The organism is Pseudarthrobacter sp. 1C304 (assembly GCF_052245515.1).
Lineage (GTDB): Bacteria > Actinomycetota > Actinomycetes > Actinomycetales > Micrococcaceae > Arthrobacter.
Window position 1 is genome coordinate 112255 of sequence record NZ_JBQQCH010000005.1, and the last position, 54618, is coordinate 166872.

58 protein-coding genes (2 of these 58 cut by a window edge) are annotated in these 54618 nt (G+C 66.6%); 30 read left to right on the forward strand and 28 right to left on the reverse strand.

The window, feature by feature from the left end; all coding sequences use genetic code 11:
* From cls to ACTWQD_RS11730, 4 genes are all read right to left on the reverse strand, one after another.
* Nucleotides 1–542: the start of a cardiolipin synthase gene (cls, locus tag ACTWQD_RS11715; RefSeq protein WP_443196298.1), read on the reverse strand. 925 nt of this gene lie to the left of the window's left edge; only the first 542 of its 1467 coding nucleotides appear in the window; the start codon lies at nucleotides 540–542; its stop codon lies beyond the left edge, outside the window.
* 35 nt (nucleotides 543–577) lie between these two features.
* Entirely contained in the window at nucleotides 578–961 is a 384-nt protein-coding gene (locus ACTWQD_RS11720; RefSeq protein ID WP_443196299.1) for an SHOCT domain-containing protein, read from the reverse strand.
* Between the two features lie 54 nt (nucleotides 962–1015).
* Nucleotides 1016–1447, reverse strand: a complete 432-nt coding sequence (locus ACTWQD_RS11725) for a hypothetical protein (protein ID WP_443196300.1) — start codon at nucleotides 1445–1447, stop codon at nucleotides 1016–1018.
* Between the two features lie 157 nt (nucleotides 1448–1604).
* The gene (locus ACTWQD_RS11730) at nucleotides 1605–4127 is read right to left on the reverse strand and encodes a LuxR C-terminal-related transcriptional regulator (protein ID WP_443196301.1); all 2523 of its coding nucleotides are present in this window, start codon (nucleotides 4125–4127) and stop codon (nucleotides 1605–1607) included.
* Nucleotides 4128–4375: 248 nt separating this feature from the next.
* Between ACTWQD_RS11730 and ACTWQD_RS11735 the strand changes: the two genes are divergently transcribed.
* The 4 genes from ACTWQD_RS11735 to ACTWQD_RS11750 all read left to right on the forward strand — a co-directional run bounded on the left by ACTWQD_RS11735 (nucleotide 4376) and on the right by ACTWQD_RS11750 (nucleotide 7487).
* A complete protein-coding gene (locus ACTWQD_RS11735) occupies nucleotides 4376–4939 on the forward strand; it encodes a potassium channel family protein (RefSeq protein WP_443196302.1) in 564 nt (187 codons plus the stop codon).
* Nucleotides 4940–5200: 261 nt separating this feature from the next.
* Nucleotides 5201–5629, forward strand: a complete 429-nt coding sequence (locus ACTWQD_RS11740; RefSeq protein WP_443196303.1) for a DUF6325 family protein — start codon at nucleotides 5201–5203, stop codon at nucleotides 5627–5629.
* Nucleotides 5630–5656: 27 nt separating this feature from the next.
* The gene (locus ACTWQD_RS11745) at nucleotides 5657–5878 is read left to right on the forward strand and encodes an SHOCT domain-containing protein (RefSeq protein WP_443196304.1); all 222 of its coding nucleotides are present in this window, start codon (nucleotides 5657–5659) and stop codon (nucleotides 5876–5878) included.
* A 178-nt stretch (nucleotides 5879–6056) separates the two neighbouring features.
* Nucleotides 6057–7487, forward strand: coding sequence for a hypothetical protein (locus ACTWQD_RS11750; RefSeq protein WP_443196305.1), 1431 nt, complete (start codon nucleotides 6057–6059; stop codon nucleotides 7485–7487).
* Here ACTWQD_RS11750 and ACTWQD_RS11755 read toward each other — a convergent pair.
* Both ACTWQD_RS11755 and ACTWQD_RS11760 read right to left on the reverse strand, forming a co-directional pair.
* The gene (locus ACTWQD_RS11755; RefSeq protein ID WP_443196306.1) at nucleotides 7484–8314 is read right to left on the reverse strand and encodes a class II glutamine amidotransferase; all 831 of its coding nucleotides are present in this window, start codon (nucleotides 8312–8314) and stop codon (nucleotides 7484–7486) included. The genes ACTWQD_RS11750 and ACTWQD_RS11755 overlap by 4 nt on opposite strands.
* Nucleotides 8315–8410: 96 nt before the next feature.
* Nucleotides 8411–8788 (reverse strand): PLDc N-terminal domain-containing protein, encoded by a 378-nt coding sequence (locus ACTWQD_RS11760; RefSeq protein ID WP_443196307.1) that lies wholly within the window; start codon nucleotides 8786–8788, stop codon nucleotides 8411–8413.
* 274 nt (nucleotides 8789–9062) lie between these two features.
* On the opposite strand from ACTWQD_RS11760, the gene ACTWQD_RS11765 reads away from it, so the two are divergent.
* The 4 genes from ACTWQD_RS11765 to ACTWQD_RS11780 all read left to right on the forward strand — a co-directional run bounded on the left by ACTWQD_RS11765 (nucleotide 9063) and on the right by ACTWQD_RS11780 (nucleotide 11961).
* The gene (locus tag ACTWQD_RS11765; protein ID WP_443196308.1) at nucleotides 9063–9539 is read left to right on the forward strand and encodes a hypothetical protein; all 477 of its coding nucleotides are present in this window, start codon (nucleotides 9063–9065) and stop codon (nucleotides 9537–9539) included.
* A gap of 85 nt (nucleotides 9540–9624) precedes the next feature.
* Nucleotides 9625–10011, forward strand: a complete 387-nt coding sequence (locus tag ACTWQD_RS11770) for an SHOCT domain-containing protein (protein ID WP_443196309.1) — start codon at nucleotides 9625–9627, stop codon at nucleotides 10009–10011.
* Between the two features lie 93 nt (nucleotides 10012–10104).
* A complete protein-coding gene (locus ACTWQD_RS11775; RefSeq protein WP_443196310.1) occupies nucleotides 10105–11259 on the forward strand; it encodes an AI-2E family transporter in 1155 nt (384 codons plus the stop codon).
* 39 nt (nucleotides 11260–11298) lie between these two features.
* The gene (locus ACTWQD_RS11780) at nucleotides 11299–11961 is read left to right on the forward strand and encodes a GAP family protein (RefSeq protein ID WP_443196311.1); all 663 of its coding nucleotides are present in this window, start codon (nucleotides 11299–11301) and stop codon (nucleotides 11959–11961) included.
* Between the two features lie 102 nt (nucleotides 11962–12063).
* On the opposite strand, the gene ACTWQD_RS11785 is transcribed toward ACTWQD_RS11780, so the two are convergent.
* The 4 genes from ACTWQD_RS11785 to ACTWQD_RS11800 form a co-directional block, all read right to left on the reverse strand.
* Nucleotides 12064–12450, reverse strand: coding sequence for a PLDc N-terminal domain-containing protein (locus tag ACTWQD_RS11785; RefSeq protein ID WP_443196312.1), 387 nt, complete (start codon nucleotides 12448–12450; stop codon nucleotides 12064–12066).
* A gap of 140 nt (nucleotides 12451–12590) precedes the next feature.
* Entirely contained in the window at nucleotides 12591–14186 is a 1596-nt protein-coding gene (locus ACTWQD_RS11790; RefSeq protein ID WP_443196313.1) for an MFS transporter, read from the reverse strand.
* Between the two features lie 104 nt (nucleotides 14187–14290).
* On the reverse strand, nucleotides 14291–14464 hold the full coding sequence (locus ACTWQD_RS11795) for a hypothetical protein (protein WP_443196314.1): 174 nt from the start codon (nucleotides 14462–14464) through the stop codon (nucleotides 14291–14293).
* 87 nt (nucleotides 14465–14551) lie between these two features.
* Complete coding sequence (locus tag ACTWQD_RS11800; protein WP_443196315.1) at nucleotides 14552–15685, reverse strand: hypothetical protein; 1134 nt, start codon at nucleotides 15683–15685, stop codon at nucleotides 14552–14554.
* A 408-nt stretch (nucleotides 15686–16093) separates the two neighbouring features.
* Here ACTWQD_RS11800 and ACTWQD_RS11805 point away from each other — a divergent pair, with 408 nt between their 5' ends.
* From ACTWQD_RS11805 to ACTWQD_RS11830, 6 genes are all read left to right on the forward strand, one after another.
* The gene (locus ACTWQD_RS11805; RefSeq protein WP_443196316.1) at nucleotides 16094–16684 is read left to right on the forward strand and encodes a hypothetical protein; all 591 of its coding nucleotides are present in this window, start codon (nucleotides 16094–16096) and stop codon (nucleotides 16682–16684) included.
* Nucleotides 16681–17157: an NUDIX domain-containing protein gene (locus tag ACTWQD_RS11810; protein WP_443196317.1), complete on the forward strand. Its 477-nt coding sequence runs from the start codon at nucleotides 16681–16683 to the stop codon at nucleotides 17155–17157. Before ACTWQD_RS11805 ends, ACTWQD_RS11810 begins: the two co-directional genes overlap by 4 nt.
* Nucleotides 17158–17270: 113 nt before the next feature.
* Entirely contained in the window at nucleotides 17271–17597 is a 327-nt protein-coding gene (locus ACTWQD_RS11815; protein WP_443196318.1) for a GYD domain-containing protein, read from the forward strand.
* Nucleotides 17598–17625: 28 nt separating this feature from the next.
* Nucleotides 17626–18150 carry a hypothetical protein gene (locus ACTWQD_RS11820; RefSeq protein ID WP_443196319.1) on the forward strand — a complete coding sequence of 175 codons (525 nt, stop codon included), beginning with the start codon at nucleotides 17626–17628 and terminating at the stop codon, nucleotides 18148–18150.
* An 87-nt stretch (nucleotides 18151–18237) separates the two neighbouring features.
* Nucleotides 18238–18816: a dTMP kinase gene (locus ACTWQD_RS11825; RefSeq protein ID WP_443196320.1), complete on the forward strand. Its 579-nt coding sequence runs from the start codon at nucleotides 18238–18240 to the stop codon at nucleotides 18814–18816.
* Nucleotides 18817–19112: 296 nt separating this feature from the next.
* Nucleotides 19113–20219, forward strand: coding sequence for an IS110 family transposase (locus ACTWQD_RS11830; protein ID WP_443196321.1), 1107 nt, complete (start codon nucleotides 19113–19115; stop codon nucleotides 20217–20219).
* A gap of 294 nt (nucleotides 20220–20513) precedes the next feature.
* Here the strand turns inward: ACTWQD_RS11830 and ACTWQD_RS11835 are convergent, their stop codons facing one another.
* The 3 genes from ACTWQD_RS11835 to ACTWQD_RS11845 form a co-directional block, all read right to left on the reverse strand.
* Nucleotides 20514–21701, reverse strand: coding sequence for a TerC family protein (locus ACTWQD_RS11835; protein WP_443196322.1), 1188 nt, complete (start codon nucleotides 21699–21701; stop codon nucleotides 20514–20516).
* 72 nt (nucleotides 21702–21773) lie between these two features.
* The gene (locus ACTWQD_RS11840) at nucleotides 21774–22814 is read right to left on the reverse strand and encodes a hemolysin family protein (RefSeq protein ID WP_443196323.1); all 1041 of its coding nucleotides are present in this window, start codon (nucleotides 22812–22814) and stop codon (nucleotides 21774–21776) included.
* Nucleotides 22807–24168, reverse strand: coding sequence for a hemolysin family protein (locus tag ACTWQD_RS11845; RefSeq protein WP_443196324.1), 1362 nt, complete (start codon nucleotides 24166–24168; stop codon nucleotides 22807–22809). Before ACTWQD_RS11845 ends, ACTWQD_RS11840 begins: the two co-directional genes overlap by 8 nt.
* Nucleotides 24169–24507: 339 nt before the next feature.
* Between ACTWQD_RS11845 and ACTWQD_RS11850 the strand changes: the two genes are divergently transcribed.
* From ACTWQD_RS11850 to ACTWQD_RS11860, 3 genes are all read left to right on the forward strand, one after another.
* Nucleotides 24508–25584 carry a M20/M25/M40 family metallo-hydrolase gene (locus tag ACTWQD_RS11850; RefSeq protein ID WP_443196325.1) on the forward strand — a complete coding sequence of 359 codons (1077 nt, stop codon included), beginning with the start codon at nucleotides 24508–24510 and terminating at the stop codon, nucleotides 25582–25584.
* Nucleotides 25585–25665: 81 nt separating this feature from the next.
* Nucleotides 25666–27360: an alkaline phosphatase D family protein gene (locus ACTWQD_RS11855; protein ID WP_443196326.1), complete on the forward strand. Its 1695-nt coding sequence runs from the start codon at nucleotides 25666–25668 to the stop codon at nucleotides 27358–27360.
* Nucleotides 27360–28649 (forward strand): LssY C-terminal domain-containing protein, encoded by a 1290-nt coding sequence (locus tag ACTWQD_RS11860; protein ID WP_443196327.1) that lies wholly within the window; start codon nucleotides 27360–27362, stop codon nucleotides 28647–28649. The genes ACTWQD_RS11855 and ACTWQD_RS11860 overlap by 1 nt, the downstream gene beginning before the upstream one ends.
* Before the next feature lie 7 nt (nucleotides 28650–28656).
* Here the strand turns inward: ACTWQD_RS11860 and ACTWQD_RS11865 are convergent, their stop codons facing one another.
* The 7 genes from ACTWQD_RS11865 to ACTWQD_RS11895 all read right to left on the reverse strand — a co-directional run bounded on the left by ACTWQD_RS11865 (nucleotide 28657) and on the right by ACTWQD_RS11895 (nucleotide 34256).
* Complete coding sequence (locus tag ACTWQD_RS11865) at nucleotides 28657–29946, reverse strand: MFS transporter (RefSeq protein ID WP_443196328.1); 1290 nt, start codon at nucleotides 29944–29946, stop codon at nucleotides 28657–28659.
* An 86-nt stretch (nucleotides 29947–30032) separates the two neighbouring features.
* Complete coding sequence (locus ACTWQD_RS11870; protein ID WP_443196329.1) at nucleotides 30033–31442, reverse strand: rhodanese-like domain-containing protein; 1410 nt, start codon at nucleotides 31440–31442, stop codon at nucleotides 30033–30035.
* Nucleotides 31443–31545: 103 nt separating this feature from the next.
* Complete coding sequence (locus ACTWQD_RS11875) at nucleotides 31546–31929, reverse strand: rhodanese-like domain-containing protein (protein ID WP_443196330.1); 384 nt, start codon at nucleotides 31927–31929, stop codon at nucleotides 31546–31548.
* Between the two features lie 22 nt (nucleotides 31930–31951).
* Entirely contained in the window at nucleotides 31952–32314 is a 363-nt protein-coding gene (gene trxA, locus ACTWQD_RS11880; RefSeq protein WP_443196331.1) for a thioredoxin, read from the reverse strand.
* Between the two features lie 53 nt (nucleotides 32315–32367).
* Entirely contained in the window at nucleotides 32368–32664 is a 297-nt protein-coding gene (locus ACTWQD_RS11885) for a rhodanese-like domain-containing protein (RefSeq protein WP_443196332.1), read from the reverse strand.
* A gap of 42 nt (nucleotides 32665–32706) precedes the next feature.
* Nucleotides 32707–33615: a sulfite exporter TauE/SafE family protein gene (locus ACTWQD_RS11890; protein ID WP_443196333.1), complete on the reverse strand. Its 909-nt coding sequence runs from the start codon at nucleotides 33613–33615 to the stop codon at nucleotides 32707–32709.
* Nucleotides 33612–34256 (reverse strand): rhodanese-like domain-containing protein, encoded by a 645-nt coding sequence (locus ACTWQD_RS11895; RefSeq protein ID WP_443196334.1) that lies wholly within the window; start codon nucleotides 34254–34256, stop codon nucleotides 33612–33614. The genes ACTWQD_RS11890 and ACTWQD_RS11895 overlap by 4 nt, the downstream gene beginning before the upstream one ends.
* A 127-nt stretch (nucleotides 34257–34383) precedes the next feature.
* On the opposite strand from ACTWQD_RS11895, the gene ACTWQD_RS11900 reads away from it, so the two are divergent.
* On the forward strand, nucleotides 34384–34641 hold the full coding sequence (locus tag ACTWQD_RS11900; RefSeq protein ID WP_443196335.1) for a metal-sensitive transcriptional regulator: 258 nt from the start codon (nucleotides 34384–34386) through the stop codon (nucleotides 34639–34641).
* A gap of 44 nt (nucleotides 34642–34685) precedes the next feature.
* Here the strand turns inward: ACTWQD_RS11900 and ACTWQD_RS11905 are convergent, their stop codons facing one another.
* Nucleotides 34686–36161 carry a protein adenylyltransferase SelO gene (locus tag ACTWQD_RS11905; RefSeq protein ID WP_443196336.1) on the reverse strand — a complete coding sequence of 492 codons (1476 nt, stop codon included), beginning with the start codon at nucleotides 36159–36161 and terminating at the stop codon, nucleotides 34686–34688.
* Nucleotides 36162–36235: 74 nt separating this feature from the next.
* Complete coding sequence (locus ACTWQD_RS11910; RefSeq protein ID WP_443196337.1) at nucleotides 36236–36538, reverse strand: hypothetical protein; 303 nt, start codon at nucleotides 36536–36538, stop codon at nucleotides 36236–36238.
* Nucleotides 36539–36634: 96 nt separating this feature from the next.
* Between ACTWQD_RS11910 and ACTWQD_RS11915 the strand changes: the two genes are divergently transcribed.
* The gene (locus ACTWQD_RS11915; protein ID WP_443196338.1) at nucleotides 36635–37207 is read left to right on the forward strand and encodes an antibiotic biosynthesis monooxygenase; all 573 of its coding nucleotides are present in this window, start codon (nucleotides 36635–36637) and stop codon (nucleotides 37205–37207) included.
* Nucleotides 37208–37223: 16 nt separating this feature from the next.
* On the opposite strand, the gene ACTWQD_RS11920 is transcribed toward ACTWQD_RS11915, so the two are convergent.
* Both ACTWQD_RS11920 and ACTWQD_RS11925 read right to left on the reverse strand, forming a co-directional pair.
* Complete coding sequence (locus tag ACTWQD_RS11920) at nucleotides 37224–37601, reverse strand: VOC family protein (protein WP_443196339.1); 378 nt, start codon at nucleotides 37599–37601, stop codon at nucleotides 37224–37226.
* Nucleotides 37602–37777: 176 nt separating this feature from the next.
* Nucleotides 37778–39052 (reverse strand): MFS transporter, encoded by a 1275-nt coding sequence (locus tag ACTWQD_RS11925; RefSeq protein WP_443196420.1) that lies wholly within the window; start codon nucleotides 39050–39052, stop codon nucleotides 37778–37780.
* Between the two features lie 233 nt (nucleotides 39053–39285).
* Between ACTWQD_RS11925 and ACTWQD_RS11930 the strand changes: the two genes are divergently transcribed.
* On the forward strand, nucleotides 39286–40389 hold the full coding sequence (locus tag ACTWQD_RS11930; protein ID WP_443196340.1) for a baeRF11 domain-containing protein: 1104 nt from the start codon (nucleotides 39286–39288) through the stop codon (nucleotides 40387–40389).
* A 122-nt stretch (nucleotides 40390–40511) separates the two neighbouring features.
* On the opposite strand, the gene ACTWQD_RS11935 is transcribed toward ACTWQD_RS11930, so the two are convergent.
* Nucleotides 40512–41450, reverse strand: coding sequence for a 5'-3' exonuclease (locus ACTWQD_RS11935; protein WP_443196341.1), 939 nt, complete (start codon nucleotides 41448–41450; stop codon nucleotides 40512–40514).
* Between the two features lie 228 nt (nucleotides 41451–41678).
* Between ACTWQD_RS11935 and ACTWQD_RS11940 the strand changes: the two genes are divergently transcribed.
* From ACTWQD_RS11940 to ligD, 4 genes are all read left to right on the forward strand, one after another.
* Nucleotides 41679–43115 carry a DUF2252 domain-containing protein gene (locus ACTWQD_RS11940; protein ID WP_443196342.1) on the forward strand — a complete coding sequence of 479 codons (1437 nt, stop codon included), beginning with the start codon at nucleotides 41679–41681 and terminating at the stop codon, nucleotides 43113–43115.
* Nucleotides 43116–43198: 83 nt separating this feature from the next.
* Nucleotides 43199–43885: a DNA alkylation repair protein gene (locus ACTWQD_RS11945; protein ID WP_443196343.1), complete on the forward strand. Its 687-nt coding sequence runs from the start codon at nucleotides 43199–43201 to the stop codon at nucleotides 43883–43885.
* A gap of 147 nt (nucleotides 43886–44032) precedes the next feature.
* The gene (locus ACTWQD_RS11950) at nucleotides 44033–45202 is read left to right on the forward strand and encodes a cytochrome P450 (RefSeq protein WP_443196344.1); all 1170 of its coding nucleotides are present in this window, start codon (nucleotides 44033–44035) and stop codon (nucleotides 45200–45202) included.
* Nucleotides 45203–45211: 9 nt separating this feature from the next.
* Nucleotides 45212–46456: a non-homologous end-joining DNA ligase gene (ligD, locus tag ACTWQD_RS11955; protein WP_443196345.1), complete on the forward strand. Its 1245-nt coding sequence runs from the start codon at nucleotides 45212–45214 to the stop codon at nucleotides 46454–46456.
* Between the two features lie 16 nt (nucleotides 46457–46472).
* Here the strand turns inward: ligD and ACTWQD_RS11960 are convergent, their stop codons facing one another.
* Complete coding sequence (locus ACTWQD_RS11960; RefSeq protein WP_443196346.1) at nucleotides 46473–47201, reverse strand: AfsR/SARP family transcriptional regulator; 729 nt, start codon at nucleotides 47199–47201, stop codon at nucleotides 46473–46475.
* Nucleotides 47202–47484: 283 nt separating this feature from the next.
* Here ACTWQD_RS11960 and ACTWQD_RS11965 point away from each other — a divergent pair, with 283 nt between their 5' ends.
* Nucleotides 47485–48012, forward strand: a complete 528-nt coding sequence (locus tag ACTWQD_RS11965) for a DUF427 domain-containing protein (RefSeq protein WP_443196347.1) — start codon at nucleotides 47485–47487, stop codon at nucleotides 48010–48012.
* A gap of 110 nt (nucleotides 48013–48122) precedes the next feature.
* Here ACTWQD_RS11965 and ACTWQD_RS11970 read toward each other — a convergent pair whose 3' ends face one another.
* Nucleotides 48123–48260, reverse strand: coding sequence for a methionine/alanine import family NSS transporter small subunit (locus ACTWQD_RS11970; protein WP_082699382.1), 138 nt, complete (start codon nucleotides 48258–48260; stop codon nucleotides 48123–48125).
* A complete protein-coding gene (locus tag ACTWQD_RS11975; RefSeq protein ID WP_443196348.1) occupies nucleotides 48257–49831 on the reverse strand; it encodes a sodium-dependent transporter in 1575 nt (524 codons plus the stop codon). The genes ACTWQD_RS11970 and ACTWQD_RS11975 overlap by 4 nt, the downstream gene beginning before the upstream one ends.
* A 302-nt stretch (nucleotides 49832–50133) precedes the next feature.
* Here ACTWQD_RS11975 and ACTWQD_RS11980 point away from each other — a divergent pair, with 302 nt between their 5' ends.
* The 5 genes from ACTWQD_RS11980 to ACTWQD_RS12000 form a co-directional block, all read left to right on the forward strand.
* Nucleotides 50134–50727 carry a hypothetical protein gene (locus tag ACTWQD_RS11980; RefSeq protein ID WP_443196349.1) on the forward strand — a complete coding sequence of 198 codons (594 nt, stop codon included), beginning with the start codon at nucleotides 50134–50136 and terminating at the stop codon, nucleotides 50725–50727.
* Between the two features lie 134 nt (nucleotides 50728–50861).
* Complete coding sequence (locus tag ACTWQD_RS11985) at nucleotides 50862–51923, forward strand: NADP-dependent oxidoreductase (RefSeq protein ID WP_443196421.1); 1062 nt, start codon at nucleotides 50862–50864, stop codon at nucleotides 51921–51923.
* Nucleotides 51920–52777, forward strand: a complete 858-nt coding sequence (locus ACTWQD_RS11990; RefSeq protein ID WP_443196350.1) for an alpha/beta fold hydrolase — start codon at nucleotides 51920–51922, stop codon at nucleotides 52775–52777. Before ACTWQD_RS11985 ends, ACTWQD_RS11990 begins: the two co-directional genes overlap by 4 nt.
* A gap of 73 nt (nucleotides 52778–52850) precedes the next feature.
* On the forward strand, nucleotides 52851–53453 hold the full coding sequence (locus tag ACTWQD_RS11995) for a TetR/AcrR family transcriptional regulator (protein WP_443196351.1): 603 nt from the start codon (nucleotides 52851–52853) through the stop codon (nucleotides 53451–53453).
* Between the two features lie 135 nt (nucleotides 53454–53588).
* Nucleotides 53589–54618, forward strand: the 5' portion of a protein-coding gene (locus ACTWQD_RS12000; protein ID WP_443196352.1) for a LacI family DNA-binding transcriptional regulator. Its footprint extends 14 nt past the window's final position; only the first 1030 of its 1044 coding nucleotides appear in the window; its start codon is at nucleotides 53589–53591; its stop codon lies beyond the right edge, outside the window.

Here is a 54618-nt window from a genome sequence, read left to right on the forward strand (position 1 = left end):
TGGTCCGACAGGACGCGGACCGCCACACCTCGTTCCTTGGCGCGAGCCAGCGCATGGAAGAACGGCGCCGTCGTGTCATCCAGCGCCATGATGTAGAACTCCACGTGCACGTACCTCGTGGCCGTGTCGATGTCCGCGATCATGGCATCGAAGGTGCCGTTGTAGTCAGGCAGCAGCTCGGCGTGGTTGCCTCCGACCATCGGCAGGGCCCCAAGGTTGTTGTTCAGCGTCACAGCTGAGTGCAGCCACTCCGGCCAGTTCCCGCCCTGGCTGATGAGGCTGCTCCCGGCAGTTCGCTCCAGTACCAGCTCATTGATTCTCCGCTGCTTGTCCCGGCGGGCCTTGGGCAACTTTGAATAGCCGACCAGAAGGTAGACGACGGCACCGAGCACCGGGATGAAGATGATGGCGAGGACCCAGGCAATGGCCGACGACGGGCGGCGGTTCATCGACACCAGGACAGCTGCGACCCCCACCAGCAAAATGTGGGCCGCCAGCAGCAGCAGGGCGACGGCTTCGGGATCCTGGAGGAATTCGCGCATGGTGACCTGATACCCGTCCGACGCCGCAGGCCGGGTCAGGCCAGCGTCCGGCCTTTGATGCGTTCGAATTCTTCAGCGCTGATTGTTCCGGCGTCCAGGAGCGCCTTGGCCCGGGTGATCTCCCCGGAGGGGCTCCCGGCAGCTGCCCGGGGGGAGGCATGGGCCTCCTCCCAGTGCCGCCGGGACCGTTCCGCAGACCGTTCGGCCATCCCGTCGCCGCGGGCAGCCAGATACACCAGCAGCGTCACGAAGGGCAGGAACGCCAGGAATACCACCCACACCGCCTTCCACAGCCCGCTCAGGCCGGGGTCGCGGAACAGGTCGCCGATGATCGCGAAGAGGCCAAACAAGTAGGCGAAAAAGACACAGGCGGTGAAGAACCACCAGAAAATGTCCCAGAAATTCTCCCAGAAACTCATGTGGCTGCCCTGCTTCCAACTAGTCCGGCGACGGCCCGCGGCGGGTGCCGTCGGTCAACACTTGGCCGATGTCCCGAGATCGCTCAGCGCAGCCTGGACGTTGGCCGCCTCGTCCAGCAAGGACGCCCGCGCCTGCGCGAGTGTCGCGTCGTCCGGTATGTCCCTGACGGCAGCCGAGAACTTGTTCTCGGCTTCTTTGACGGCGTCCACGCGATCCTCGGCTACGGCCTCGCTCGCCTTCAGCAGGTCCTCGTGGGCCTTCGCCACCTGCTCCCTCGCCTCCTTGACCTGGTCCACCGTGGATGTGGGCGTCAACGAGTCCTTGAAGGACGTCAGGGCTGACGCGTAGGCCTTGGTGGCTGCGCACGCCTGCGATTCGTTCTCCTGCGGGGTGTTCGCGGCGGGGGTGCTGCAGCCGCTCAGCAAAGCGATGGCAGCTGCGAGAGTGATCGCACCCGCAAACGTGCGGTTTGGGTTCTTGGACATCGGGAGGTTCCTTTCCTGGACGTGTTCTCCCCAGCCAGCTCTTGGCAGTCATGACCAGTGTGGACACCAACGCCGGCGTGGTCCTCACCCGCCGCGGGTGAAATCCCTTGGCCCGGACATAAGCCCAACGAAATACCGCCGTGCCAGGCCGTCCTGGTCAGACGATGCCGCGTTCGGCGGCCGTCTTGAGGGCATCGCGCCGGCCGGCTGCGCCCAGTTTGCGGTAGATGGAACGCTCGTGTGTCTTGACGGTGTTCACGGAGATGAACAGGGCCTCGGCAATTTCAGCCGCGGTCATCACGGAGCGCATGTAGGCCAAAACTTCCCGTTCGCGGTCTGTGAGGGTCCAGTACGAACGGGTCCGGAGGTGCGGAGGTTCCTCGGCGTGCCGTGCCATCCGGGCTGCAACGAATGATTCATGCGAGGTCCCCCACACGGCGTGCCGGATCAGGAGGTCCGCAAGCTCGTCGCGCCGCTCGGCGAAGGGGCGCAGCACGGACTGGGGCTCAGCCTGCCGGACCGCGTGCTCCAGCCGCTGGTGCGCTTTGGCCTCATCCCCGGATGCCTGGGCCAGGAGGGCCTCGGTCAGGCTCAGGCTGGTGTCCAGATAGAGGTTGAGGTGCCGGCCGGACAGCGCTTGTGCACACAGTACGGCTGCACCGCGTTCCCCGCCCCGGCGCAGGAGTTCGGCCAGAAGCACGTTTACCACGGGGGAGCGTCCGCCGGCACCCAGAGAGGCCGCCACTGTCAGTGCGGCGTCCAGGTCGCCCTTGGATTCGGCAATCTTGGCCAGGGCGATGGTGTGGAAATCCGCCCACGACACTTGATACAGGCCCTGCTCATACAGCGCCTCCAGCGCCGCCGTGGACTCAGCCAGGTGGCCCTGGTCGCCACTGGCACAGTCAACGAGGACTTCGTAGAAGACTGTGAGCGGGCCGAGCGGAAACGACGAGCCGCAAATGCGCTGGGCCTTGGCCAGGTGGGCCCTGGCGCCGCTCAGTTCGTCCTTCCAGTAGCAGACGATCCCGCGCGCCAGCCAAGCCGCCCCCATCCGGTCCTGCGCCGCCCGTCCCAGCCCGTCTGCCCGGTCGAGCGCCTGCGTTGCAATGTCCTCGGCCGCCGCCAGGTCTCCCCCAGCTGCAAATGCCAGAGCAAGTTCTGCTGCGGAGCCGGCTTCCACCGCCTCCCAGTGGCTGGCCGCGCCCGCGGCAGACTGGAGCAGGAGCGCGGCCTGGTCCCCAATGCGGTGCAACCTGAATTCGGCCTGGGCCAGCAGGAACAGGCCCGATGTGGTGGGCCGGCCGCATTCCAGCGCCCCGCCGTCATTTGCCGGAGCATACGTTGCCGGAACATCCGGCTGCCCGCCGGCGGACGACGGCTCGAAGACTGTCCGGCAGCGGTCAAACTTCCGTCGCCGCACCGCGTCCAGCATTGAAGTCCGCGCCAGCGCACGGTAGGTGAGTTCCGTGGCAGCCTCGCTGTCATCGTCGAGTGCCCGGCAGACCGAACTGACCATCAGGATTTCAGGGTCGTCGTTCCAGGGCGCCGGCAGCTCGCGGCACGCCTGTTCAAGAGCATGGGCTCCGCTGCACAGCAGGAACTCGAGCCAGTACGCTCCGAGTGCCGTGACAGCCTGCCTGGGAGCCTTGCCCTCGAGGGCTTGAGGCACGCTCTCTCCGACGTCGGTCTCCGCATAATGCCGCGCCGCAACCCTGTGGAGGCGTTCCGCGAGCAGGGGATCCCGCCGCTCCAGTATCCGGCGGCACTGGGCCGCGAAGAGCGACTGCCAACGGTACATCGATTCACCGCCGCGGTATTCGCGCTCCTCGATGAACAGCCCGTCCCGCAGGCACGCCTCCAGCAACATCCCGCCGTCGGGCTGACCGTTGAGCTCCACGGCGAGCCGCCGGTCCAGCCAGTCGCAGGCAGTGGCCCGCAGGACGAATTCCGCCTGTGCGGGGTCAAGCTGGTCGAGGACCTCTTCGGCAATGTAATCGGCCAGTGGTACCTGGACGGGACGACTCACCGGGCTCCCGTCCGGCACGGTAACCGCTTGGGCCGGCGTGCCGAGGCCGGCCTGGACAGCCACCGGCCAGCCGCCCGTCCGGTGCCAGATTACTCCGGCGTCGAAGCCCGGCCCGTGTCCCAGCGAAGTGGCAAATTCTGCCGCTTCCCCCCGGGTGAAGGCCAGGTCCGCGGCACTGAATTCCCGCAGTCCCTCCCCGTAACGGAGCCGCTCCAACTGGATCGCGGGATGCCCGCGTCCCGAAAGGACAAGCCGCAAGGCCGGCGGGGCTGAAGCAGCAAGTACTCCCACTACTCCGTTGGCCAGTCCCGGGCCGGCCAGGTGAAGATCGTCAATGACAAGCGCGATGGGCTCCGTGAGCTGTTCCAAAGCCCCGAGCAGCGAATCGTAGGAACCGGCGCGGTCCGCGGCAAGTTGCTGGTCCAGCGCCATCAGCGCGGCGTTTCCTGGCAAAGGCACCTGCCCGGCAACAGCCTGCAGGGCCCCTACAACCCCTGAGAAGAGCCGGGCCGGCTGACTATCGAAGCGGTCCAGCGACAACCAGGCACACTGGAAATCGCGCTTGCGGACCCACTCGCTCAGAAGGGTGGATTTGCCGTACCCTGCCGGCGCCGCGACGAGAGTCAGCCGGTAAGCATCGGCGGCCGCAGTCAAAGCGTCTTCCAGGCGCGGGCGCTCAAGAGTCCCCAGTCCGCGCAGAGGCGGCCGGAGCTTTAATTGCGGACCGTAGACCGATTCCGAATGTTGCGGTTGTCCCACGTAACCGATCGTAGAGACGACCAATAGCGTCCAATAGGGGCATAAGGTCCTTGTGCCTGCACCCCGCCCGACCGCCGCCCGACCCGCAGAACCACCGCTTCGGCCGCCCCGGCTGGGACGGTCCGTGCGCGGTAACATCAGTCATGGCCGCACATCAAAGTAGCCGCAAGAGCCCCGTGTTTATCCGTCAACTCGACCGGGCCACCAGACGGCACGTTTTCCTGGCCGCGGGAATTCGGCTTGCTGCCTTTCTCATCCTGCTGTTTTTTCTCTTCAACTTCATTCCTGTCACCGGCTTCAGCGACGACAATTCGGCGGGGGCCTGGATCCGGTTGGTGCTGATACTGCTCGTGTTTTTGTGCGCCCTGGCACTTCAATTGCGGATGATCATTGCCGCGGAGGTGCCCCAGGTCCGCGCCGCCGAAGCCGTTGTCGAGACCGTCCTGATGTTCCTGGTTCTCTTCGCTCTCCTCTACACATCGATGTCCACAACGGACCCGCTGGCATTTACCGAGCCGCTGAGCAAGATGGATGCGCTCTACTTCACCACCGTCACGTTCGCCACTGTCGGGTTCGGGGACATCACTCCCGTGAGCCAGCTCGCCCGGGCAGTTGTGACGGTGCAGATGATCGCCGGCATGGGCGCGCTCGTGCTGGTCGCCAAAGTTGCCTTCTTCGCAGCCGGCCGACGGCTGGGCAACCGCTAGCGTCACCCCTTTCGGGTGAGCGGCGGCGCCGGCAGGGGCGCCGGATCAGTGCCGGAAGGGATGCTGCCGGCCGGTCCCGTCCTGAAGGAGCCTCCCGGGCGGGCGCTCTGTCCTCTCCCCCGTACGCCGGTTCCCTTGCAGCTGCCAACAGATCACCCCGGGCGGGTGGGGCCCGGCAGGTGGACCTTGCGGACAATGAGAGGTGTCACGGCTGCAGTACTGCACAGGGCTGGACCGCGCGCGCAGGAACAGGAGCGTCATATGAAGATCGGGCCGTTGGAAGTGATTGTCTGTGCCTTTCCGAAACCGGCCATCGGCGCCAACGTCATCAAGGCACTCAGCGAGACGGTGAAATCCGGAGCCATTACCCTGGCGGACATTGTCCTGGTCAGCAGGGACCGGGCGGGGGCGGTGCACGTCCGCGACCTGCACGACGGTCTGCCCGCGGCGTGGTCGGGGCTGATCCGGGACGCCCGTCCCATGACGCTGCTCAGCGACGCCGACATCGCCGTGGCCGCGGAGACCATCGGGAACAACGAAACGGCGTTGATCGCCGTCGTCGAACATCGCTGGGCCCACCGGCTGTCCGAAGAGGTGCGGCGCTCAGGAGGTGTCACGGCGCTGCAGGGCCGGGTTCCAGACGCGGAAGCGGTCCTGGCGCTCGAAGCCGACGGAGTCACACCAACTTGACCGGCACATTGAGGGAAGGAACTGTTCATGCCATTTGCTCGAGCCGGCCGGCCAGGGCTGCTCGGATCCGTTGCCCGGACGGCTGCGGCCCGGGAGGCTCCGGCTCCGGGTGCCCAACCCTCCGCCGCGCCGCCGCCGGCCGCCGGCCAGGAACTGGCGGACCAGCTCTCACGGCTGGCCGAGCTGCGGCGCACCGGCATGCTCACCGAGTCCGAATTTACCGCCGCAAAATCACGGCTTCTGATGTAGTTTCCCGCCTGCGACGCCAGGCACCCCCTACCCAAACCCAGACGTTGGAGGTGGATCCCGTGAAGCGATTGAAGCACTTCCATCGCTGTCCGCACACCCAGAGCCGTGCCGGCTCACCGGGCCCGTCATGCCGGACCATCGAGCCGTGCGGCGGGAAACGGCCCGAGCGGAGCAGGCCATGACACTTCATAATGATGCAGTCGACGGCGGCAGTCCGGAGCAGGAAGAGATCCTGCGGCTGCGCGCCGAAGTGGCTCGGCTGCAACTCGAACGGGACCGGGCCGTCACGGCAGTGCCGAAACCGCCAGGCACGGGAGCGGGGCTGGCCCGCCGGATCATCGCCGTCGTTCTGGTGGTCCTGACCGCCGTTCTGGCGATCGCCGCAGTGCCGGCGCTGTACCTGCGCAGCGAGGTCCTCGACACGGACCGTTACGTGGCCACAGTTGCACCGTTGGCGTCGGACCCGGCAATACAGGCGGAGATCTCCAACAAGGTCACCGCCCAGATCACCGAAGCAGTCGATATCGAGGGCATCACCCGGGATGCGATGACCGAACTGGCGAACGTGGCGCCGCGCGTCGCCGCCGTGATCACCGGCCTGGCCCCCGCCATCGCCGAACAGACCAAGTCCCTGATCCACACCGCGGTCTCCAGATTCGTCGCCAGCCCGCAGTTCCAGGATCTCTGGACCCAGGTCAACAGGGTGGCGCACCAGAGCATCGTCAATCTGGCCACGGGCAACACCGGCGGGACAGTCAGCATCGACGAAACCGGCACCGTCTCTATCTCCACGAAGGAGATCATCGCCCGGGTCAAGACCCTCCTGCTCGAGCAGGGGGTTGACATAGCGGCACGGATTCCGGAAGTCGACGCACAGATCACCCTGGTCCAGTCCCCCGAACTGGCCCGGGCCACGGAGGTCATCAGAGCCCTGGACCGGACCGCCCCCATCCTCGCCTGGCTGACGGTGCTGAGCGCCATCGGAGCCATCGCCGTGGCACCGCGGGGCTGGCGGCGGCGCACCACCAGCCGGGTCGGGTTGGCAATAGCAATCGCCATGGCGGTCCTGGCACTCGCGCTGGCCGTCGGTCTGGACATATTCCTTGACACGATCCCGTCGTCCGCGGTCTCCCCCGCAGCGGCGCAAAGCCTCGTTGATACGGTCCTGGTGCCGCTGCGGACCGCCGTGCGGTTTGTCTTCGTGGTGGGCCTGCTGATGGCGCTGGCCGCGTTCCTCACCGGCCATTCACGCCCGGCAGAGTCCGTCCGGCAGGGCCTGGCGCGGGCCGGCGACTACGTGACCGGCAAGATTGGGGCCGGGCAGGCCAAGCCGTGGCAGCACTGGCTGGCACGCTACCGCCGCATCCTGGAAGCCGCCGTCATCGGTATCGCCGTCCTTGTCCTCATTCTCTGGCAGTACCCGACGGCGGCCGTCGCCATCTGGACGGCAGTCCTGGCCGTACTGGCGATCCTCCTGATCGAGCTGCTGTGCCGCCCGGCGGTCGCTGCCGCCCATGTCGGCGCGGGTGTGGCAGGCGCGGGTGTGGCCGGCGCGCCGCCGGAAGAGTCCCACCCCGGAGGGACCCATCCGACGCGCCCGCTGCCCTAAGCAGTTGTAGGAGTAAAGGAGTAGAGGTCCTGGTTGCCGCCATGCACCACGACGCAGGTGGCATCCGGTACCTCCTGCCACGCCCCGCGGAGGTCGCCCAGCGGCTCGGATACCACCAGCCGGGTGTCGTCGGAAAGGTCATGGAGCAGGGGGTTGTCCGGATACTGGGCGCGGAGGGTCGCGATGTCCGTACTGTGGAAGAGGCTCCGGGAGTTGCCTTCGCTCGAATAACGGAAGGCCCACGTCGTCTCGCCGTCGGTGGTGGCCACCGTCATCTGGATGGGGTGCTCGACGCCGTGGCGCCGCCCTGCGTCCTCGATGACTCCCACCGCCTGGGCCACCGCTGCGCGCGGGTCGCGTTCCAGACCGAAGGTCAGTGCGAGGTAGAAGAACATCTCCGAGTCGGTTGACCCCTCTATCTCGGGATAGAGCTCAGGAGCAATTGCCATGGCCAGATCACGCTTAACCTTCGGGAAGTCCGCAAGGACACCGTTGTGCATCCAGAGCCACCGGCCATGGCGGAACGGGTGGCAGTTGGTCTGCTGCACGGCTGTGCCCGTGGTGGCGCGGATGTGCGCGAAGACGCGGGCGGCCGAGGCCTGCTGCGCAAGTTCGTGCAGGTTGCGGTCGTGCCACACAGGCTCAGTGCTGTGAAAAACACCGGGAAGCGGTGCGTTGCCGTACCACCCGACGCCGAAACCGTCACCGTTGGTGGTCTCCACCCCCATACGGGCGTGTTTGCCCTGCATCACGAGCGAGTTGGCGGGTTTGTAGAGGAGGTCATCCAATCGAACGGGAGAACCCGAATACGCTAGCCAGCGGCACATGTCTTCTCCTTCAGATCAGCCGGGTTGCATCACGATTCCATCACCGATGGAAAGGCCGCACATCATCTCCGGCGGGTGACCCGTCCGGTACAACTGCTATTGGCGAAGAACCCGTTGTTTGAGCGCGGCGAATTCCTCGGCGGTCAGCGCACCGTCGTCCATCAGCGCCTTCGCCCGGGCGATCTGTTCGGCGGGGTCGCTGCCGGCCGTCGGGCGGACATCGACTTCGGCCTCGTCCCGGGCCGCGTCGTTTCGCACTGCCTGCCGGAGCGCCATGGACTGCCCAAAGGCAATCAAATATGCCACGCCGCCCAGGACCGGCAGGAAGATCAGGACAATCACCCAGACAGCTTTGCTCCAGCCGGTGCGTGTGGGGTCGGAAAAGATGTCTTTGACAATCAGGAAAAGCACCACCAGATAGGAAACATAAAGGACAAACGACATCATCAGCCAGAAATAGTCCCAGAAAGTCATGCCTTTTCCTTTCAGCAGTATCAGCCAGGACCCGCCTCCCCCTTCGGCGGGGGCCGTCCGGGGTTGACCGGCACCCCCGAAGTTTCCGGAATTGAAAGCTATTTCCAAAGCTCCCGGGCGCGCATGCCCGCATCATCCCACAATTGGTCGCGCGCCGGAACAGGCCCCGGATCACCCCCGGCGGGTGAGGCAGGCCCGCGGAACGAGGCCAACCATGGACTTACCTGCCAGTGATGGTGCTGCCAGGCGAATGCCCGTCCGAAAGGGGCCACACATGGCGAAGCCGCAGCAAATCTGCGCACGTTTACTGGCCGCCGGCGCAGCGCTGGCGCTTTTGGCCGGCTGCAGCATGCCGAGCCCGCCGTCAGGCACCACCAGCCCCGCAGCTACATCCACGGGTCCGGGCACGGCCAGTCCGACGCCGACCGTTTCCCCGGTCTGCGCCGCCGCCGACGCCTTCGCCGACGCACTCACCGGCTTCAAGGACAGCCTCAAGCCCGGCGTGACGGTGGAACAAGTCCGCGCGGCGCGGGACCAGGTGGTGAAGACCTATGACGATCTGGTCACGGCAACGGGGAGCGCGGCAGCGGCCCGCGTGGACGCGGTCCGGGCTGCCGAGGACGCGTTCACGGCCGCCGTCAATGACGTTCCCGACGACGCCACCCTGACCGATGCCATCGATTCCCTTCGGGACGAAGCGGTAAATGTCCAAGGCGCCCTGAGTGACCTCGTCACGGACGTTGAATGTTAGGTTGCAGCTCCTTCCGGCCCGGGCCATTCCGGCCGGACCTGCGTTTTACGAAAAATGCCGCACCAAATGAAAGCAGGGAAACCAAGTGAACTTCTGGGAAAGCTTTTGGGACATTTTCTGGTGGTTTTTTATTTTCTATGCGCTCTTCGCTTTTCTGTACGCCTTGTACATGGTCATTGCCGACCTCTTCCGTGACCATGAACTGAGCGGTTGGTGGAAAGCTGTCTGGATCATCTTCCTGGCGTTTGTGCCGTTCCTGACGCTGCTGGTGTACATGGTGGCGCGCGGGAAGGGCATGGCCCAGCGGTCCATGGAACGGGCCCGCCGGGACCAGGCCGAAGCCGATTCTTATATCCGCCGGGTCGCTGCCGCGAGCCCCACGGAGGAAATCGCCAAGGCGAAGGCCCTCATGGATTCGGGAACCATCTCTCCGGACGAGTTCGAGCGGATCAAAACCAGGGTCACCAGCTGACCCTGGGAAGGGGACCGCGGCGCCGCCCGGACCCTACTAAGCCCGCCGCTGCGCCTCTAAACTGTGTCCACGGTGATCGAAGGAGGGCTCTCCATGGGGCCGGAACCAGCGGAATCAGCTCCAGATCCTGCCCTCCCCCGCGCAACAGTCATCCTGCTCACCCTGGCAGCTGCCGCCGCCGTGGGCTTCGGCCTGTCCGCCTTGCGGGGAATAGTCATCCCCGTCTTTTTCGCCTTTGTTCTGACACTCTGCGTCCACCCCCTGCGGCGCTGGATGCAGGGCCGCGGGATCTCACGGGGAATCGCAACAGGAAGCACCATCGCGGCTGTCTTTGCGCTGCTCGCCGGCTTCGCGACCATCTTCATTGCCTCGCTCGCCCAGTTCTCGGCGCTGGTGCCGCAGTACGCTCCGCAGCTTGCCCAGCTGGGCGCCTCCATCACAGCGTTGCTGGAATCTGTGGGATTCGGCCCCGAGCAGACCCAGGCTGTGCTGGAGGGATTCACTCCCGGCCGGCTCATCAGCTTCCTCGCCGGATTACTGGGGAACATCACGAGCCTCATCGGCAGCCTGGTGGTCATCCTGACCATGCTGATCCTGATGGCGGTGGACGGCTCCCGCATGCCGGCCGTCCTGACGCACCTGAATTACCACCGGCCGCACCTGGTCACCGCCTACAACGACTTTGGCCGCAACGTCCGCCGGTACATGGTTGCCACCACGGTCCTGGGTGTCGCCCAGGGCCTCTTCAACTGGATCCTCCTGGTCATCCTGCAGGTCCCGGGCGCCCTGCTGTGGGGGCTGCTCTCCTTCATCTGCAGCTTCATCCCCAACATCGGCTACTTCATCGCCATCGTCCCGCCCCTGTTTTTCGGTTTCCTCACCGGGGGCTGGCCCACCGTGCTGGCCATCATTGTCATCTACGGCGGGATCAACACCATCATCCAGTCCATCATCCAGCCCCGGTACGTCGGCAACGCCGTGGCCCTCAGCGAAACCATCACGTTCGCCTCGGTCCTGTTCTGGGCCGTACTCCTGGGACCCGCCGGCGCCATCCTCGCCGTGCCGCTGACGCTCCTGACCCGCACGATCCTCCTCGATTCCAATCCCGACGTCGCATGGTGGCGGCCGCTGACGGGAGACCAGAAGTCCCTCGAAGTCATCCTGAAGCAGGAGGACGAGGCGATCCGCGCCCGCCGGGCACGGCGGGGACCGGCGAACCCGGGCCCCGCCAGCACACCGAAGGCGTGAGATGGCGCCGGTCCATGGCCCAGGGCAGGGGACGTTTCCGTGCTGAGTACAGTCATGAGCCTGGCGCTGTTCGCCCTCGCGGGCGCGATCAGCACCGTGCCGGTGAGCATCACCATCATGATCCTGCTCTCCCCGAACCCGCGCCGGGGTGCACTTCCGTTCCTGATCGGCAGCGTGGCCGGCTCCATCCTGGTTGTAGGCTTCTCGGCCGTCGGGCTGCAATTCCTGCCGGGAAGGCCAAGGAGGCAGGACGAAGTACTGGCCTGGATCAGTCTGGGTGTCGGCGTCCTGCTTATTGGCTATGCCGTTTACCTGTTCTGGCACGGCAGCCAGGCGGACAACGCCGTGGTGGGCAAGATGAAGGCGCGGTTCCAGTCCGCCCGGCCGTGGGAGTACGCCGTCCTGGGCCTGGGACTGAACCTGCGGCCGAAGTCGGTCCTGCTCGCCGTCGCGGCCGGGGCGGTCATCAGCGTCCGGGAACCGCCATGGTTCCAAGGCACCCTGCTGGTCCTCGCCTACGCCGTGGCCGTCCAGTCAGCGGTGGTCGCCCCCATCAGCATCTGGCTGCGTTCCCCGGAACGGGCCCAGGCGCCGCTGACCGCGATCTATGCGTGGATGCAGCGGCACGGGGGCGTTATCGCGGCGTCCGCAACCCTGACAATTGGAGTGCTCCTTGTGGGCTATGGGATTGCGCAGCTGTGAACAACAGCTCGCAGAGCACCCTCTGAACAGGACCGCTGAACAGCACACCTGAACAAGGAAAAGCGCCCCGGCGGTTCAACCGCCGGGGCGCGCCCTCCACGCTCAGACCAGCACGCTGCTCTTGATTTTCGCGAACTCGTCCTGGCTGATAGTCCCGGCGTCCAGCAGGGCCTTGGCCTTGGAGATTTCCTCTGCCGGGCTCGGAGCGGCGACCTCACGGATGTAGGCATCCGTCGACTCCTGGTTCCGCCGGGCCCGCTCACTCATGCGTCCGGTCATGCTCTTGCCGCGGGCAATCAGGTATACCAGCACGCCCAGGAGCGGGAGGAACGCGAGGAAGACTATCCACACTGCCTTCAGCCAGCCGTTCAATTCGTGATCACGGAAGATATCGGCAATGACCACAAACAGCGCATAAAGGAAAGCGATGAATGCGTACACATAAAAGAACCACAAGAAGATATTCCAAAAGTTTTCCCAGAAACTCATGAGACTGCCCTGCTTTCAGTTGATGCGGCGTGGAAATGGCTGCCTGACCAGTGGCAGATACCAACATTTTCGGCGCGTTCCGGACCGCATTCCTCACCCGCTGCGGGTGAAATTCCGTGTGGAAATCAGGGGTGCGGGGCTCAGCCCAAAATCGCGCCTTCACCGGCCCCGGAAGATTTGGGATCGGGCAGCCGCCTCATCCGGAAGGACGTGAACAGACCGGCTACTCCCGCCAGAAGCGGAACCACCAGCGCGATCTGGAGGGCAAGGGGCCGCGCTTCGTTGTTGATGCGGATCATCTCGTTCCTGACTTCCTCCGTTTCCCCGGCCAGCAGCTCCTGAAGCTGTGCGTCGCTCATCACCTGCGCGTCCTCCTCCAGGCTCTGCGCGACCTGCTGCTGCTGCTCGGGCGCAAGGACGGTGCTGGAGGCCGCCATGCCGACGAAGATGGACGACAGCGACGCAAGCATGATGCCGCCCGCGAACGCGAGCCCCAGCGACAAACCAAAGGACCCTGCGGCCGAGTTCACGCTGGCGGCCTCGCTGACCCGTTCGTCCGTAATCGGCGACAAGGTGTAGTTGTTGAGCTGGGACACCAGAAGCCCCAGGCCGCAGCCGGCAATGGTCAGGGGCAGCAGGAGCCACCAGCCGGAGTCCGCGCGCGGGACGATCGGGACCAGCACCACCAGGCCCGCGATCAAGAGCAGGAAACCCCACATGATGAGGCTCGCCGGCCGGCGCTTCCCGGCACGCTTGCCGGCAAGCATGGCGACGGCGAACATAGTCAACGACAGCGGGGCGATGGACAGCCCTGCCTGCATGGCGTTGTAGCCCAGAACCATCTGGAGGTAAATGGGCAGCACGATCATGGTCCCGCCGAGCGCGATTTGCTGCAGCATCTGGCCCGTCGCACCAAAGCGGAAGCCTTGCGACTGGAACAGGTCCGGGTCCAGCAGGGTCGCCTTGTGAAGCCGCTTGCGGCGGAGGAGCCAGTAGATCAGTCCGCCGAGCCCGACGGCGCCCACGGCCAGCAGCGCGCCCACCGATTCGCCGCCTTCCTGCCACACCAGGATGCCCAGCACAATGCCGCCCATCCCCACGATGGACAGGACGGATCCGACCAGGTCCAGGTCCCGGGACCCTACGAAAGGCACGTCGTGAACGAGTTTGATGCCGGACAGCACCACCGCGATGATAACGGCCTCGAGCATAAAGGCGACGCGCCAGGACAGGAAGGTGGTGATGAAACCACCCAGCAACGGCCCCACGGCCGCGGCGATCGCAGCCGAGGCGCCCACCAGGGCATAGACCCGTTTCTGCGCCGCCCCCTCAAAGTTGCCGTGGATAAGGGACTGCATGGCGGGCAGCAGAAGCGAGGCGCCAAGCCCGCCAATCACTGCCCAGAAGATGATGATCGGCAGAAGGCTTTGAGCCAGCGTCATCGACAGGGCGCCGATGGCGTAGCAGACGAGTCCGATCACGTAGGCACGCTTGCGGCCGAACAGGTCGCCAATTTTTCCGCCGATCAGAATGAAAGCGGCCGAGACCAGTGCCTCAAGTGCAATCGCCGACTGGAGGCCGCTGACGGTCGAGCCGATGTCCTCCACCACGGCGGATATCGAGACGTTCATGATGGAGGTGTCGACAACCAGCACGAACATCGCCATCGCCAGTAGCAGTGCGAGTCTGCCGTTGAACGGCTCCGTCTGGGTGCCGCCGCCGTTGGGTGTGCTCATCTGCAATCGTCTCCCGCGGTCGTTGGGCATGCTCCCCCAAAACTAGCCATGGGACGCGTGTGGCGAATCATTCCCGGGGCATGAGGTTGCCGCGGGCCGGCCGGTTAGTCCGGGGCGCCCTCACGGCCCTTCTCGACGGCGGGCTGCTGGGCCTGGACGGCCCTGAAGATGTTGCCGTGGATCTTGCCTTCGCCGAGGCGTTCGATCACGCCGTCCCTTGCCAGGGTGGCCCGGACCGCGGGCTTCAGCCGGGCGAGGCGGAGGGTGACCCCGGTCATAGGAACGGAGCTGGCCGACGATCGGCAGCCCGGCCGGGTTCCCCCGCCGCGGTTCCTTCGTGTGCCGTTCCCCAGGTTGCTTCCCCATCAGGGCCCCGTGTCGGTCCTGTCCGTTCCGGCCCCGGCAGATCGGGCGGACGTGCCGGCTCGCTGGGTCTGCGGGCCCGCCGGCCGGCCTGCTGCAGCCTGGTCGGCGTCGACGGCGGCCAGCTGGCGGATCAGGACGATCAGCCAGGCGAAGACCAGCGCCCCCGCGATGAGCTCCACGGCCGTCAGGTTGTAGTAGCCGAGCGGGAAGTACAACACCGCGGCGGCGACGATGACGGCCAGGAAGACCCACCCCAGCGACGCGAAAGTGGCGGACACTCCGGGGACGAGGGTCCGGATGCGGACCACGAGGACCCCGAAGACGACGGCCATGCCGGAAGCCGCCGCGGTGTGGAGGCCGAACCGCTCATCCACGGGGAAAATGCCCACGCAGGCCAGGAGTACACCGATGAGGACGATGCCTCCCTGCAGTATTCCCACGCTGCGGCGCGCGGAGGCGGTTCCTGCTGCAGCTTCGAGGGTCCTCGTGGCGTAGCCGGCCAGGGTGGTGACCACGGCGCCGGCGACGATCAGCGTGACATTGAACGCCACCCCCGACACATCGGAAGTCGCACCTAGGGCGCTGAGGTGTTCCTGCCACCACAGCGGATTCTCGGCGGTAAGCATGCTCGTGAGCACGCCGGTGACGAGGAAGACGGCCAGGACCGCAGCCAGCCGGTAGGCGTTCATGCTGACGGCGGACAGGTACGCGAAATAGGCACTAAGGGCCCCGGCGGTGCCGACGAGGATTGCCGCCGCCAGCGGGTACAAGACCGCACCCTGGAAAGCCCGCTGGAAAATGGAGAACAACGCGAGCCAGCCGAGCAGGAAGATGCTCCCGTGGGCCAGTGCCAGTGCGGCGGTGTCAATAATGCGCCGTGTCCGGCTGGCAGAGGGGAATTCCTTCGGTTCAAATCTGCGGCCGCGCAGGAGCCCGATCACCACCGCGGCGGCCCCCACGACCGCCGTGCCGACGGCGGCGATGTCACCGGCTGAACCCCTGCCGGCCAACGGGACCGGTTCCCGCCCGGCCAGCAGGAACGCCGCGACACCGAGGAGGAAGAATGCTCCGGCGCCGACGCCGAGCGCTTGGGACTCGGAAGTGACTGCAGCGTGCTTGTTATGGTCCGTCATCGCCCACTTCGCTTCGCCCGGGCCCCCGGGGCCGTTGACCGCCGCCGGGCCCGGCCCTGGCCCGCCGGGTCAGGGCAGGCGCGGGGACGGTCCGGTTCCGGCGTACATCCACGTTATGGCTGCCGTGCGCGCCGGCCGTCACCCGGGAAGGATGAAACCACGCTGCGGCCCTCGCGTCCCGGCGGTCCTGAGATATCCCTCCCCGTTGCGGCACGCAGGGTGTTGAATAGTAGTAGGTCCGCACCGCTGCCCGGTGCAGCGGGCAGCTGGACCGGTTGCGTTTGCTTGCCGGAGCGGTGGGGCCCGGCGTGGGACGGGGCCGGCGACGCTCGAGAACCCTCTGAGACCGGGGTTCTCTCCCCCAGCCGTCGTCGGCCCCTTGGTTTGCCCCGGGTGGATAATGGCACCATGCAGCCTGCCCCACGGATCACGGTGGAAGTACCGGTGCTCGCCGTCGGCTCCGGAGCCTCCGACTACGAGAACTTGGGACGCCACGTCGATGTCCTGCGCAAGCCTCAGGGCCTCCATCTGACCCTGCTGCACATCGGGATCCTGGCGGACTTCGCCCAGGACATCGCCGACTGGACCAAGGGCGCCACAACAGCCGATGCGGCCGCCGGTGCAACGGCTGCCTGGCTGGAGGCACTGCCCGTGCTGGAAGGATTCGCCGCGAGGTCCGAGCGTTTGGTCCTGCTGGGCGGCGGGCGTGTGAGCGGCCTGGAAGTCGAGGTTCCGGAGCAGGTGCGGACCTATCAGGTCTCCCTCGTTGTTGCCCTGCACGAACTGCTGGATGCGCTGGTGGTGGACAACGTGGACGATTTCATCCTCAGCTCGCGGGCCCTCGGGTACCGGTATCCCCGCTGGACCCCGCACGTTGCGGTCGGCCGGCCCAAACCGGGCAGCCGCGGGCCGCTGGCGATTGCGCCCTTGTCGATCGCCTTCGGCGCATCACGGATCAGGAACCGCCAGTTCCTCCCTGCAGCCGGCGGCAGACAATGACGGTCCGGAGCGCAGGAATCCTGCTGTACCGCCGGCCCGACGGACAGGCCCTTGAGGTTTGGATCGCCCACATGGGCGGGCCCTTCTGGGCGCGCAAAGACGCCCGCGCCTGGTCGATTCCCAAAGGCGAATACGACGACGGCGAGGACCCTCTCGCCGCCGCGCACCGCGAGTTCGCCGAGGAAATAGGAACCCCCGCACCGCCCGCCGACTACTTTCCCCTGGGCATCTTCCGGCAACCGTCGGGAAAAGTCATTACGGTCTTCTCTGCCGAAGCGGACTTTGCTCCCGCCGAGATCGTGAGCAACACCTTTCCGCTGGAATGGCCGCGGGGGTCCGGGACGGTCCGGAACTATCCCGAGGTCGACGACGCCCGGTGGGTCGAAGAGTCCGTGGCCCGGATCAAGCTGGTCAAAGGCCAAATGCCGATCCTGGACGCACTCATGGAACGCCTGGCCGGTCCGGACGAGTGACTGGCGCCGGGCCCGCCGGGCTTCCCGCTGAACCTGCGGGGCATTGCTGGCCCGGCGGCAGACTGCCATCCTAGGGTAATCCGCATTCCCGGAAGCGACCGAAGGGAAAGACGATGCCGCTCTACCTGACGAAGTTCAGCTACACCCCGGAAACCTGGGCCAGGATGATTGCCCACCCCGAAGACCGCGGCAAGGCGGCCCAGGCGTATATCGAATCGGTCGGCGGAAAACTCCACGGCTTCTGGTACGCCTTCGGCAGCCACGACGGCTACACCCTGTGGGAAGCCCCGGACAACGTCTCGATGGCCGCTGTGGCGCTGGCGATCACCGGAGGCGGTGCGCTGAGCTCCTTCGAAACCACCGTGCTGCTGACCGTCGACGAGACTCTTGACGCCCTGCGGATGGCCGGGGACGTCGGGTATCGGGCTCCCGGCAGTTGAGCAATAGTCACCAGAAGGCAGGTCCTTTATGGATACAACCAGACAGACCGGGCGGCCGGAGCCCACGGCCAGCCAGCGTGCCGCGAGCCTCAAGGAGCGCGTCTACATCAGCTTCACGGCCCTGGCCGTGGTGCTGGCGCTGAGCAGCCACGCGGACGAGACGACGCCCGCCGCGGCAGCGGCAACCCTCACCATCGTCGTCGTCGGCTCCTTGCTGGGCATCTTCGTCGCCGACCTGCTGAGCCACCTTACGGTCCATGCGGTGCTTCCCAGCGGCCAGGAACTGAATTCCATGATTGCCGTCAGCACCGGGTCGCTGAGCGTTCTGGTCACACCGCTCCTGCTCCTCCTGGCGGCCGGCCTGGGGCTCTGGTCCACGGCAGTGGCCCTGCGGTGGGCCATCGTGGTCCTCGTCGTCACCCTCCTGGTGATCGGCTACCTCGCCATCCGCCGGCTTGAGCTGCCGGCCCACCACAAGGCAGTGATCGTCCTTGCCGAAGTCGTGCTGAGCCTCGCGGTCATCGGGCTTGAGCTCCTGGCCCACAGTCTCTGACGCCGGGGCTGACGGGGACCAAGCGGAGGGTCCGTTCGTTGAACCGGTTAGCCGCCCACCGCCACACCACCTCGAGGAGCCTGCTTTTTGCTGATCGTACTCATGGGAATCGACGGCTCCGGTAAGACGACGGTGGCCGAGGCCACTGTCGACGCGGCCCGTCGGGCCGGGACAAACGTCCTTCTCCTCCGGAACTACGCCGGGCGCCGGGTGATGTCCCTGATCGGCGCCCGCTTGGGCCGTCGAATCCCCCCACGGGCCGCGGACTTCATCGAAACTGCCATCCGCACGGTCAATGTCCTGAACTCCCACCGCCGTGCCCGGAACTTCCGCGGACTGGTGGTCATGGACCGCCACCTCCAGTGCCAGCTCGCGCTCCGTGAAATGTACGGGCTGCCCCGGGGGCGATTCCTGCCCTGGCTCCTCCGGAAGCTCCCTGCGCCGGACCTGGTCATCTACCTCGACATTGACCCGCATGAGGCGCATGCAAGGGTCCTCGCCCGCGGCACCGACTCCGAGCAGCTGGAGGACCTGGCATCGTTACGGGACGCGTACTACGCCCTCCCGGAGTTTGCCGGATTCACCAGAATTGCTGCCGGCGGGCCGCCGTCGGAGGTGTACTCCCGGGTGCAAGGGGCCATCTCCGCGGCTTCGCTGCCGGCCTAGACGATATGAAGTGACTGATCTGGGCGCTGCCCCGTCCGGGACCCGGCCATTATCGCCGGGCGGTCCCGCAGCGCCGGCTGTGGTGTGATCCGTGCCGTCTGTGGCCGGCGGGCGCTGCAGGACCTGATCCCGGCTGTGATGGCCCTGTATCCCGGACGGGGCTGCACGTAAAAGGCAAGAGGCCGGGGCCTTCTGTTTCACAGGGTCCGTGGGTTGCCATCATCGGCTCCCTTGGCCTTGCGGCTGATCGGGGGTGCAATGGTAGTGCCACATGTGAAGCTTGGGAGGTCCCGGCTATGTTTGAGCATACTTTCATTGGTCTGGATGTTCACGCGGTCAACGTCGTGGGCCATGCGCTGAACCCGGACACGGGAGAAATCAGCACCCACACCATGGGCTCTGACCCGGCCGGGGTGCTGGAGTGGATCCGCCGGTTCGAGCCGCCCGTCAAGGTCGTTTACGAATCCGGCCCGACCGGGTTCGTCCTTGCCCGCTTCCTGCGGGCTGCCGGCATCAACTGCGTCATCGCGGCGTCCTCGAAACTGCTCCGCGCACCCGGGGACCGGATTAAAACCGACCGGCGTGACGCCCGGGCGCTGGCCGAAATGCTCGCGGTCGGTTCAGTCACCGAGGTTCGGATCCCGGACCCGGACGAAGAGGCCCTCAGGGACCTGTCCAGGCTGCGCTCGGGCACGGCCAAGGACCTCGCGCACGCCCGCCAGCACGTGAACGCCATCCTGCTGCGCCACGGCATCCGCTACCCCAACGAGACCAGATGGACAAAGGAACACGGCCTCTGGCTGCACCGCCAACGCTTTACCGAACCGGCACTGCAGTTCACCTACGAGACCGACGTCGAGCAGGCAGAACTCCTCGCCGGGCACCTTACAAGGATCGACAAGCAGGTCGCCGCCACGGCCGCGGCCTGCCGCTACACCCCCGTGATTGAGGCATTGATGTGCCTGCGTGGCATCCGCATCACGACCGCGTTCGGTCTCGCGGCGGAAATCGGTGACTGGACCCGCTTCACCGGTTCATCGATCGGCTCCTACCTCGGGCTGGTCCCCAGCGAGAACTCCTCCGGCCAATCCCGCCACCAAGGCCCCATCACCAAAGCCGGGAACACCTACGCCCGCAAACTCCTCATCGAAGCCGCCTGGCAACACCGGCGCCCCTACGCCCGGCCCGGGGAACGGCTGCTGCGCCAGCTCGAACACGTCTCCCCGGCAACCCGGATCCGCGCCCTGGAAGGCAACCACCGGCTGCACCACAAATGGGAAACGTTCGATGAACGCCGCAAAATGTCCGTCAAGGCCAACACCGCGATCGCCCGCGAGCTCGCCGGCTGGTGCTGGTCACTGGCCGCCCCGCTCCAGCAAGGAACACATATGAACGCAGCCTGAGAAGACGTGCCCCCCGGGGACGTGATGCAAGCGCTGGCAGCACACGGAGCTAACTCGAGAACCCGCTATGAGCAGACGGACCCCACCGTCGACGCTCGATCCTAGACACCGATAACGCTCCAGCCGAACAAATCGTCATGCGGTAACCAACCCGCGAATATCAGCCTGACACTGCCAGTCGACAACGACCCGCCACCACTCACACCACCACCCGGAGGCACACCACGAGCGGCCCCCGGAACCACCAACACCAGGAGCCGCTCATCTCTGCCTCTTGACAACCCGACCTACATATCAGCGGGCCAGGAACTCCTCGTGCTGGCGGTGCGCTTCGGCCACCAGCTCGCGGATCTTGTCGATGTCCTTGGCCTTGTTCCGGTACTTCAGGTCCATGGTCATGATCTGCGCCTCCTCTGCGGTCAGCATCCGGTAGATGCGTTCACGCTCGGACGCGTCGGCCGTGTATTCGAGGTCGAGGTAGTTGACGGCGTGGCGGCGGGCGTTGTTGATCGACGTCTGCGCCTTGCCGGCCTTGCTGAGCAGCGAGGCCACGACCGTGATGACCAGCACCCCGATGATGACGCTGAGGGACAGCCCCGTGCTGATCTCGATGACGGGAACCGGTTCGCCGCCGTTGATGAACGGCAGGTTGTTCTCGTGCAGGGCGTGAAGCACCAGCTTGACGCCGATGAAGGCGAGGATGGCCGCCAAACCGTATGCAAGGTAGATGAGGCGGTCCAGGAGACCGTCAATCAGGAAGTAGAGCTGGCGGAGGCCCATCAGGGAGAACGCTGTCGCCGTGAAGACGATGTAGACGTTCTGCGTCAGACCGAAAATGGCAGGGATGGAGTCGAGGGCGAAGAGGATATCGGTTCCGCCGATGGCGACCATCACCAGCAGCATCGGCGTCAGCGCCCGCTTGCCGTCCTGGATGGTAAAGAGCTTGTCGCCGTCGTAGTGCTCCGTGGTGTGGAAGAGCTTCCGGGCGATTCTGATCATGAAGTTATCGGCGTGGTCGTCGCCGTGGGAATCCGGCCGGAGCAGGTTGCCGGCGGTGATCAGCAGGATCAGGCCGAAGATGTAGAACACCCACGCGAAGGAGTTGATCAGCGCGGCGCCCAGGAAGATGAACCCGGTGCGGGCGATCAGCGAGAAGACGATGCCGAAGAGCAGCACCTTCTGCTGGTCTTCCCGGGGCACCCGAAAGCTGGCGATGATGATCAGGAACACGAACAGGTTGTCCACGGAGAGGGCCTTCTCCGTGATGTACCCGGCGAAGTATTCCGATCCCATCGCCGTGCCGCCGAACACCCACACCAGGATGCCGAACACCACGGCCAGGCCCACGTAGAGCGTGGACCAGGCGGCAGCCTCTTTCAGCGTGGGCACATGGGCCTTGCGGATGTGGAAGAAGTAGTCGAAGGCCAGCAGGGCAACGATCACCGCTATGGTAGCGGTCCAGATAAGGGGGGAAACTGTCATGGCTGCTCAACTTCCGTGATGGGGCCGGCACCTGTGTCCAGCGCCGTCCCGTTATCAGATGGTATGCGGAATTCAGACACTGGTGGCATCCTGGACCTCACCCACCAGTTCCTCGATGATGTCCTCGAGGAACAGCACGCCCGTAGTGACGCCGTGGGCATCAAACACCCGGGCAACGTGCGCTCCCGTGCGGCGCATCACGGCGAGGGCGTCTTCGAGTTCACTGCCGCTGAAGGCGGAGGCAAGCTTGCGGATCCGTTTGGCGGGAACGGCTTCGTTGAACGCGGCCGGCGTCGTCAGGTCCATGACGTCCTTCAGGTGGAGGTACCCGGTGGGGGCGCCGTCGTCGTTCGTGAGGATGTAGCGGGAGTATCCGTGGCTGGCGACGGCCCGCTGGATGTCGGCCGGCGTGGCGGCGGACGGCAGGAGCACCATGGACCGGATCGGCACCGCCACGTCGGCCACGGTCTTGGCGGTGAATTCGAACGCCGCGGTCAGGGTGCCGCTGGTGTCGGACAGCATCCCGTCCCGGGTGGACTGCTCCACGATGTTCGCCACTTCGTCCAGGGTGTAGGCGCTGGTGGCCTCGTCCTTTGGCTCAACCTTGAAGAGCCGCAAAATCGAGTTGGCGATGCCGTTCAGGGTCCAGATGACCGGTTTGAAGACGCGGGCCACCATCACCAGCGGCGGGGCCAGGATCAGCGCCGCACGGGTGGGCACGGAGAAGGAGATATTCTTCGGCACCATTTCGCCAAAGACCACGTGCAGGAACGTCACGAGGAGCAGGGCGACGACGAACGCGACGATGCCGATCGTCTCCGCGGACATGGACGTCAGCCCCAGGGGAATCTCCAGCAGGTGGTGGATGGCTGGCTCCGACACGTTCAGGATCACCAGGGAGCAGACCGTGATGCCCAGCTGGCTGGTAGCCAGCATCAGGGTGGCGTGCTCCATCGCCCAGAGCGTGGTTTTGGCGGCCTTGCTGCCAGCCTCCGCCTTCGGCTCGATCTGCGAACGCCGTGCCGAGATGACGGCGAATTCGGCGCCGACGAAGAACGCGTTGACCACCAGCAGGACGACGAGCCAGATGATGCCTGGCAGATATTCACTCATGGGTCAGCTCCTGCGTGAGGTTGTCAATGATCCGGTCATGCGCACTCCGTGGAGGCTGCGCCGATTCGTCCGGGGTGAACCTGAGCCGCTCGACGTGGGTTCCCACGACACGCTCCACCCGCAGGCTTCCGCCGTCGATGGCCACCACATCACCGAGCTCCGGAATCCGGTCCAGCCGGTCCGTCACAAAGCCGGCCATGGTGTCGTATTCTTCGCCATCCGGCACGGTAATGCCCGTCCGGTCCAGGAGTTCGTCCGGCCGGAGGGCCGCGTCAAACGTCAGCGAGCGGCCGGTCCGGACAACGCCGGTCCGGGCACGGTCGTGCTCGTCCTCCAGCTCGCCGACGATCTCCTCGACGAGGTCCTCGAGCGTCACAATGCCCGCGGTGCCGCCGTGCTCGTCGGAGACGATGGCCACCTGCAGGCCCTGGCGGCGGAGCAGGCCCAGGAGGGTGTCCACCCCCATGGACTCAGGGACCCGCAGCGGCTCGATCATCAGATCAGCCGCCAGCACCCCTTCCCGGTCGCCGAGGGCCACCGCGAAGGCCTGCTTGACGTGCAGCACCCCCAGGACATCGTCCCGGTCCCGCCCGATCACTGGGAAGCGCGAATAGCCGGTGGCGGATGCCAGGGCCACGATCTGCGCCGCGGTGTCATCGGATCCGATGGTCGCCATCCGCACCCGCGGCGTCATCACATCGGCTGCGCTGTGCCCGGAGAAGCGCAACGTCCGGTGCAGCAGCGCGGCATGGTCGACGTCGAGCACGCCCTCCAGCGCCGACCGGCGCACCAGGGAGCTCAGCTCCTCCGCGCTGCGCGCCCCGGAGAGCTCTTCCTTGGGCTCAATGCCAAAGGACCGAATGATGGAGTTGGCCGTGTTGTTGAAGAGGAGAATCACGGGCTTGAAGACGGCGGTGAATAAAGCCTGGAAGGGGACCACCACTTTGGCGGTGGCCAGCGGAAGGGCCAGGGCAAAGTTCTTCGGAACGAGTTCGCCGATCACCATGGAGAACACGGTGGCGAGAAAGATGCCGGCGACGGCGCCCACGCCGGGGACCAGCGATTCCGGAAGCCCGGCGGCCGTCAACGGCCCGCTCAGCAGCTTGCTGATGGCCGGTTCAAACGTGTAGCCGGTGAGCAGCGTGGTCAACGTGATGCCGAGCTGCGCCCCGGACAGGTGCGTCGACGTGATCTTGAGGGCTTTGATGGTGGGGGCGAGCCGCTTTTCCCCGCGTGCCTGGCGCGTTTCCAGGTCGTTGCGGTCCAGGTTCACGAGGGCGAACTCGGAGGCGACAAACATTCCGGTGCCGACCGTCAGGATGAGGCCGACGCCGATCATGATCCATTCATACATTCGGGCGCCCCTCTCCTGTGTTGGCCGGGAATCCGGTCAGGAAGTCGAGGGGCGAGGGCATATGTGAAGGAGGGTCATCCATAGTGCCTGCCAGTCTATCCGTAACTGCCGTACCGCCGGGGAGCACTCCGCTGCGGGCGAACCATTCAGGAGGGGTGTTCACACAGGACTTTCACAGGAAAGCGCTATTGCAGATACAGCGGGATCCACGAGAATGAAACGCAACCGATAGTGCAATCCGCGGACTTGTTGGCGGTGCACTTCGCCCCGGAGCAAGCGTCGTGGCCTCCCGGACCGTAAGGACGCGGACTTGCACCGACTAGTGATGGGTTGCCCCGCATGCTGACTCTGCGCAAGAACGTCCTTCCTGCGGTCCTGGCGGTGCTGCTCCTGTCGGCGACGGCCTGCACGTCGGAGTCCGCAGCGGGTTCCCCGCCCGGCGGCGCGGCAGACAGGTTCGTCGAGCCCAATGTTGACGCTCCCCGGCTGGAACCGGCGGCCGGGGTGGATGCCCGGGCAGTGCTGGACGCTTTTGGATCACGGGACCTGGTGGGCCACCTCGAGGCGCTGCAGCAGATTGCGGATGACAACGACGGCAACCGTGCGTCCGGGACCTCCGGATACGAGGAGTCCGGCCGCTACGTCGAGGAGCAACTGCGCGCGGCCGGGTACACGCCGGTCCGGCAGACGTTTAAGTACAAGGGCGGCGGCAAGAACCGGAAAGACGTGGAAAGTTTCAACATCATCGCCGAGACCGGAGGCAGTGCCGAGAACACCGTCGTGGTGGGCGGACACCTGGACTCCGTGGAGGACGGCCCGGGAATCAACGACAACGGCAGCGGAGTCGCTGCCGTGCTGGAAACCGCCAAGTGGCTGAAGGAAAACGGGACCACCCCGGCCAACCGGGTGGTGTTCGCCTTCTGGGGCGCCGAGGAGAACGACCTCGACGGGTCCCAGCACTACGTCGACGAGCTGAGCAAAGCTGAAAAGAACCAGATCGCCGCGTACCTGAATGTGGACATGGCGGCCTCCCCCAACGGCCTGCGGTCCTACCACGACGGCGACGGCTCCGACTTCGGCGATGCCGGACCGTCGGGCTCCGACAGGATTGAGGACGTCTTCGCCGGTTACTTCAAGGAGGTCTCCCTGCCTGCGGAGTCCACGGTCTTTGACGGCGGTTCCGACTATGAACCGTTCCTGCGGGCCGGGATTCCTGTCGGCGGGCTGTTCAGCGGCGATGCCGAAAAGAAGTCCAAAGCCCAGGTGCAGGCCTTCGGCGGGACCAGCGGCAAGGTCATGGATCCCTGCTACCACGAGGCCTGCGACACCATCAAGAACACCAACGCTGACCTGCTCAAGGAAATGGCCGCCGCCCTGGCCTACGCCACGGCGGCCTACGCGGCCGCCCGGGGCTGACCGCTGGACGTGCGGACCCACCACCTGATCAATTCCTGCAGGCCATGGCCGTGCGCGGTGCCCAGCGGGTACAAATGAGTCATGGCTACCTCTCCCCTCGTGCTCGGCCCGATGATTCGGTACGTGGATGAGACCTCCGCGAGTGTCTGGGTGGAGACCCGGTCTGCCGCCCGGGTCTCCATCCGCGCCGGCGGCCGGCGCTGGGAGGCCGGCACGTTTGCCGTTCACGGTCACCACTACGCACTGCTGGAGCTGGACGGGCTGGAGCCGGGAACGGTCACGCCCTACGCCCTCGACATCAACGGCACGCAGGCGTGGCCCGATTCCGGGGCTGTGTTCCCGTTTCCGTTTCCGCCGTCGATGATCGCGACGCTGCAGCCGGGCAAGCCGCTGCGGATGGCCTTCGGCTCCTGCCGGACCAGCGTCCCGCACGACAAATCGGGCAACCGGACCCACGGCGTCGACTCGCTGCGGGCCTATGCCCTGGCGATGGCGTCCGGCGGCGACCTGCCCTGGCCGGACCTGGTGGCCTTCCTCGGCGACCAGGTGTATGCCGACCTCACCAGCGAGCAGATGCAGGAGTTCATCCGCGCCCGGCGCGACATCAAGGAACCGCCCGGCGAGGAGCTCAAGGACTACGAGGAATACGCCCACCTCTATTACCTGGCGTGGTCTGACCCCGCGAACAGGTGGCTGCTCTCCACGCTGCCCAGCGCCATGATCTTCGACGACCACGACATCCGTGACGACTGGAACACGTCTCTTAGCTGGAAAAAGGAGATGGAAGCGACGTCCTGGTGGCACGGCCGGATTGTCGCCGGGCTGGCCTCGTACTGGGTCTACCAGCACCTGGGCAACATGTCCCCGCAGGAACGCGCCGGGGACGCTATCTGGCAGGTCATCACCAGGCATGCGGGTGGTGACGAAATCGATGTGAGCGACGAACTGGACCGGTTCGCGGACCGGGCCGACCAGGACCCGGGGTCCTACCGGTGGAGCTATTGCAGGGATTTCGGGGACACCAGGCTCATAGTGGTGGATTCCCGCGCGGCCCGGGACCTGACTCCGGACCGCCGCGCCCTGGTGGACCGGGCGGAGATGGACTGGCTGGACGACCGGATGCGCGGCGGATTCCGCCACCTGCTGGTGGCGACGTCGCTGCCCTTCCTGCTGCCGATGGGCCTGCACTACGTCGAATCCTGGAATGAGGCCATCTCCCAAGGGGCCTGGGGGAAACGTGCCGCCCGGGCCGGCGAAACGCTGCGCCAGGCCGTGGACCTTGAGCACTGGGGAGCCTTCCAGAACAGCTTCCGGGACGTCGCGGGCATGGTGACCGAAGTCGCCGACGGCAAGCGCGGCCCGGCACCGGAAACCATCACCTTCCTCTCCGGCGACGTCCACTACTCCTACGTTTCGGAGGTGGAGCGCACCTCGGGCAGCCGGATCGTGCAGGCCGTCTGCTCCCCCATCCGAAACCCGCTGCCCCGGCTGATGAGGTCCTTTGCCGCCGTCATGTCCTACGGCCTGGCCACGCCCGTGGGCGCCCTTGTGGCGCGCTCGGCAAAGGTCCCGGACCCGCCGTTCCGCTGGTCCGGCGTCAAGGGGCCGTGGTTCGACAACAACCTCGCCTGCCTGGAAGCCGCGCCCGAGGGGCTTAAACTGTGGTGGCAGTCCGGCGTGGTGGAGGGCGGCGACCACATGCACCCCGGGCTGAAACTCGTCTCCTCCGTCACGGTGGTCCCGCGCGGAGCGGAAACCGGCGGAAAGCGCCTGTAATGCTGCGCCGGATTCCGTGGAACCCGGCCGCCGCGCTGGACACGGCACTGTTTGTCTTCAGCGGCGTGGCCGCGCTCTGGCTGGCCACCTTACTCCTCGAGGAAAGCCTGCGGTGGGGCATGGCCTGGTTCCTGATAGTTTTCTGGGCCGCCCTGGCATACCTGGTTCTGCCCCGGGTGCACCGGATCCTGACCAGGATTTATCTGCCTGATTACTTCATAGGCCGGGCCCGGACCAGCGACGGCCTGCTGGGCGACCCCGTCAACGTGGCCCTGCTCGGGAGCGAAGACCAGATCCACGCCGCCATGCGCCGGGCGGGCTGGACCCGGGCTGACGACGTCAATCTGACCAGCAGCCGGCGGATCATCGGCTCGACGCTGACCCGGCGCAGTTATGACGAGGCGCCGGTGAGCCCGCTGTTCATCTTTGGCCGCCAGCAGGACTTTGCCTACCAGCAGGAGGTGGGCGGGAGCCCGGGCAAAAGGCATCACATCCGTTTCTGGCACTGCCCGCCAGGCTGGGCGCTGCCGGGCGGCGCCAGGGTGGGCTGGCTGGCCGCCGGCACGTACGACCGGTCCGTCGGGCTGTCGCTGTTCACGCTGCAGATTACCCACAAGATCGAGGAGAACACGGACGACGAAAGGGACTACGTCCTGGCCTCGCTGAAGACGGCCGTGCCCGAGGCCGAAGTCACGGTGATCCGGGATTTTTCGACCGGGTACCACGCGCGCAATGGAGGCGGTGACACGATTTCCACCGACGGGGACCTGCCGGTGGTCGATCTCACGCGGCTGGCCGGAGTACCGGCAGGGCCGCCCCGCACGCCTGCGGCGGGCCGGAACGAGCGGCCGGCCCCCACCCTGTTCGGCGGTGTGCTCGTGTTCTGGCGCGGCATCGCTGCCCTTGGTTTGGCTGGCTCCCTGCTGGCCGGCTCCCTGCTGGCTGGCGGCAATTCCGCCGCGTCAGCAGAACCGGACGGGCTGGTGCCGGCCACTGCGGCCGTCCTGGCGCTGTTCGGCCTCGGCGAGCTTGCCCTGGCCTGGGGTGTCCTGCGGGGCGGAAACGTGGCCAGGGTGGTGGCCATGTTGCTCAGCGCGGTTGCCATCACCGCCCAGGCCGCCAGCGTCCTGGGCGGTGGCCCGCCTGTCGACTTCGGCACCAACCTGTTGGGCTTGTCCCTGGATATCCTCCTTATCATCGCCCTCTCCAGCGAGCGTTCCCGCGTGTACGCGCGGAACCGCCGCCTGCGCAGGGTCCGGGGCGTACGCGTCGCGGCCGGACTGGCGTAGCTCCCGGTCAGGCAGCGGCCGGGTGGTGGTCGGTGCCGCGCATGCGGATGGCCACCAGGATTCCCGACAGTGCGGTGAGTGCTCCAACGACGGCGACAGCGACCGGGATGCCGTAGGCGTCGGCGACGATGCCGGAGAGCAGCGCGCCGACGGCGAACCCGCCGTCGCGCCACAGCCGGTAGATGCCCACCGAGCGGGCGCGCCATTCCGGGTGCGCCACATCACCGATGGCCGCGAGCAGGGTGGGGTACACCATGGCCGTGCCGAGGCCCAGGAGGGCGGCTGCGCCCAGCCAGATTCCGAAGTCCTGGCCGACGGCGATCATCGCCAGGGCGGCGGCCTGGACGAGCATGCCGGCCACGATCAGCCATTTCCGGCCGTACTTGTCCGACAGCGCGCCGGTGAAGAGTTGTGCGGCACCCCAGACCGCAGGATACACAGCGGCCAGGATGCCGATCTTTTCGATGGTCAGCCCGGCGGCGGCAAACAGGACGGGAAAGAGGCCCCAGGCGAGGCCGTCGTTGAGGTTGTTGACCATGCCGGCCTGGCTGACCGAGGACAGTGATTTGTCCCGGAAGCTGGTGAGGGTGAAGATTTCCCGGTTGCCCAGGTGTCCGTGGGCTGCGGCGTGGGCGATGGTGTGGCTGGCCGCTTCAAGGCGGGCGTGGCCCTGCGTTTCCTTCACGGCGAAGACCGACAGCCCCAGCCCGAGTGCGATGTAGGCAGCGCCCAGCAGGAACGGCCCGGGCCGCAGTCCGTAAGTGGCGGCGATGTAGCCGGTGGCCAGGGCGGTTCCGGCGACACCGAGATAGCCGGCCGCTTCGTTCAGGCCCATGGCCAGGCCCCGCCGGGAGGGGCCCACCAGGTCCATCTTCATGACGACGGTGGTGGACCACGTCAGGCCCTGGCTGATGCCGAGAATCACGTTGGCGGCAACGATCCAGCCCCAGCTCGGACCGAGGATCAGCATCAGCGGGACGGGCAGGGCGATGACCCAACCCGCGATCAGGACGGGCCTGCGGCCGTAGCGGTCCGACAGGGTGCCCGCGAAGTAATTGGTGGCGGCCTTGGCGACGCCGAAAGCGAGGATGTAGGTCAGCGCCGATGTGTAGAGGTCCAGCTGGAAGACCTGCCCGGCCAGCAGCGGCAGCACGGTGCGCTCCTGGCCCAGGGTGCCTCCGACGAGGGCGTTGACGGCCACGAGGAGCATGAACTGGCCCAGGTTCTGCCGCAGGCCCAGCGTGATGCCGGTGCGGCCGGACCTGTGTCGCAGGGAGTCGGTGTTGCGGGACGTCATGGTTCTCCACAGGGTCGGGGACAAGACGCTGGCGGCGGCCCTGGTGGGGGCCGCCGCCAGCGGTGTGGGGTGGGTCAGTGGTGGGGTTAGCGGGCGGAGACGGTTGCCGGTGCCTGCTGCTGCGCGGTCCAGGCCGCGTAGCTGCCGTCGAGTTCGACGACGTCGTACCCGGCCCGGCGCAGTGCGCTGGCCGCGACGGAGTTCCGCACCCCGCTCTGACAGTAGGACACGATGGTGCCCTGGGCGGGGAGTTCGTCCAGGTGCCACATCACGCGGCCGCCGCTGAGCTGGTACGAGCCCGGGATGTGCCCGGCCTTGTGCTCGGTCTTGTTCCGCACGTCCAGGACCATCGCAGCGTCAAAGCCCTCGAGCTCCTCGGGCTGGATCAGTTTCGGGACACTGGTCGGCAGGCCTTCGATCCCGGTGACGTACCCGGCGACCTTGTCGATGCCGACGCGGACCAGGTGGTCCCACATCTCCTGCGCGGTTTCCTGGTCCGGGGCCAGCAGCACCAGCGGGTTCGGATCGGTTTCCGGGTTCACCACCCAGGCGCCGAAGCTCGCCACGGACTTCCCGGCCGGAACATTCAACGCCCCGGTCACGGTGCCCTCGTGGACCGCATCGTTCGAACGGGTGTCGATGAACGTGACCTTATCCGCTGCCAGGTCCTTGGCGACCGTGTCGAGGTCCAGTTCCTGCAGGGGTGCGCGCTCCCCCATCACGGCCGGGCCTTCCCGGTTCTCCCGCTTCATCCGCCCGAAGTAGGCGTGCGCGTCGGGCTGGCCGTCCAGGAGTTCGTCGATGAAGCCCTGCTCATCGTCCGCGGCGAGGTAGGGGCCCCACCAGGCGTAGAGCCGCTCGTAGCCGACCGTGGAGGACGGGATCGCCCCGAGGGCCTTTCCGCAGGCGCTGCCGGCGCCGTGGGCCGGGTGGACCTGGACATAATCGGGCAGGGCCAGGAACTTATCCCGCAGGCTCGCGAACAGCTGCTTGGCCCCCACGAACCGGGTGTCGACCCCGCCGGCGGCCTCGTCCAGCAGGTCCGGGCGGCCCAGATCCCCGGAGAACACAAAGTCCCCCGAGAGCAGGTACCCGGCCTGGTCACTGAACGCACCGTCCGTCACCAGGAACGCCAGGTGTTCCGGGGTGTGCCCGGGGGTGTGCAGGGCCTTGATGGTGATGTTGCCCAGGGTGATCGTGTCACCGTCGAACAACCGCTCCCCCTCGAACCCGTACTGCCAGTCCGGCCCGCCCTCACCGGAGACATAAATCTTCGCACCAGTCGCCGCGGCCAGCTCACGGGTCCCGGAGAGGTAATCGGCGTGGATGTGGGTCTCGGTCACGGCCACGATCTTCATGCCGTTCTTCGCCGCCAGTTCCTGGTACACGGCAATATCGCGGCGGCCGTCCACCACCACGGCTTCACCCTTGGCCTGGCAGCCGATCAGGTAGCTGGCCTGGGCAAGATCCTCATCATAAATACGTTCCAGAAGCATGTGCTCTCCTTCGCAAAGCGGCGGGGAAACCCCGGTTGACTACTAACAACAATAATACCCCGGGGGGTATCTTGCAAGGCGGCTGGTGCGGAGGTTCCTCCCTTCAGGAGGAAGCCGTCCGGCGCCCGCGAAGCCGGTCCGCGAGGGACCGCCAGCGGCCGCGGGAGGGGGTGTCCGCCGGTGGCGGGGCATAGGTCACGGGATGTCCGCCGCGGTACCACTCGGTGATGCCGCCGGCGACGTTGACGACGTCGTAGCCCCGCCCGGAAAGAAGCCCGGCCGCCTGGCTGCTGCGCTTTCCCGATCCGCAGAGGACGTAAACGGGAGTGCTGTTCGGCACGTCCTTTAGGCGGGAGGCCAGCTCATCCAGCGGGATGTTGACGGTTTCCGGAATATGGGCCGTGGCGTATTCATCCCTGCCGCGGACATCCACTATCGCTGCGCCGGGCCAGCGTGTAGCGAGATCATCCGCGGCGATGGTGCGCATCAGACCGGACCCCAGGTTTCCGTCAGGCCTGCGGCTGCGCCGCCTGGGCCCGCACGCCGGCCATGTCCAGGTTCTTCACGCCCTCGATGACCTGCTGCAGGCCGGCCGCGTTGAGCGCGCCGGGCTGCGAGAAGACCAGCGTCTTGTCACGGAAGGCCATCAGCGTGGGGATCGAGGTGATGCCGGCCGCTGCGGCCAGGGCCTGTTCCGCCTCGGTGTCCACTTTGGCGAAGACCACGTCGGGGTGCTTCTCCGAGGCCGCCTCGTAGGTGGGTGCGAACATGCGGCAGGGGCCGCACCAGCCCGCCCAGAAGTCGATCAGGACAATGTCGTTGGTTTCCAGCGTTTCGGCGAGGGTTTTTTCGGTGATGTCGATGGTTGCCATGTGCGTACCGTTCCTCCGGGTTGTGGGGCTGCGTGGTGCGGGTCAGGGGTGGGTCAGGTGGTGGGCAGGCCCGCGCGGGTCCACGCGATCATGCCGCCGTCCATGGTGTCCGCGGTGAAGCCGGCACCGTTGAGGGCATCGGCCACACGGGCGCTGCGGTTGCCGCTGCGGCAGATGGCGATGACCGGAACTTTCGGGTCCAGCTCGGCCAGGCGGGCCTGCAGCTCGCCCATGGGGATGTGGATGGCGCCCGGGATCATGCCTTCGGCGACTTCGAAGTCCTCGCGGACATCGAGCAGCTGGGCCTCCTTGCGGCGCTGGTCTGCTTCGGTGATGGTGATTTCTGCCATTGTCTTGCCTTTCGTGAAGATATGCCGATGGTTGGGGCCGGATCAGACCGGCGTGGGCTGGGTATCCTGACGGGCGGTCCGGTTGGACTTGCGCAGGGGGCAGCTGCTGACGAAGAACCAGCAGACGGCTGCTGCGACGAGCGCGGCGCCTGCGACACCGAGGGCGATGGGCCCGCGCAGGTCAACGGGGGCCTGCTGGATCAGGACGAACGCGCCCATGACCAGCACGAACCAGCCGAAGCCCTTGCGCAGGGCCGCTTCCGGAATGCGCCCGGCCAGCTTGGAACCGATCAGGGTACCCACGATGGCGGCCCCGGTCACGGCGAGCGTGATTCCCCAGTCCAGCTCCACGGTGGTGAGGTACCCGGCAAGTCCGGCGAAGGACTTCATGGCGATCACCACCAGCGAGGTCCCGACGGCGACTGCCATGGGCAGGCCGCCCAGCAGTGCCAGCGCGGGCACCACCAGGAATCCGCCGCCGGCCCCGACCAGCCCTGTGACCAGGCCGACCACGAGGCCGTCCAGCAGGACCCGGAAGAGGGGCAGTTCGGTGTGCTTGGGCGCCTCGGTGCCCTCGTCAGCCTTCTTCTTGCGTCCGCGGATCATGGCAATGGAGGTGGCCACCATCATCAGAGCAAACGCGATGAGGAGGATCTGGCCAGGGATATGCCCGCCCAGGAGGCCGCCCACGAAGGCGCCAGCCATGCCGGCGACACCAAAGAGCAGCCCGGTGCGCCACATCACACGTCCGGCGCGGGCGTGGCTGAAGACGCTGACGGCCGAGGTGACGCCGACGACGAACAGGGAGGCCGCGATGGCTTCCTTGGCCTCGAATCCGGCCACGTAGACCAGGATCGGCACCGTCAGGATGGAACCGCCGCCGCCGAGCACACCGAGCGAGAGCCCGATGAGCACGGACAGCGCGAGGACGAGGATCAGCGTGGTGGTCATGAGGCCTTGGACTCCGGGGTGGCGCCGTTGGCGACCGGGAACTGCAGGATGGCGGACTCGCGCGTGGGCTCCTCGGCGGCCTTGTTCCACGGCATGGCCGAGATGGCCTGGCCCATGGCGCATGTGTTGGTGGCGGCCGAGAAGGTCAAGCCGGTGCCGATGGCGCCGGCGAGGAGCCGGACCTTCGGGGAGACGAACTTGCCGCCGACGAGGCCGAGGACCACGAGGGAGCCGGCAGCGAGCCGGACCTGGCGCTCAAGGTCCCAGCGGGCCTTGCCGCGGACCACGTCTCCGCCGATCTCCGCGAATCCGGGGACGCCGCCGGTGAGGACGTAGGCGGTGCCGATCCCCGCGCCGCCGAGGCGCTGCCGGGCCTGCTCGGCCCGCGCTCCGGACTGGCAGACAAGGACGACGCGGCTGCCCAGGCGGGCGGCCAGCTCGTCGGTGTGCTCCGAGAGCAGCGGCAGCGGGACGTTGTAGGAGCCGCGAATGTGCATGTTCTCGAACTCAGCAGCCGAGCGGACGTCGATGACGATGAGGTCCTGGTGTTCCTGGAACCAGCTCTGCAGGGCTTCCGGAGCCAGGGCGGTGACCGCCGGTGCGGACGAGGACTGGGCTGAAGAAGAGGAAGAGGGCGTCATGGGTGTCCTTTCGAGACGAACAAAAGATGAATACCCCACCGAGTATTGCAGATACCCCTGGGGGTAGTCAAAAATACCCATGGGGGTATAAAGTTGGTTGTATCCACCCCTAGCTTTGGAGACCGCCATGGACCTCGATTCCGCAGAACTGACCCCCGTTATCAACCGGCTGAAGCGCGCCCAAGGGCAGCTGGCAGCGGTGATCCGCATGCTGGAGGAGGGACGCGACTGCAAGGCCACGGTCACCCAGCTGGCGGCCGTCTCGAAGGCGCTGGACCGCGCCGGTTTCGCCATTATTGCCAGCGGTCTGGAGCAGTGCGCCGTCAGGAAGGATTCCAGCATGGACACGAAGGACCTGGAGAAGCTCTTCCTCTCCCTCGCGTGATGTCGGCCGTGTGAAACGGCCCGCGTGTCAGGACCGGGCGCCGGTCAGGTTCCGCAGAACGTCCGGTAGGGGCCGAAGCCGTCGGGCGCTGCGGCGGCATACCGCTCCAGACCCGGGCGCTCGTCGTAGGGGCTGGTCACCGCCTCGAGGAGACGGCCCAGCCGAACAAGGTCGCCGGCTGTTGCCGCGTCGAGGGCTTCCTCCACCAGATGGTTGCGCGGGATATAGGCGGGGTTGACCCGGTCCATCATGCCGGCGTCGGGCCCTAGGGCGCGCCATCGTTCGGCCCAGGCATCGAAGGCGTCCGGCTCCGGCAGCAGGTTCCGCACGGCGTCGGAATCGCCCCGGGCAGCCCCGGCCAGGCCCCGGAAAAACGAGGTGTAGTCAGGGCGGCCCGCCCCCAGGATTTCGAACAGCTCATCCACGAGGGGCGACGTCACGGCGTCGTCGGCGTCCCGCAGGCCGATCTTGGCGCGCATGCCGGCCGACCACGCGGCGCTGTACTGGCGGCGGAACGCCCCCAGGGCATCCTGCGCCATGCCCACCGCCTGCTCCGGGACGTCGTGGAAGAGCGGCAGCAGGGACTCGGCGAACCGCGCGAGGTTCCACTCGGCCATGACCGGCTGGTTGCGGTACGAGTAACGCCCGGCCTCGTCGATCGAACTGAACACCGCCGCAGGATCGAAGGCGTCCAGGAAGGCGCAGGGGCCGTAGTCGATGGTCTCTCCGGAAATGGTCATGTTGTCGGTGTTCATCACCCCGTGGACAAAACCCGCCAGCATCCACTGCGCCACCAGCGAGGCCTGGGCCGCGGTCACGGCCTGGAACAGTGCCAGGTAGGGATTGCCGGCCTCCGCAGCGTCCGGATAGTGGCGGCTGATCGCGTGGTCCGCCAGGCGGCGCAGAAGACCGGTGTCACCGGTGCCGCCGGCGTACTCGAAGCTTCCAACCCGGAGGTGGCTGCTGGCGACCCGCGTCAGCACGGCTCCCGGCAGCGTCGTTTCGCGCAGCACGGGGCGCCCGGTCGCAACCACGGCGAGGGAGCGGGTGGTGGGGATGCCCAGGGCGTGCATCGCCTCGCTGACGATGTATTCGCGCAGCATGGGCCCGACGACGGCGAGGCCGTCACCACCGCGGGAGAACGGGGTGCGGCCCGAGCCTTTGAGGTGCACATCAAGAAGGCGCCCGCGCGCGTCGGTGACCTCACCGAGCAGGAGGGCGCGCCCGTCCCCAAGGCGGGGAGCAGGCCAGCCGAACTGGTGGCCGGCATAGGCCTGGGCCACCGGCGTGGCACCGCCCGGCACCAGCGTTCCGGTCAGGAGGCGCAGTCCTTCGGCGCTCCGCAGGTAGCCGGGATCGAGGCCCAGTGCAGTGGCCAGCGGCTCGTTGAGGACCAGGAGCTGCGGGTCCGGCGCCTCGTCCGCCTGCCACGGAATGGCCATCTCCGCGAGCTCCCGGGCGAAGCGTCCGTCAAAGAGGCATCCGTCAGAAAGGGCGGTCGAGGAACCTGCGGAAGTCATACCACCAGAGTATCCCCGTCACCGGCCGGCCGCTCCTGGTCCTCCGGCTGCCCCCAGCAGCCGCAGACCCCAACTCAGGGTGCGGCCACCTGCTCGACGGCGACCGTCTCGATGATCCTGGTGGAGGGCTCGCCGACCAGGGACGGCGCCGTCACCCCCGTTTTCCAGGTGTCGTTCTGCAGCCGCCCCAGGAAGTCCACGGCGGCAGCCTGCGTATCGAAGTCCATTTCCAGCATCACGTAGTCCTGCTGGTCCAGCGGCCGGGAGATCCGGTAGGAGCGCACGCCGGACGCGGCGCGGCCCAGCGGATCACTGTCGAAAGCCCTCCTCCACATGTCGAAGTCCCGGACCTGGTGTTCGATCTGCAGGGTAATCATGGGGCGCTCCTGTCCGCAGTTTTCCGTGCCCCACTGTAGGCCCGAAAGCCCCCCGAAAGTAAGGAGCCGGGCGGTGCCGCCGGTAAGATTCTTGCCGTGTCCCTCTCTGATGTTCGTCCCCAGCCCGTCACCGTTTCAGTAGCCCGCACAGTCCAGCCCGGCCGGACCCGCCAGGCCAGCGCCTGGGCCCATGCCGGCCAGGAACTGGCCCGGGAATGGCCGGGCTATCTCGGCTCGGGCTGGGTCCGCTCGGCGGCGGATTCGAACGAGTGGCACATGCTGTACCGCTTTGCCGACGCAGGCCTGCTGAACGACTGGGAGCAGTCCGACGAGCGGCGCTGGTGGATTGACAGCGCCGCAGATCTCGTGGAAGTGACCCGCATTGAGCGGCGCACGGGGATTGAAGGCTGGTTCGCCGAACCCGGCGATGCCCTCCTGACGGTCCCCGAGACCGTGGTGCCTCCCCGCTGGAAACAGATGGTCAGCATTTTCCTGCCGTTTTTCCCGCTGAGCCTGCTGGCGAATTTCCTGCTGCATCCGCTGACCAAGGACTGGCCGCTCCCCCTGCAGGTGCTGCTGGCCACCTGCGTCCTCACGCCGCTGATGACGTACATCTTCCTTCCGGCGACCACCCGGTTGCTGGGACCGTGGCTGCGCGGAAAACGCTGACGCGGTCGCGGGCCACTCAGTTCTCGAAGAGGCCGAGGATGTTGCCCTCGCTGTCGAGGAACCAGGCAGCTTTGCCCATCGGCGAGGTTGCGACTCCGTTTTCGGTTTTCAGGCCGGGGAAGTCGTACTCCTCAAACACCACGCCACGGCTGCGCAGGTTCTCCACATCGGCGTCGAAGTTCTTGGTGCCCCAGCCCATCTGCGTGTTTTTCGCGGTGCCGGCGTTGTCGGTCTGATAGAGCAGGAACTTGGTTCCGTTGCCGCAGCGGTACATCAGGTTTTCCTCGTCCACGGCCTCCGCGGGTTCCAGTCCCAGCACGTCGCGGTAGTACGTCTTCGCCCGGCCGATGTCCTTGGCGGGGAGGACAGCGGTGATTTCCAGATCCTTCAGCATGACTAAACACTCCCTCTAATTCCGGATTTGACTCGTTGCCAGCACCGGCCGCGGGCACCCCCGACTGCCGCCTCACAGGTGCTGATGCGCACCATCGTAGGCTCGGGTCGCGGAGAGTCAATAGCGTCCGGAAAGCACCGCCGGCGTTGCCCGGCGGCAGGCGGAATGCGGCCTTTTTACGACGGCTGGGTCTCGGTATTCGGCGCGCCGGCGGCGGAACCGGCGCCGTCGGCTTTGGGGTGCTGCCGCCGGCTGGCCAGCAGGAAGGGCGCCGCGATCAGCTCGATGACGCCGCCAATCGCCAGCGACGCGGGATAGCCGTAGACGTCGGCCGCCCGGCCGAGGAGCGGCTGCACCACCACGCCGCCGCTTGACCCCATCAGCGAGTCGAAGCTGAGAACCGTGGCCCGCTGCTTCGACGGGATCATGTCGTTCAGGTAGGCCTGCCGCACCGGGGTTCCTGCCGAGGAGACCACGGCCCAGAGTGTCAGCAGCGCCAGTGCCACCCAAAAGACCTGCGTGAACCCGAGCGCCACCAGCAGCATGGCGCTCACGACGCTGCTCAGGATCAGCACGGTGGTGCGGCGCCGGACAAGGCGCCGGATCCGCGGCGCCAGCCAGCCTCCCAGCACCTCCGCGCCGGCCACGATGGCCGCCGCGAGGCCCGCCACGGCGTACGCGCGCGGGTCGCCAAAAAGCTCCAGCAGATAGGGCTGCAGGGCGTAGAACACATAGATCCCGACGCCGGCGCTGAACGGTGCGGCCAGCATGACGTAGCGCACCGGAGGATTCTTCAGGCCGTTCTCGATGGACGCGGAAAGTACGGCACGGGTGGCCTGGAGCGGGTGGGCCGAGCGCTCGGGGATGAAACCGACGTCGTGCATCAGCCTGAACGCGACCGCGAACATCACCGCCAGCACTCCCACCCGCAAAAGGAAAGGGACACCAAGGTTGGTGGCCTGGGCTATCACGCCGCCGGCCACCGAGCCTCCGAGCATGGCAACGCCGGACACCATGAGCCCGCGGCCAAGCACCGTCTCCAGTTCGCCTTCGTAGCCGGAAAACCGCAGCGCGTCGACCAGCCAGGCTTCCACCGCGCCGGAGAAAAAGGTGAACCCCAGTCCCAGCAGCACCGACACGACGGCCCACAGCCAGAAGGGCGCGGAGAGCTGCCACAGGAGGTAGTAGAGGTAGGTCGAGACGGCCAGCGTCGCGGTGCCGAGGAGGAAGGACATGCGCCGCCCCCACCCGTCGGCCACCACCCCGGTGGGGACCTCGAACAGGACCATGCCGACGGTGAAGAAGGCGTTCGCGGCGAACGCCTCAAGGTTGGTGAGTCCGGCGTCCAGCAGGAAAAGGGTGTTGATGCCCCAGATGAACGAGGCGGCGAGGGTGTTGCCCAGCGTCAGCGTGAGGTAGACGCGCTGGATCTTCCGGGCGGCGGGGTTCATGGCTTGGCCGTCCCCGCCGGAGCGAGGGTGGAGCACCAGCCCATTCTCGTCCGCTTCCTCTGCCCGCGCCAGAGCAGCAAGTCCCCGGGCTCCTTGGTGCGGTTTGCATCGTCTGTTGACACGGGCATCGCGTCGACTGATGCTGGGCAGATCCGGGATCAGGCACAGGCGGGGATGCGCCGCCCCGGCAACCAGGACCGTGGTCCCACGGTCAACCGGCGAAGGAGAAACCCATGCATATCGACATGCCGACCCGCCACGATCTGGAACGCCTGGCGGCTGCCCGCGATCCGCACAGCGTCACGGTCTATCTTCCGACCAGCAGCGTCCCGGCCGACTCGGAGGAGAATCAGACCAGGGCCCGGTCTTTGTTCGGTTCCGCCGTTGAACTGCTCCGCACCAGGGGACACAAGGACGCGGCCGCCGCCGTCGAGTCCTTCCTCCAGGAACTCTTGGAGACCCCGGAGTTCTGGTTTGACATGGGACGCAGCCTGGCCGTCTTCGCGACCCCGACCTCGGTGGTGGAGTTCCGCCTGCCGAACGGGCTGGAGGACCATGTGAGCGTGACTGACCGGTTCGCGATCACGCCGCTCCTGCGCGCCATCACCTTCCCGAATGCAGCGCTGGTGCTCGCGATTTCGCAGGGCGGGGCCCGTCTCATCGAAGTCTCGGCGGACCGGCCGGCCGAGGAAATAGCCGTACCCGGCATGCCGGCCGATGCGGCGAGTGCGGTGGGGCTCGATTCCATCGGCGGCCGCGCCCCCTCCGGCCGGCTGCAGGGCGACGAGGGACGAAAGGTCCGGCTCACCCAGTACGCCCGGTCCGTCGACCACGTGCTCCGTCCCATCTTGAACGGACAGTCCCTGCCGCTGGTCATCGCTGCGGCGGAGCCGCTCAGGAGCATCTACCGTAACCTCGCCGGATATGCACACGTCGCTTCCGAGGTCATCGAGGGGAACCCCGACGAGCTGACCCCGGCCCAGCTGGAACAGTCCGCGCGCGGGGTGCTGGACCGGATCTACGCGGCGGACCTTGCTGCCCTGCACGAAACGTACGCCGAGCGTCGTTCCAACGGTCGTGGCTCCGCGGATCTCAGCGATCTGGCACGGGCCGCGGCCTTCGGCGCGGTGGACACCCTGGCCGTGGACATGGACGCGGCGGTGGGCGGTACCGTCGGAGACGACGGCTCGCTCAGCCTGGACGGGGACGCGGACCAGGACGTGATCGAGGAAATCACCCGGCGGGCGCTCGGGGCCGGTGCACGGGTACTCGCCCTGCGCCGATCCGACATGCCGGACAATGCCCAGGCTGCCGGAATCCTTCGCTACGCCGTCTGAGGCTTTGTTTGCCTGGGCCCAGCCGCCGCTCATCAGCGGATGGCACCGGGGAGAATCCGCGGGCCCGCTGGTTCCGCCGGCCGGCACATCCGGGCAGTGGGTGGAGCATTTCGCCGGCCCGCTCACTGCCGCCGGTCGAGGGCCTCGAGGAGCCGCCTGACCGAGCTGCCCAGGTTCCAGTCGGCGGCGAGGCGCTCCAGTTCGGCGCGGGCACCGCCCGTGACGGGCCGCAGTTGCGCGCCCGCCTCCTCAAGCGTCGGCAGATCCAGGTCCCGCACAAGATTCACGACGGCGGGCGCGACGGCGAGGTACTCCGCGGCGGCCGCGAGCTTGGACCGCACCGACGCGGACAGCCCGCTTCCGGCGTCGGCCGCCGCGGCGAGCAGCCCGTCCAGCGTGCCGTACTCGCCAAGCAGCGACGCGGCGGTCTTCTCGCCGACGCCGGCGACCCCCGGCAGACCGTCGGAGGCGTCGCCGCGGAGCGTCGCGTAATCGGCATACTGCGCGGGCAGCACGCGGTACTTGCCGACCACCGACGCATCGGTGAGCACCTCCAGGTTCCTCATGCCGCGCGCGGTGTAGATGACGCGGACCTGGCGGGCGTCGTCGACGAGCTGGAAGAGGTCGCGGTCCCCCGTCACGACGTCGACGGGCAGCCCCGCGTGGCTGGCGTAGGTTCCGGCGACGTCGTCGGCCTCATGCCCGGCGGCCCCCACAACGGCGATCCCGGCGAGACCCAGGACTTCCCGGATCAGCGGGATCTGCGCCTCCAGCGCGTCCGGGACAACCTCGACGTCGGGCGCACCGGCCACCGCGTCGGCTACCCGGTGCGATTTGTAGCTGGGAATGAGGTCCACCCGCCACTGCGGACGCCAGTCGTCGTCCCAGCACGCCACGAGGTGCGTCGCCTCGTAATCCGTGGCGAGCCGGGCGATCATGTCGAGCAGCCCGCGGACGGCGTTCACGGCAGTGCCGTCGGCGCGGCGGATCGTGTCGGGAAGGCCGTAGTAGGCGCGGAAGTACAGGGACGCGGTATCGAGCAGCATCAGGCGCTGGGGCATACCTGATCCTGACACGGTTCTGCCACCGGCGCGTTGACGATGCGCCGCTGCAGGGCCACAATCACATTGTGAGGCGGACGGCCCGGGCCGCACCGGCCGCCTGGATGTGTGAAGATGCAGCGATTTTGATGAGCCCGAAACCAAGGCGCGTCCGCGCGCTCAGCCGGTACCGACCCCGGGCACGAGTTGCCGGTGGCAGGTCCTGAGGTAAGTGGGAGGTCACCGATCATGGCCGGGACAAAAATCAAACATCCGAGCATCGAGGATCGCGAGTCGCGGGGCAAGGGCAGCCGCAAGCAGACTCCTGTCACCAGCCACACCGGCTGGAAGCCTGCTGCCGGCCGGCCCGATCCGGTGGCGCTCCTCGAGGAGCAGAACAAGACCCGGGAACAGGACCTGGTGCCGGTGCGCCACGGCCGGATGCTGGTTTCGCCGTTCACGTTTTACCGGGGTGCGGCCAAGATCATGGCCGCCGATCTGAAGGACACTCCGCGGGCCGGGCTGGACGTCCAGCTGTGCGGCGATGCCCACCTGTCCAACTTTGGCGTGTTCGCTTCGCCGGAGCGGACGCTGTTGTTCGACCTGAACGATTTCGACGAGACGCTTCCGGGCCCGTTCGAGTATGACGTCAAGCGGATGGCCGCGAGTTTCACCATTGCGGCGCGGAACAACGGTTTCAGCACCGAAGAAGCGCTCGCTGTGACGCTGACCGGGGTCCGGGCGTACCGCGAAGCAATGGCCCAGTTCGCGCAAATGCGCACCTTGGATATTTGGTATGCGCGCCTGTCCGAGGCGCAACTGATGGAAGCCATCGACCTGGCCGTGGCGACCCAGAAGGGGAAGGCCCTGAAGAAGGCTGCGCAGGGCCTGGGCAAGTCCGCACGGCAGAACGTCGCGAAGGCGCACACGAGGGACAGCCTGCAGGCGCTGTCCAAGCTGGCCGAGCGCGTCGACGGGAAGTACCGGATTGTCAGTCAGCCGCCGATCGTCGTGCCTGTCAGGGAACTGGCGGACACCTACGGCATGTCCGGCAAGGAGGTGGAGAAGGCGGTCCGCGACCAGCTTCGTTCTTACCGGGCCACGCTGCAGGACGACCGGCGTCACCTGCTGGAACGGTTCGAGGTCATCGACGTCGCCCGAAAGGTCGTTGGCGTCGGCAGCGTCGGCACGCGCGCGTTCATCGTTTTGCTCCAGGGACGCGACCAGGAGGACCCCTTGTTCCTTCAGGTGAAGGAAGCGACCACATCGGTGCTCGAGGACCACCTGCCGAAGAGCCGCTACAAGCAGCCGGGCGAACGTGTGGTGCAGGGGCAGCGGATGATGCAGGCCGCGAGCGACATCTTCCTGGGGTGGACCAAAGGCGTGCAGGACAACCGGTACCTGTATTGGCGCCAGCTGCGTGACATGAAAGGCTCAGCCATTGTGGAGGGGATGAAGCCGCTCGCCATGAACGTCTATGCCAACGCCTGCGGCTGGACGCTGGCACGGGCCCACGCCAGGTCCGGCGACCCGGTGGCGATCGCGTCCTACCTCGGCAAGAGCGACAAGTTCGACCAGTCCATCACCGATTTCTCCGGGCGCTACGCGGACCAGAACGAAAAGGATTATGAGGCCTTCGCCGAGGCGGTGCGGTCCGGCCGGCTGCCGGCCACCGACGCCGAATAGGGGGCACAGGTCCGCCCGGCCCGGGGTGTTGATGCAGGCCTTCCGCTAGGCTGGGTCCCCCACGCGAGGAACAGGAGACCGGAGTGCCCGGGACTACATCGGCAGGCTCGACACTGGACGAGGTGAAGGCCGAACTGGCCGCGCTCGAGGACCCGCGGGCGCGTGCGGTGAATGAGCGGCACGGCGACGATCACGGCGTGAACCTCAGCAAGCTGCGGGCGATCGCCAAGCGGCTGAAGACGCAGCCGGACCTCGCGCGGCAGCTCTGGGCGACGGACGACACCGCGGCGAAGCTGCTGGCGATCCTGGTCTCCCGTCCGAAGGCATTCGGGCGGGACGAGCTGGATGGGATGCTGCGCGGGGCGCGCAGCCCCAAGGTGCACGACTGGCTGGTGAACTACGTCGCAAAAAAGAACCCGAACTCCGAGGAGCTGCGCGTGGCCTGGTTGGCCGATCCCGATCCGGTGGTCGCGAGTGCTGGCTGGGCGCTGACCACTGAACGTGTAGCGAAAAACCCCGAAGGCCTGGACCTCCCGGAACTGCTCAACATCATCGAGGCGGACATGTTGGACGCCCCGGACCGCCTGCAGTGGGCGATGAACCACTGCCTCGCCCAGATCGGGATCGAGCACGCCGGGCACCGTACCCGGGCCCTGGAGATCGGCGAGCGCCTGGAGGTGCTCAAGGACTACCCGACTCCCCCGGGCTGCACCTCACCGTTTGCCCCTGCCTGGATCGGCGAGATGGTGCGCCGGCAGCAGACGTCCTAGGAAGGTTGGCCCGCATTTTCCGCTGACGTGCGGAGCCGAGTCGGATAAACTCAGGGTCTCACGGTCCACTAACCCGACGCCCCACACCGTCCGGCCAGACCATTCGGCCGGGCCGGCGGACCGCCGGGCTGAGCAGAGAGGCCAGCCATGGACTTCGACCCGGCCACCGAACATCCGCTGGATCCCTTTCCCCACTACGAGCGCATGCGGGCAGCCGCACCCGTCTATCTGGACGAGCCGACGGGAAGCTGGCACGTCTTCCGGTACGACGACGTGCAGCGGGTGCTGTCCGACCACGCCACGTTTTCCTCGCGGATGGGCGGCGACGAGTCTTCCGAGGCGGGACACCTGTTCGCCTCAAGCCTGATCACCACCGACCCGCCCCGGCACCGGCAGCTGCGGTCCCTGGTGACCCAGGCGTTCACGCCGCGGGCCGTCGACGCGCTTGCTCCCCGCATCTCCGAGCTGACGGACGGTCTTCTTGACGGGATCGCGTCCCGCGGATCAGCGGACCTGATCGAGGAACTGGCTTACCCGCTGCCGGTCATTGTGATCTCGGAACTCATGGGGATTCCCGCGGAGCACCGTGACCGCTTCAAGCAGTGGTCCGATGCGATCGTCAGCCAGACGCGAACCGGCGCTTCGACTGAGGACCATCAGGCCGCCAACCAGGAGATGACCGGGTACTTCCTGGACCTGATCGAACAGCGGCGGAGGCTGCCGGGCGATGACCTGATCAGCAACCTGCTCGCCGCAGAGATCGACGGGCAGAAACTGAACGTGGGCGAACTGCTGGGCTTCTGCGCCCTGCTGCTCGTCGCAGGCAATGAAACAACCACCAACCTGATCGGCAACGCGGTTCTTTGCTTCACCGAAGTGCCCGGCACGGTGGCCCGGCTGGTGCAGGAGCCGGCGTTGCTTCCCCAGGCCATAGAAGAAGTTCTCCGCTTCCGCTCCCCCGTCCAGTCCATGTACCGGGTGACTGCTGCCGACGCCAGCCTGGGCGGGGTCCGGATTCCTGCCGGCGCCCCGGTGGTGGCCTGGATCGGCTCCGCGAACCGCGACGAGCGGCAGTTCGAGCGGCCGGCGGAGTTCGACGTCGACCGCGGCCAGACCCGGCACCTGGCGTTCGGCCACGGCATCCACTTCTGCCTCGGCGCTCCGCTGGCACGGCTGGAAGCGAAGATCGCCCTCGACGCCCTCCTGTCACGCTTGCCCGGACTCGCCCTCGCCCCGGATGCGCAGCTTGAACGGATGGACAGCACCATCGTCTACGGGCTGAAGGCGCTCCCGGTCAGCTGGCAGGCACACAGCTAGCGTGGCGGCATGAACCCGTCAAAGACACCGCCCCAGGTCCTCGATGTTGCGGGCGCCGAGGTCAGCATCTCCAGCCCGGACAAGGTGGTCTTCCCGGAGCCCGGGCTGACGAAACTCGACCTGGTCCGCTACTACCTCGCCGTCGCGGATGGTGCGCTGCGCGGTGCCGGCGGACGGCCCATGGTGCTCAAGCGCTTCCCCAAAGGGATCGGCGCCGAGCCGTTCTTCCAGAAGCGTGTTCCGGAGAACCACCCCAACTTCATCGACACGGCAACGCTGCACTACGCGTCAGGGACGTCAGCCGAAGAGGCGGTCATCCGGAATGCTGCGGGCCTGGCGTGGGTGGTTAATCTCGGCTGCCTGGATCTCAACCCGCACCCCGTGCGCGCCGAGGACCTGGAGCACCCCGACGAGCTCCGGGTCGACCTTGACCCCATGCCGGGAGTCGGCTGGAAGCAGATTGTCGACGTCGCCTACATCGTGCGGGAGGTGCTCGACGACGTCGGGCTGGTGGGGTGGCCCAAGACCAGCGGATCGCGGGGGCTTCATATCCTGGTGCGGATCGCTCCGCAGTGGTCCTACCGGGATGTGCGGCTCGCTGCCGAGGCCCTCGCCCGCGAGGTCGAGAACCGCGCCCCGGACCTTGCCACCGCGCGCTGGTGGAAGGAAGAGCGCGGCGAGAGCGTGTTCGTCGACTTCAACCAGAATGCCAAGGACCGTACCGTGGCATCGGCGTATTCGATCCGGCCGCTGCCCGACGCCCGGGTTTCGACTCCGCTCACCTGGGATGAGGTCGCCTCCGCCCGTCCGGAAGACTTCACCGTGCCCACTGTCCTCAAGCGCTTCGCGGCGGTGGGCGACCCGCACTCCGGCATCGACGACGCGGCCGGGAAGCTCGACAAACTCCTCGCTGTCGCCGTCGAGCTCGGCCCCGCCGAGAAAGCGCCGCCCGGGCGCAACGGTTCGGGCCGCCGGCAGTCCGTGATGCCGCTGATCGAAGTGGCACGGACCAAGAGCAAGCCCGAGGCGCTCGCGGCGCTGGGCCAGTGGAGAGCCCGGCATGCCGACGTCGTCGCGGCCCTGCATCCTGCCGACATCCTTGTCGACGGAATGCGCGGATCCAGTTCCCTCTGGTATCGGGTGCGGGTGAACCTGCAGCACGTCCCCGAAAACCAGCGCCCGCCCCAGGAGGAGCTCATCGCCGACTACGACCCGTGGGCGGGAAAAGAGTGGCCGGGGCGCCCGGGGTCCTGACGCCCGCAAGGCGGGATCAGAAGTATTCACCCATCAGGCGCAGAATATGCTTCGATGGCGCGAGGCCCATGTCCTCCATGAGCTTTCCCCGATACATTTCGAATGCGCGAATAGCGGCAGCATTGTTACCCTGTTGCCTTTGTGCCTGAATAAGAAGTCCAACCGCACTTTCATAAAGCGGTTCAAGCTGGAGGGCCGCCTCCGAGGCTTCTGCGGCAATCTCAAAGTCTCGCCGCGCCAGTGCTTCCCGGCCAATGATATGGAAAGCGTGCAGGCGATCCTGCCGCAACCTGCTCTGTTCAAAAAGCACCCAGTCCTCGTACCAGCCCGGCAGCAGGTCGGCGTCGCGCAAGAGGATCAGCGTGGCGGCTGCGTTCCCGCTAAGTCCGTTCTGGCTGAGGTCCCGGACGCAGGTGCGGAAACGGTGCAAATCCACGTCCACCAATTCGCTGAGGGAAAGCTCGGGACCTCCGTTGACCAGCAGGCCCGGAACCTGCCGCGACACCAGGTGCATACTCACGCGAAGGCTCTCCAGGGCGCGGCTCTCGCAGCTCTCCGGCCACAGCAGCCCCACCAAATAGCTTCGGGGACGGGGGCCGTGGATCGCCAGCGCAGTGATGAGCCGTTGCTGCCGTGCCGCAACGTGCAGAACGCACGAGTCGCTGCGGAGCTTCCACGATTGGAATAGGCTCAGCTGAAAATGGCAAAAGTTGCCGTTTACCATTGATACCCCCAGATCCAGCACAACCGTAAGCTGGAATAGTTCTAGCAATGAGGATGCGCATTGAGGCCGAGCATGTCAATGGCCCGCGAAAACTGCGAATATTTATGAAACAGGCCGATCAGATAGCGGCAAGCCGGCACCTAATGCATACGACTAAAAACAAATATCCAGGCCCCACCATCAGGGTCGAAAGACTCTTGGGAGACATTTTCATAAGGGTGTCACTTTAAATTATGCGGCTCCTACGTTTTTATGGGCCAACCGGACACTCCGCGGCCGAGGAGGCAACGGCTAGCATAGGGACATGGCTCCAGATCACGGTATTTCCGGCTTGTTCCGGCGTCCCCGGCCCATCAAACCCATGCCCGGTCAGGAGTCCGTCTGGGACTACCCCCGGCCACCCAGGATCGAGCCGCGGTCCGAACGGGTAGTGGTGCGTCTTGGCGGGCAGGTTATTGCCGACACCACTGATGCCGTGCGCGTCCTGGAGACAAGTCATCCGCCCGTCTATTACTTGCCGTTGGCCGCCTTCCCGCCCGGTGCCCTCATCCCGGTTCACGGCACCACCTTCTGCGAGTTCAAGGGGGAAGCGCACTACTTCGACGTCGTTTCCGGTGGCGTGGTGGCCCGCCGTGCCGGGTGGACCTATCCGAATCCCGCGCGGGGGTTCGAGGCGCTCAGCACCCGGGTGGCCCTCTACCCGCGCCACATGGACTCGTGCGAGATCGACGGCGAGCACGTGACCTCGCAGGACGGCGATTTCTACGGCGGCTGGATCACCAAGCGAATCGTGGGTCCCTTCAAAGGCGGCCCGGGAACGGCCGGCTGGTGAGCGCGGCGGGCAGGGGCCAGCTCAGGTCGACGTTGCAGGATCCGCAGTCGGCGCCCGAGGCCTGGCGCCGGATCGCAGCCGACTTCGCCCGGCACGTGAAGGACTAGCAGTCAGAGCTCGGGTGCGTGCTCCTCAGGCAACGCTCCCTCATCCTCGGGGTGGCGCTTGAGGTTGAGCAGCGAGAGCGCCAGGCCACCCCAGACCGTGAGGATAGCAATGATCATCATGGTGATGGCGATGGTTGTCACCGTGCCTGCTCCTCTTCCTCTTCCGTTTCCTCGTCCACGATGGACTGATACTCCGGGTCGTGGTGGGCCTTGGATTTACGGCTCCAGGGGATGAACGTCAATATCAGCGCCAGGACCACCAGCCCGCCGGCCATGCCCCAGCCGAACAGGCCCACAAACCAGGCCGGATAGCCTTCATAGGTGGTGGTGATCTTGCTGATGAATTCGTTGGACACCATGTAGATCAGGGCGAGCGGCACCACACCCGCCACCAGCACCATCCACGTCCGGCGCATTTTGATCGTCGAGGTGCGGTTGAGGTGCGCCGACAGCAGAGGCAGCTTACGCAGGAACCATGCCAGCACCATGACGGTCACCAGCGCTCCCAAAGTGATGCCGAAGCTGTTGACGAACGCATCGGACGTGTCCAGGAGGTAGAGGCCGGTCGCCGTCGGGAAGAGTCCCAGCGACACGGCCGCCACCAGCCCGCTGACCACGACGGACGCCTTGACGCGCCCCCAGCCCAGCTTGTCCTGCACCGCGGCCACAATGACTTCCAAGACCGAAATCAGTGATGTGACGCCCGCGAACACCAAGGATCCGAAGAACAGGACCCCCATGACGGCGCCGAGCGGCGCCTGGGACACGATGGTGGGGAACGCGACGAAGGCCAGTCCGATGCCTTGGGTGACAACATCGTTGATGCCTGTTCCGGCGGCCTGGGCCATGAACCCCAGCGCGGCGAACACGCCGATGCCGGCCAGGATCTCGAAGCCCGAATTGGAAAAGGCCACCACCATGCCTGAACCGGTGAGGTCGGTCCTGCGCTTGAGGTAGGAGGAGTAGGTCACCATGATGCCGTAGCCCACCGAGAGCGAAAAGAAGATGTGCCCGTAGGCCGCAGCCCAAACCGCCGGATCCCCCAGCGCGGCCCAGTCGGGGGTGAAGAAGGCGTTAAGCCCTTGTGCTGCACCTGGCAGGAACAGGGACTGGACCACCAGGAGCAGGAACATCACCATCAGCAGCGGCAGCAGGATCGAGTTGGCGCGGGAGATTCCCTTGCGGATTCCGGCCACCATGATGGCGATGACAGCGATCCAGATGAGCAGAAGCGGGAAGAAAACGGCCGGCACGTACGTGAAGCCGACGCCTGGCGCCTCGGAGAGGGCGAGGAACGTCCCGAAGAAGTAGCCCTCGGCGTCGTCCCCCCACGCCTCGGTGAAGGAAAAGATGGTGTACATCAGGGACCACGCGATAATCACGGCGTAGTAGGCGGCGATCACGAAGCAGACCAGCACCTGCCACCACCCCAGCGGCTCGGCCGCACGGTGGAGCCGCCGGTAGGCCAGCGGGGCGGAGCCGCGGAACTTGTGCCCTACCGCGTAGTCCAGGAAAAGCAGCGGGATGCCCGCCGTCAGCAGCGCCACGAGGTACGGGATCAGGAAGGCGCCGCCGCCGTTGTCGTAGGCGATGTAGGGGAAGCGCCAGATGTTGCCGAGGCCCACGGCTGAACCGATGGCCGAAAGGATGAACAGCCTGCGCGTGGAGAATGTCTCGCGCTTCGCTGCGGAGGGGGAAGCCTGGCCGCTCATCCCGTCACGCCCTGCACAACAGTTGTTGGGTTTGTGCTGCGGCGCTGGACACCGCGCTTTTCTGGCCGGTCCATTGGGGCTCGCTCTCGGATGAAGGGGGAAGTCCGATTACTGGCTATGCCGCGACTTTACTGTCGGCCGTCGCTTCAGGGAAGACCCCGGGGTCTCCGGAGGCGGACGGGTTGTTCCCACAGGAACGACGGCGGCGCCAGGGCATGCCGGTAACAGCCCGGTAACGGGGCGGCTGGTGTACTTGCTGCAGCCGTGAGAGGCCCCTCCCCCAGAGCGAAAGGATGAAGGCGATGTCCTCCCAGAGTGAAGAGAACAGTGCTGCGGTGGTCATACAGGTCGGCGACAGCGAGCCGGAGGTCCACGACGGCGTCTCGCCGGACGACGTCATCGGGATCATTGCCCGTGCTGACGAGGGTATGGCCGGGCGCCTTCGGGCGGCGGAAGAGCGGGTGAAAGCCATCCGCGCAGAGGTGGTGGGCGATCCCGACATGACCGTGGAGTACTTCCTGTTGCAGCGGGCCCAGAGCCGTGTGGGCGAGTTGCTCAGCCACGACCTTGAGCATTTGGAACCCGGGGAGCACCGGGCCCGGGTGGACCAGTATCACCGGTATGCCGAGGTGGGATCGGCGCTTCTCTACCGGGACCGCGACTTCAAAGGCGGGTCGAAGTTCTTCACTGTCACCTGGCCGAACTTCAAGTGGTGGCCCTACAAGTTCAACGACGCCGCATCGTCGGCCAAGGCGTGGGGCGGCAACATCCTGTTCCAGCACACGTGGTACGGGGGCCGCCGCCTCTATCTGGTGGGGCTGCCGTATGTGGAGTTCGCCGACCTTGGCCGCTTCGACTTCAACGATATGGCCAGCTCGTTTGTGTCCCTGCCCTGAGGTGAGCCTGCACGGCGCCACACGCCGCCTCGGCCACCGGGATGCCGGCTTGCCCGCACGGTGGTGATCGTCACGTTGACACCTTTTCTGAGTGCACTCATAATTGATTGTACTCAACAGAAAAGGGCGTCACCGTGAAAGCGTTCGTCATCGATAAATACAAAGCCGACCTCCGGATGGCCGAGGTGGCCGAGCCGGCCATCGGGGATAAGGACGTCCTGGTCCGGGTCGAGGCGGCCGGGCTCAACCAGCTGGACGAGAAGGTCCGCCTCGGCGAGTTCAAGCAGATCCTCCCCTATGCGCTGCCGCTTGTCCTCGGCAACGACCTGGCCGGCACGGTCCTCCGTGTCGGGGCAAAGGTGGACAGCTTCAAGCCGGGCGACGAGGTCTTCGCCAGGCCGGACGCGGCCCGCATTGGCACCTTCGCCGAACGGATTGCCGTCGCGGAGGCGGATCTGGCGATGAAGCCGTCATCAATCACCATGGCCGAGGCAGGCTCCCTCCCCCTGGTGGCTTTGACCGCCTGGCAGGCCCTGGTGGAGCGCGGAAACGTGCAGCCGGGGCAGAAGGTCCTTATTCATGCGGGCGCAGGCGGAGTGGGCACCTTGGCCATCCAGCTGGCCAAGCACCTTGGTGCGACGGTGGCCACCACCGCCAGCGCCGCGAACGCGGAATTCGTCCGCGGGCTGGGCGCCGACACCGTTATCGACTACCGGAACGAGGACTTCGAACAGATCCTCAGCGGCTTTGACCTGGTCCTCGACAGCCTCGGCGGGCCGAACCTGGAAAAGTCCCTCCGCATCCTCCGGCCCGGCGGCAAGGCCATTGGCATCGCAGGACCGCCGGACCCCGCCTTCGCCAGTGAATCCAGCCTCAACCCGCTGCTCCGCCTCGGCATTGCCGGGCTGAGCCGGAGGATCCGCAGCCAGGCGCGGCGGCTGGGCGTGCACTACGAGTTCCTGTTCATGCATGCCAGTGGGGAGCAACTGGACCGGATCGCACGGCTAGTGGACGACGGCGTGCTGCGGCCCGTCGTCGGACGCGCCAGTCCGTTCGCCCAGACTCCGGAGGCCCTGCAGGCCTTGGGAACCGGAGGACTGCGCGGCAAGGCCGTTATCATCAATCCCCCGGGCAACGCCCCGGCCGATGCCCGGCCCGAAGCCGCGGCTCAGCACAGGCAGGGAGAGCCGGCATGAGCACCTCCGGCACCCACGTCCCCACTTCCTATGCCGCGGCGCCCACCCGCACTGTCACCGCCGACGGTGTCAGCTACGCCTACCGTGAACTGGGGCCAAGAGGCGGGGTTCCGGTGGTCTTTTTCCACCACCTCGGCGCCAACCTGGACAACTGGGACCCGCGGATCATCGACGCCCTTGCCAAAGAGCATCATGTGATCACCTTCGATAACCGCGGCCTCGGTGCCAGTACCGGTGCGGTGCCGGGCAGCATCGGGGCCATGGCCGATGACGCCGCCACCTTCATCCGGGCCCTTGGTTTCGACAAGGTGGACATATTCGGTTTCTCGCTGGGCGGCATGGTGGCCCAGGAGCTGGTCGGGAAGCACCCGGGCCTGGCCCGGAAACTCATCCTCGCCGGCACCGGCCCCAGAGGCGGGAAAGGCCTGGACAAGGTTGCCCGGGTAACCTACCTGGACGTGCTGCGGGCTGCCCTGGTGCGGGCTGATCCGAAGGAGTTCCTGTTCTTCAACCGCAACGCCGCCGGCAAGCAGGCAGCACAAGCGTTCATCGAACGCCTTCAGGAACGCACCGCCGGCCGCGACCGGCCGGTCCGGATCCGGGCCTTCCGAACCCAGCTGAAAGCCATCCGGGACTGGGGACGTGCCGAGCCAGCCGACCTGTCGGCCATCAGGCAGCCCACGCTGATCGCCAACGGCGATCATGACCGCATGGTCCCGTCCAACCTGTCGATGGACCTGCACCGGCGCATCGCAGGGTCCGAGCTGGTCATGTATGCGGACTCCGGCCACGGCGGCATCTTCCAGTTCCACGGGCAGTTCATTCCCGTGGCCGTCGAGTTCCTGAATCGCTGACGCCGGGCGGGCACCCCATTGGCTACACTCAAAGTCAGTTCAACCACAGGACCGTCCCGGAGGACCCACCGCCATGCACCTTGCTTCCCAGCCCGTCGGCCGGCGGGAACGGAACAAGCAGGCCAAGCTTGACCGGATCACGGCGGCGGCCCGTGAGCTGTTCGCCGAGCACGGCATTGACGACGTCACCACGCAGCAGATCGCGGACAAGGCCGACATCGGCACGGGCACCCTGTTCCTTTACGCCAAGAGCAAGGGCGAGCTGCTGCTGCTGGTCCAAAACTCGGCCTACGCAGATGCACTCGCCAAGGGCACCGCGGACGCTGCGGAAACCCCTGAGCCGCTCGACGCCGTCATGGCGATTATCCGCCCGGTGGTGGAGTGCAACCGGACGCAGATCGACAACGGCCGGACCTACCTGCGGGAGATGGTGTTTGGCGACCCCAATGAACCCCACCACCACGCAGCCCTGACGCTCGCCGCAGGGACCGAGGCCGCAATCGCCGGCGTCCTGCACCGGGACGGCCGCACTCCGGCCGATGCTGCAGCAACGCTCGCCCGCGTGGTCTCCGCCATCATGTTCCTCAGCATGGCCGCGTCAACCAACGTCGCCTGGACGGTGGAGGACCTGCTCCGCGACATCCGGGAGCAGGTCGGAGCCATCCTCCCCGGCTGAACTGCAGCGCCGCGGCCCCGGACAACCGCCGGGTGATCAATGCCGAGGCAATGCATATCCCGAGATCCGCGAAGGTGTGTGCACCCCTGACCTGACACGAGTTAGGTATGCTAAGCAAAAGGCAAGGGGGCAGGCATGGTCAATCGTAAAGCGACAGCACTGGATGTGGCGCAACGGGCGGGCGTATCCCGCAGTGCAGTGTCACTGGTGCTTAACGGCAGGGCTAACGGCAACGTCACCGCGGAACGCCAGGAGCGGGTGCTCCGCGCCGCGGCGGAGCTAAATTACACACCCAACTCCATTGCCCTCAGCCTGCGCAACCAGCAGACATCAACGATCGGCATCATTACAGATGACATCGTCACCAGCCCTTTCGCCGGCCGGTTGATCAGCGGCGCCTCACGCACGGCCCTGGCGCGCGGATACATGGTCCTGGTGGTCGATACCGAACATGACGCGGCCCGCGAAAGCGCTGCGGCGCAGCAACTGGTGCACCGGCAGGTAGACGGAATCATGTACGCCACCGGCAGCCTGCGCGAGATTACCGCCCCGCCGGGCATGCTCACCCTGCCCGCCATTCTGGCCAATTGCACTGATGCCGGCTCCCAGCTCCAGTCGGTAATACCGGCAGAGGTCGACGGCGGACGCGCCGCGGCACAGCTGCTGATTGACCTGGGCCACCGCCACATCACCCTGTTGACCGGAACTCTTAGCTCACCCGCCGCCCCGCAGCGCGAACAGGGTTACCGCGAGGCCATGAACGAGGCGGGCCTGGGCCCCGAACAACAGCATGTCCACACGACCGGATGGGACATCGACGAGGGCTACCGGGCCGCTTCCTCTGTCCTCGGCGGCAGAGACCGGCCGACGGCGATCATTTGCTCCAACGACCGGGTCGCCACCGGCGTTTTGCTTTACGCGGCGGCCGCGGGACTGCGCGTACCGCAGGATCTGTCCGTGGTGGGCTATGACGACCAGCAAAACCTCGCTGCCAACCTTGTCCCCGCTCTCACCACGGTGGCACTTCCGCACGCCGAAATCGGAGCAGCGGCCATGTCCCTCCTGCTGGATGCGGTCGAAGGAAAAGCCCCAGCAGCTGAGCAGCCGGCGGCTGGAAATCTCCTGATGCCCTGCCGGATCATCCCCCGGGCGTCCACCGCAGCGG

Coding starts and splice junctions, on each gene's coding strand:
- ACTWQD_RS11935 (WP_443196341.1), bottom strand. CDS start 41,450: ATGCCCCAGCGCCTGATGCTGCTCGATACCGCGTCCCTGTACTTCCGC.
- ACTWQD_RS11980 (WP_443196349.1), top strand. CDS start 50,134: ATGTCCTCCCAGAGTGAAGAGAACAGTGCTGCGGTGGTCATACAGGTC.
- ACTWQD_RS11845 (WP_443196324.1), bottom strand. CDS start 24,168: ATGTATGAATGGATCATGATCGGCGTCGGCCTCATCCTGACGGTCGGC.
- ACTWQD_RS11805 (WP_443196316.1), top strand. CDS start 16,094: ATGCAGCCTGCCCCACGGATCACGGTGGAAGTACCGGTGCTCGCCGTC.
- ACTWQD_RS11865 (WP_443196328.1), bottom strand. CDS start 29,946: ATGACGTCCCGCAACACCGACTCCCTGCGACACAGGTCCGGCCGCACC.
- ACTWQD_RS11740 (WP_443196303.1), top strand. CDS start 5,201: ATGAAGATCGGGCCGTTGGAAGTGATTGTCTGTGCCTTTCCGAAACCG.
- ACTWQD_RS11920 (WP_443196339.1), bottom strand. CDS start 37,601: ATGCTGAAGGATCTGGAAATCACCGCTGTCCTCCCCGCCAAGGACATC.
- ACTWQD_RS11895 (WP_443196334.1), bottom strand. CDS start 34,256: ATGACGCCCTCTTCCTCTTCTTCAGCCCAGTCCTCGTCCGCACCGGCG.
- ACTWQD_RS11820 (WP_443196319.1), top strand. CDS start 17,626: ATGGATACAACCAGACAGACCGGGCGGCCGGAGCCCACGGCCAGCCAG.
- ACTWQD_RS11965 (WP_443196347.1), top strand. CDS start 47,485: ATGGCTCCAGATCACGGTATTTCCGGCTTGTTCCGGCGTCCCCGGCCC.
- ACTWQD_RS11790 (WP_443196313.1), bottom strand. CDS start 14,186: ATGAGCACACCCAACGGCGGCGGCACCCAGACGGAGCCGTTCAACGGC.
- ACTWQD_RS11750 (WP_443196305.1), top strand. CDS start 6,057: ATGACACTTCATAATGATGCAGTCGACGGCGGCAGTCCGGAGCAGGAA.
- ACTWQD_RS11760 (WP_443196307.1), bottom strand. CDS start 8,788: ATGACTTTCTGGGACTATTTCTGGCTGATGATGTCGTTTGTCCTTTAT.
- ACTWQD_RS11850 (WP_443196325.1), top strand. CDS start 24,508: ATGCTGACTCTGCGCAAGAACGTCCTTCCTGCGGTCCTGGCGGTGCTG.
- ACTWQD_RS11815 (WP_443196318.1), top strand. CDS start 17,271: ATGCCGCTCTACCTGACGAAGTTCAGCTACACCCCGGAAACCTGGGCC.
- ACTWQD_RS11720 (WP_443196299.1), bottom strand. CDS start 961: ATGAGTTTCTGGGAGAATTTCTGGGACATTTTCTGGTGGTTCTTCACC.
- ACTWQD_RS11830 (WP_443196321.1), top strand. CDS start 19,113: ATGTTTGAGCATACTTTCATTGGTCTGGATGTTCACGCGGTCAACGTC.
- trxA (WP_443196331.1), bottom strand. CDS start 32,314: ATGGCAACCATCGACATCACCGAAAAAACCCTCGCCGAAACGCTGGAA.
- ACTWQD_RS11755 (WP_443196306.1), bottom strand. CDS start 8,314: ATGTGCCGCTGGCTAGCGTATTCGGGTTCTCCCGTTCGATTGGATGAC.
- ACTWQD_RS11910 (WP_443196337.1), bottom strand. CDS start 36,538: ATGATTACCCTGCAGATCGAACACCAGGTCCGGGACTTCGACATGTGG.
- ACTWQD_RS11810 (WP_443196317.1), top strand. CDS start 16,681: ATGACGGTCCGGAGCGCAGGAATCCTGCTGTACCGCCGGCCCGACGGA.
- ACTWQD_RS11930 (WP_443196340.1), top strand. CDS start 39,286: ATGCATATCGACATGCCGACCCGCCACGATCTGGAACGCCTGGCGGCT.
- ACTWQD_RS11990 (WP_443196350.1), top strand. CDS start 51,920: ATGAGCACCTCCGGCACCCACGTCCCCACTTCCTATGCCGCGGCGCCC.
- ACTWQD_RS11800 (WP_443196315.1), bottom strand. CDS start 15,685: ATGACGGACCATAACAAGCACGCTGCAGTCACTTCCGAGTCCCAAGCG.
- ACTWQD_RS11795 (WP_443196314.1), bottom strand. CDS start 14,464: ATGACCGGGGTCACCCTCCGCCTCGCCCGGCTGAAGCCCGCGGTCCGG.
- ACTWQD_RS11735 (WP_443196302.1), top strand. CDS start 4,376: ATGGCCGCACATCAAAGTAGCCGCAAGAGCCCCGTGTTTATCCGTCAA.
- ACTWQD_RS11725 (WP_443196300.1), bottom strand. CDS start 1,447: ATGTCCAAGAACCCAAACCGCACGTTTGCGGGTGCGATCACTCTCGCA.
- ACTWQD_RS11890 (WP_443196333.1), bottom strand. CDS start 33,615: ATGACCACCACGCTGATCCTCGTCCTCGCGCTGTCCGTGCTCATCGGG.
- ACTWQD_RS11875 (WP_443196330.1), bottom strand. CDS start 31,929: ATGCGCACCATCGCCGCGGATGATCTCGCTACACGCTGGCCCGGCGCA.
- ACTWQD_RS11765 (WP_443196308.1), top strand. CDS start 9,063: ATGGCGAAGCCGCAGCAAATCTGCGCACGTTTACTGGCCGCCGGCGCA.
- ACTWQD_RS11745 (WP_443196304.1), top strand. CDS start 5,657: ATGCCATTTGCTCGAGCCGGCCGGCCAGGGCTGCTCGGATCCGTTGCC.
- ACTWQD_RS11885 (WP_443196332.1), bottom strand. CDS start 32,664: ATGGCAGAAATCACCATCACCGAAGCAGACCAGCGCCGCAAGGAGGCC.
- ACTWQD_RS11855 (WP_443196326.1), top strand. CDS start 25,666: ATGGCTACCTCTCCCCTCGTGCTCGGCCCGATGATTCGGTACGTGGAT.
- ACTWQD_RS11870 (WP_443196329.1), bottom strand. CDS start 31,442: ATGCTTCTGGAACGTATTTATGATGAGGATCTTGCCCAGGCCAGCTAC.
- ACTWQD_RS11995 (WP_443196351.1), top strand. CDS start 52,851: ATGCACCTTGCTTCCCAGCCCGTCGGCCGGCGGGAACGGAACAAGCAG.
- ACTWQD_RS11925 (WP_443196420.1), bottom strand. CDS start 39,052: ATGAACCCCGCCGCCCGGAAGATCCAGCGCGTCTACCTCACGCTGACG.
- ACTWQD_RS11785 (WP_443196312.1), bottom strand. CDS start 12,450: ATGAGTTTCTGGGAAAACTTTTGGAATATCTTCTTGTGGTTCTTTTAT.
- ACTWQD_RS11835 (WP_443196322.1), bottom strand. CDS start 21,701: ATGACAGTTTCCCCCCTTATCTGGACCGCTACCATAGCGGTGATCGTT.
- ACTWQD_RS11775 (WP_443196310.1), top strand. CDS start 10,105: ATGGGGCCGGAACCAGCGGAATCAGCTCCAGATCCTGCCCTCCCCCGC.
- ACTWQD_RS11940 (WP_443196342.1), top strand. CDS start 41,679: ATGGCCGGGACAAAAATCAAACATCCGAGCATCGAGGATCGCGAGTCG.
- ACTWQD_RS11950 (WP_443196344.1), top strand. CDS start 44,033: ATGGACTTCGACCCGGCCACCGAACATCCGCTGGATCCCTTTCCCCAC.
- ligD (WP_443196345.1), top strand. CDS start 45,212: ATGAACCCGTCAAAGACACCGCCCCAGGTCCTCGATGTTGCGGGCGCC.
- ACTWQD_RS11975 (WP_443196348.1), bottom strand. CDS start 49,831: ATGAGCGGCCAGGCTTCCCCCTCCGCAGCGAAGCGCGAGACATTCTCC.
- ACTWQD_RS11900 (WP_443196335.1), top strand. CDS start 34,384: ATGGACCTCGATTCCGCAGAACTGACCCCCGTTATCAACCGGCTGAAG.
- ACTWQD_RS11905 (WP_443196336.1), bottom strand. CDS start 36,161: ATGACTTCCGCAGGTTCCTCGACCGCCCTTTCTGACGGATGCCTCTTT.
- ACTWQD_RS11860 (WP_443196327.1), top strand. CDS start 27,360: ATGCTGCGCCGGATTCCGTGGAACCCGGCCGCCGCGCTGGACACGGCA.
- ACTWQD_RS11840 (WP_443196323.1), bottom strand. CDS start 22,814: ATGAGTGAATATCTGCCAGGCATCATCTGGCTCGTCGTCCTGCTGGTG.